Source organism: bacterium SCSIO 12741, from assembly GCA_024398055.1.
GTDB lineage: Bacteria > Bacteroidota > Bacteroidia > Flavobacteriales_G > Salibacteraceae > SCSIO-12741.
In genome coordinates this window covers 3,344,945-3,402,615 of record CP073749.1, presented here as the reverse complement: position 1 = coordinate 3,402,615, position 57,671 = coordinate 3,344,945, and the positions used below count along the sequence as shown (strand labels likewise).

The 57,671-nt window shown below is 43.6% G+C and carries 41 protein-coding genes (2 of these 41 running past the window's edge); 26 read left to right on the top strand and 15 right to left on the bottom strand.

The features are described from left to right. The 4 genes in view from yidC to KFE98_14435 are tightly spaced (at most 10 nt apart) and all read left to right on the top strand, a layout consistent with a single transcriptional unit that may run on beyond the window. Positions 1-1,560: the 3' portion of a membrane protein insertase YidC gene (yidC, locus tag KFE98_14450; protein UTW61208.1), read on the top strand. It extends 108 nt beyond the left edge of the window; 1,560 of the gene's 1,668 nt are visible here — the last part of the coding sequence; the start codon falls outside the window, past its left edge; the stop codon is at positions 1,558-1,560. A gap of 5 nt (positions 1,561-1,565) precedes the next feature. Beyond that, positions 1,566-1,826, top strand: coding sequence for a hypothetical protein (locus KFE98_14445; protein ID UTW61207.1), 261 nt, complete (start codon positions 1,566-1,568; stop codon positions 1,824-1,826). Between the two features lies 1 nt (position 1,827). Next, positions 1,828-2,301: a hypothetical protein gene (locus tag KFE98_14440; protein UTW61206.1), complete on the top strand. Its 474-nt coding sequence runs from the start codon at positions 1,828-1,830 to the stop codon at positions 2,299-2,301. Between the two features lie 10 nt (positions 2,302-2,311). Next, a complete protein-coding gene (locus KFE98_14435; protein ID UTW61205.1) occupies positions 2,312-2,755 on the top strand; it encodes a hotdog fold thioesterase in 444 nt (147 codons plus the stop codon). 28 nt (positions 2,756-2,783) lie between these two features. Here the strand turns inward: KFE98_14435 and KFE98_14430 are convergent, their stop codons facing one another. From KFE98_14430 to KFE98_14390, 9 genes are all read right to left on the bottom strand, one after another. Continuing rightward, positions 2,784-3,308: an ORF6N domain-containing protein gene (locus KFE98_14430; GenBank protein UTW61204.1), complete on the bottom strand. Its 525-nt coding sequence runs from the start codon at positions 3,306-3,308 to the stop codon at positions 2,784-2,786. A gap of 971 nt (positions 3,309-4,279) precedes the next feature. Beyond that, positions 4,280-11,545, bottom strand: coding sequence for a hypothetical protein (locus KFE98_14425; GenBank protein ID UTW61203.1), 7,266 nt, complete (start codon positions 11,543-11,545; stop codon positions 4,280-4,282). Between the two features lie 42 nt (positions 11,546-11,587). After that, positions 11,588-18,844 carry a hypothetical protein gene (locus KFE98_14420; protein ID UTW61202.1) on the bottom strand — a complete coding sequence of 2,419 codons (7,257 nt, stop codon included), beginning with the start codon at positions 18,842-18,844 and terminating at the stop codon, positions 11,588-11,590. 8 nt (positions 18,845-18,852) lie between these two features. Next, the gene (locus tag KFE98_14415) at positions 18,853-19,581 is read right to left on the bottom strand and encodes a hypothetical protein (GenBank protein ID UTW61201.1); all 729 of its coding nucleotides are present in this window, start codon (positions 19,579-19,581) and stop codon (positions 18,853-18,855) included. Positions 19,582-19,603: 22 nt separating this feature from the next. Further along, entirely contained in the window at positions 19,604-26,656 is a 7,053-nt protein-coding gene (locus tag KFE98_14410; protein ID UTW61200.1) for a hypothetical protein, read from the bottom strand. Then, the gene (locus KFE98_14405; protein UTW61199.1) at positions 26,653-27,315 is read right to left on the bottom strand and encodes a hypothetical protein; all 663 of its coding nucleotides are present in this window, start codon (positions 27,313-27,315) and stop codon (positions 26,653-26,655) included. The genes KFE98_14410 and KFE98_14405 overlap by 4 nt, the downstream gene beginning before the upstream one ends. Beyond that, a complete protein-coding gene (locus KFE98_14400; protein UTW61198.1) occupies positions 27,312-27,830 on the bottom strand; it encodes an OmpH family outer membrane protein in 519 nt (172 codons plus the stop codon). Before KFE98_14400 ends, KFE98_14405 begins: the two co-directional genes overlap by 4 nt. Before the next feature lie 156 nt (positions 27,831-27,986). After that, a complete protein-coding gene (locus tag KFE98_14395; protein ID UTW61197.1) occupies positions 27,987-28,721 on the bottom strand; it encodes a hypothetical protein in 735 nt (244 codons plus the stop codon). Then, positions 28,718-29,278 (bottom strand): sigma-70 family RNA polymerase sigma factor, encoded by a 561-nt coding sequence (locus KFE98_14390; protein ID UTW61196.1) that lies wholly within the window; start codon positions 29,276-29,278, stop codon positions 28,718-28,720. Before KFE98_14390 ends, KFE98_14395 begins: the two co-directional genes overlap by 4 nt. A gap of 120 nt (positions 29,279-29,398) precedes the next feature. Here KFE98_14390 and KFE98_14385 point away from each other — a divergent pair, with 120 nt between their 5' ends. The 3 genes from KFE98_14385 to KFE98_14375 all read left to right on the top strand — a co-directional run bounded on the left by KFE98_14385 (position 29,399) and on the right by KFE98_14375 (position 31,331). Next, entirely contained in the window at positions 29,399-29,638 is a 240-nt protein-coding gene (locus tag KFE98_14385; GenBank protein ID UTW61195.1) for a 4a-hydroxytetrahydrobiopterin dehydratase, read from the top strand. 3 nt (positions 29,639-29,641) lie between these two features. After that, on the top strand, positions 29,642-30,517 hold the full coding sequence (locus KFE98_14380; GenBank protein UTW61194.1) for a hypothetical protein: 876 nt from the start codon (positions 29,642-29,644) through the stop codon (positions 30,515-30,517). Between the two features lie 94 nt (positions 30,518-30,611). After that, complete coding sequence (locus KFE98_14375; GenBank protein UTW61193.1) at positions 30,612-31,331, top strand: glycosyltransferase family 2 protein; 720 nt, start codon at positions 30,612-30,614, stop codon at positions 31,329-31,331. 11 nt (positions 31,332-31,342) lie between these two features. On the opposite strand, the gene KFE98_14370 is transcribed toward KFE98_14375, so the two are convergent. Both KFE98_14370 and KFE98_14365 read right to left on the bottom strand, forming a co-directional pair. Next, complete coding sequence (locus KFE98_14370) at positions 31,343-31,594, bottom strand: hypothetical protein (protein UTW61192.1); 252 nt, start codon at positions 31,592-31,594, stop codon at positions 31,343-31,345. A gap of 114 nt (positions 31,595-31,708) precedes the next feature. After that, on the bottom strand, positions 31,709-32,635 hold the full coding sequence (locus KFE98_14365) for a LysR family transcriptional regulator (protein ID UTW61191.1): 927 nt from the start codon (positions 32,633-32,635) through the stop codon (positions 31,709-31,711). Between the two features lie 102 nt (positions 32,636-32,737). Between KFE98_14365 and KFE98_14360 the strand changes: the two genes are divergently transcribed. Then, positions 32,738-33,865 carry an MBL fold metallo-hydrolase gene (locus KFE98_14360; GenBank protein UTW61190.1) on the top strand — a complete coding sequence of 376 codons (1,128 nt, stop codon included), beginning with the start codon at positions 32,738-32,740 and terminating at the stop codon, positions 33,863-33,865. A gap of 199 nt (positions 33,866-34,064) precedes the next feature. On the opposite strand, the gene KFE98_14355 is transcribed toward KFE98_14360, so the two are convergent. The 4 genes from KFE98_14355 to KFE98_14340 all read right to left on the bottom strand — a co-directional run bounded on the left by KFE98_14355 (position 34,065) and on the right by KFE98_14340 (position 39,696). Beyond that, a complete protein-coding gene (locus tag KFE98_14355) occupies positions 34,065-36,230 on the bottom strand; it encodes a S46 family peptidase (protein ID UTW61189.1) in 2,166 nt (721 codons plus the stop codon). A 95-nt stretch (positions 36,231-36,325) separates the two neighbouring features. After that, complete coding sequence (locus KFE98_14350; protein ID UTW61188.1) at positions 36,326-38,326, bottom strand: hypothetical protein; 2,001 nt, start codon at positions 38,324-38,326, stop codon at positions 36,326-36,328. Between the two features lies 1 nt (position 38,327). Next, positions 38,328-39,239 carry a FixH family protein gene (locus tag KFE98_14345; GenBank protein ID UTW61187.1) on the bottom strand — a complete coding sequence of 304 codons (912 nt, stop codon included), beginning with the start codon at positions 39,237-39,239 and terminating at the stop codon, positions 38,328-38,330. A gap of 76 nt (positions 39,240-39,315) precedes the next feature. Continuing rightward, complete coding sequence (locus KFE98_14340) at positions 39,316-39,696, bottom strand: hypothetical protein (protein UTW61186.1); 381 nt, start codon at positions 39,694-39,696, stop codon at positions 39,316-39,318. A 239-nt stretch (positions 39,697-39,935) separates the two neighbouring features. Here KFE98_14340 and KFE98_14335 point away from each other — a divergent pair, with 239 nt between their 5' ends. The 18 genes from KFE98_14335 to KFE98_14250 form a co-directional block, all read left to right on the top strand. Beyond that, positions 39,936-41,216 (top strand): HAMP domain-containing histidine kinase, encoded by a 1,281-nt coding sequence (locus tag KFE98_14335; GenBank protein UTW61185.1) that lies wholly within the window; start codon positions 39,936-39,938, stop codon positions 41,214-41,216. Beyond that, positions 41,209-41,922, top strand: a complete 714-nt coding sequence (locus tag KFE98_14330) for a response regulator transcription factor (protein ID UTW61184.1) — start codon at positions 41,209-41,211, stop codon at positions 41,920-41,922. Before KFE98_14335 ends, KFE98_14330 begins: the two co-directional genes overlap by 8 nt. Before the next feature lie 42 nt (positions 41,923-41,964). Further along, the gene (locus KFE98_14325; GenBank protein UTW61183.1) at positions 41,965-42,933 is read left to right on the top strand and encodes a transporter; all 969 of its coding nucleotides are present in this window, start codon (positions 41,965-41,967) and stop codon (positions 42,931-42,933) included. Positions 42,934-42,971: 38 nt separating this feature from the next. Beyond that, a complete protein-coding gene (locus KFE98_14320) occupies positions 42,972-45,755 on the top strand; it encodes a T9SS type A sorting domain-containing protein (protein UTW61182.1) in 2,784 nt (927 codons plus the stop codon). An 11-nt stretch (positions 45,756-45,766) separates the two neighbouring features. Then, a complete protein-coding gene (locus KFE98_14315; GenBank protein UTW61181.1) occupies positions 45,767-46,192 on the top strand; it encodes a hypothetical protein in 426 nt (141 codons plus the stop codon). 7 nt (positions 46,193-46,199) lie between these two features. After that, complete coding sequence (locus KFE98_14310) at positions 46,200-49,004, top strand: T9SS type A sorting domain-containing protein (GenBank protein UTW61180.1); 2,805 nt, start codon at positions 46,200-46,202, stop codon at positions 49,002-49,004. 21 nt (positions 49,005-49,025) lie between these two features. Then, entirely contained in the window at positions 49,026-49,787 is a 762-nt protein-coding gene (locus tag KFE98_14305; protein ID UTW61179.1) for a YdcF family protein, read from the top strand. Next, positions 49,784-50,539, top strand: coding sequence for a hypothetical protein (locus tag KFE98_14300; GenBank protein ID UTW61178.1), 756 nt, complete (start codon positions 49,784-49,786; stop codon positions 50,537-50,539). The genes KFE98_14305 and KFE98_14300 overlap by 4 nt, the downstream gene beginning before the upstream one ends. 94 nt (positions 50,540-50,633) lie before the next feature. Next, entirely contained in the window at positions 50,634-51,521 is an 888-nt protein-coding gene (locus KFE98_14295; GenBank protein UTW61177.1) for a MerR family transcriptional regulator, read from the top strand. 150 nt (positions 51,522-51,671) lie between these two features. Further along, positions 51,672-52,178, top strand: coding sequence for an RNA polymerase sigma factor (locus tag KFE98_14290; GenBank protein ID UTW61176.1), 507 nt, complete (start codon positions 51,672-51,674; stop codon positions 52,176-52,178). Next, positions 52,178-53,650 (top strand): phytoene desaturase, encoded by a 1,473-nt coding sequence (gene crtI, locus KFE98_14285; GenBank protein ID UTW61175.1) that lies wholly within the window; start codon positions 52,178-52,180, stop codon positions 53,648-53,650. Before KFE98_14290 ends, crtI begins: the two co-directional genes overlap by 1 nt. Positions 53,651-53,654: 4 nt before the next feature. Further along, the gene (locus KFE98_14280) at positions 53,655-54,497 is read left to right on the top strand and encodes a phytoene/squalene synthase family protein (protein ID UTW61174.1); all 843 of its coding nucleotides are present in this window, start codon (positions 53,655-53,657) and stop codon (positions 54,495-54,497) included. A gap of 22 nt (positions 54,498-54,519) precedes the next feature. Then, entirely contained in the window at positions 54,520-55,086 is a 567-nt protein-coding gene (gene idi / locus KFE98_14275) for an isopentenyl-diphosphate Delta-isomerase (protein ID UTW61173.1), read from the top strand. Next, the gene (locus KFE98_14270) at positions 55,052-55,468 is read left to right on the top strand and encodes a 6-carboxytetrahydropterin synthase (GenBank protein ID UTW61172.1); all 417 of its coding nucleotides are present in this window, start codon (positions 55,052-55,054) and stop codon (positions 55,466-55,468) included. The genes idi and KFE98_14270 overlap by 35 nt, the downstream gene beginning before the upstream one ends. 72 nt (positions 55,469-55,540) lie before the next feature. Beyond that, positions 55,541-56,344 carry a cytochrome-c peroxidase gene (locus tag KFE98_14265; protein UTW61171.1) on the top strand — a complete coding sequence of 268 codons (804 nt, stop codon included), beginning with the start codon at positions 55,541-55,543 and terminating at the stop codon, positions 56,342-56,344. Beyond that, on the top strand, positions 56,293-56,643 hold the full coding sequence (locus tag KFE98_14260) for a hypothetical protein (GenBank protein UTW61170.1): 351 nt from the start codon (positions 56,293-56,295) through the stop codon (positions 56,641-56,643). Before KFE98_14265 ends, KFE98_14260 begins: the two co-directional genes overlap by 52 nt. Before the next feature lie 10 nt (positions 56,644-56,653). After that, positions 56,654-57,382: a hypothetical protein gene (locus KFE98_14255; GenBank protein UTW61169.1), complete on the top strand. Its 729-nt coding sequence runs from the start codon at positions 56,654-56,656 to the stop codon at positions 57,380-57,382. Positions 57,383-57,443: 61 nt separating this feature from the next. Then, positions 57,444-57,671, top strand: partial view of an SRPBCC family protein gene (locus tag KFE98_14250; GenBank protein ID UTW61168.1) — the 5' end (the start) only. 243 nt of this gene lie beyond the right edge of the window; the window shows 228 of its 471 coding nt (coding positions 1-228); its start codon is at positions 57,444-57,446; the stop codon falls past the right edge of the window.

Genomic DNA, 57,671 nt, shown 5'->3' with positions numbered 1-57,671 from the left:
GCACAACGCGCCCACGACAGCATTGCTCAAATCGAAAAAGAGCAAGCCGAAGCTCAAGCACGTATGGATTCAATTGCCATGGCTGAGCGTAACGATGCTCCAGTAATGGCAATGAGCGATTCCGCTCAAGGCGTGGCTGACTCGTTGAAAAATGCAGAACAGCTTCAGAAATTTGGTCGCTTTTCCAATGCTTCTACCGGAGCGGTAGATTATTATACCCTGGAAAACGAAAAGGTAGAGATGAAAATCTCCAACTTGGGTGGTCGCCCAGTTTCGATTCGTTTGAAAGAGTACATGAAGTACGACTCATCTTCCTCCATTTACTTATTGGATCAAGATTCGTCTCGCTTCTACCTCCAGTTCAAAAGCCAGAATCGGGTATTGAAAACCGAAGACTTCTTCTTTAAAGGAGAGGTGGCCGATGTAAAAGTGGATGGTGATCAAACCGGAAAGCTTTCACTTAAACTCTATTCCAACAATCCTTCTCAGTACATTGAGTATGTCTATACGCTGGAAGGTAACAGCTACGATGCTGGATTTCAGGTAAACTTTGTTGGATTGGATGACTTGGTGATGGACAACCAAGATCGTGTGGCTCTTTATTGGCAGATTAAAACACCGGCTCACGAAAAAGGATTTTCCAACGAAAACAACCGTACTTCTTTGTTCTACAAGCCAGTTGATGACGGAAAAGATTACATCAATGAGCGTTCCCCTGGAAGAGAAGATTTAGAAGACAACCTGGATTGGATTGCCTACAAACAGCAGTTCTTCTCCTTGGCCTTGATCGGAAATCAGCCTTTCTTGGGTAACGGAAATTACTTGGAGACCAAAGAAGCGACTGCGGAGAGTGGTTATATCAAAGACATGATCGTAAGCGTAGACATGCCGATCGATCGCAGCAACAACTCTGCGGGATATAAAATGTACCTGGGACCTAACCAATACTACGAATTGCGTCAGCGTGACTTGGATGGTATTCTGGATTTGGGATGGGGGCTTTTCCGTTGGGTGAGCCAGTGGTTTATCATTCCGATATTCACCATGCTTACCAAGCTCGATATCTCCTATGGTATCATCATCCTGTTGCTCACCTTGATGATCAAATTGATTCTCTCTCCGCTTACCTATAAGAGTTACCTCTCTGGAGCTAAAATGCGGGTATTGAAGCCGGAGATCGAAGAGATCAATCAGAAGTTCAAGGATGCAGATCCTATGAAAAAACAGCAAGAGGTGATGGGACTCTACCGTAAGGCTGGAGTAAATCCTATGGCGGGTTGCTTCCCGATGTTGCTTCAAATGCCGATTCTATATGCCCTATTTATGCTCTTCCCCTCCTCTATCGAGTTGCGCGGTGAGCCATTCCTTTGGGCAACAGATTTATCTACCTACGACGCTATTTTTACCTGGGACGCTGAAATTCCATTGGTAAGCCGTTTCTATGGTAACCACGTGAGTTTGTTTACCGTGTTGATGGCCTTCTCGCTATTCTTCTACACTCGAAGCAACATGAGCTCGGGGCTATGGGTGCAGGTGGTGAAATGCAGGCTCAGCAGATGAAAATCATGATGTATTTCATGCCAGTGATGCTTCTCGTTTGGTTTAACGAATACGCCGCTGGATTGAGCTACTACTACTTGTGCGCTAACTTGACTTCCATTGGTCAAAACTTTGTGTTCCGTAAGTTTCTGGTCAACGAGGATGCTATCCACGCTCAGGTTCAGGAAAACAAAAAGAAACCGAAGAAGAAATCACGTTTCCAAGCTCAGTTGGAAAAAGCTGCTGAAATTCAAAAAGAACGCGGCGCTGGAAAAAAGAAGAAGTAAAATGGGTATAACTGGAATCCGATGGGGATTGGGCATTTTTCTGCTCGTGGCTTTGCTCACTGGCTGCTCTTCCCTTTCCAAATCCGGTGATCCCCAGCCTGCTTTTTCCTTAGAAAAAACGCCATGTTTTGGTCGTTGTCCGGTTTATAAATTGACCGTTTACAACAACGGAACTGCCACCTTTAAAGGGGTGGCCAATATTGAGCGCAGAGGAACCTACACCTGCCTGGATTGCAACTCAGATCAAGCCGAATTCATCCTGGATGAGGCCAAAAAAATGGGATTTCACAAAATGGAAGATCGCTATGATCCAGGTGTGAAGGACCTACCTGAAACCATTATTACGGTTTACAAAGGCAAAAAGGGCAAATCCGTGGTTAATGTAATGGATGCTCCAGAAGAGCTGAAAAGGTTGGAATTCTTAATGGATTCGATTTACAACAAAGTTACCTGGGGATTAGAACCACATATTTAATTTTCGAGTTATGAGCATTTGGACCGGAAATCCCACTTTGGAAAGTATCAAGACCATGAGCCAAGGCACTATGCTGGACCATATTGGCATTGAGATTACCGAATTGGGTGATGACTACCTGATTGGCAAAATGCCTGTGGATCACCGTACCGTGCAGCCCGCTCGAATTCTTCACGGTGGAGCATCAGTAACCCTGGCCGAATCCCTTGGAAGCATTGGTGCATACTTGAGCGTAGATCGCGATAAATTCTATACAGTAGGCTTGGAAATTAATGCCAATCATGTACGTCCTGGAACGTCAGGCTTTGTTTATGGAAAAGCCACTCCTATTCACCAAGGTCGTACCACACAGATTTGGGAAATACGCATCACCAATGAAGAGGGGAAACTGGTTTGTATTTCAAGAATTACAATGGCCGTGGTAAAGAAAGAACACGTGGAAAAAAGGTCCTAAGAACCTTTAATTAGCTTTTTCCCCTACCCTATTCTTTCTGATCCTTGCGTTTAAAACCAATAGACTTTCGAGGTTTTGTTTCTTCCTGAATAAAGCGCTGTAAGTAGGCCAAAACCATTTCCATACTTTCTCCTTGATTTCCGACCTGCTCCTCCAAGTTGCCAATCCGATTCCAGAGCTCTTGGTGCTCAAACAGCATTTTTCGCATTTGGGTATACACCCTCATGATATGGATATTGACTTCTACCGCTCGATCACTTTTTAAAACACTTGAAAGCATCAAAACTCCATGTTCGGTAAAAGCGTAAGGTAAGGTGCGCCTGCCTCCCCAACTTGGGGTCGCATTTTGCGACTTCAAGTTTTCCCACTCATTTTCGTTTAACTGAAACATAAAATCTTCGGGAAACCGATTGGGATTCCGTTTGACCTGTTCGTTGATTCTCTTGGTAGGAACCGCATAAAGTCCAGCCAAATCAAAATCTAACATCACTTTCTGACTGCGGAATTCGTGGATTTTATTCAAAATTTCTTCCGAAGGAATAGGTTGATTCATTGTCTAAAAGGTTGGTTTAGAATGTAAATATACGTCAAAGGGGAAAAAGATAGAACTCAGGACGAAGAACGGTTGTTATCACATGACTTTCGTTCTTCGTTCCCAGTTCTCTCTCATAAGTCTAAGGCCTCGTTGGTTGTGCCGAGGGCTTTTGGTTAGTGGAGACCTCTTCCTAAAGACCGTTGATCGACAGGAACTTGGTTAGTACAACGATACTTTTTCAGTTTAAAAAACCCGTCCGCAGGCCATGATTTTCGCGGTTTTGGATCAGGACCATCATGACCTGCCCTGGCGGGTTTCACCTAATTAACTAATAAACCTCTAATCACTCAAACCTGCCCGCACTCTCATAGGCCTGTCGGCCGTTTGCGAACCGGATGGTGTTGCGTTTACAGGTACTAATCTCCGCATTTTCTATCCCTTGCACAATAAGGGCTTTGAATTCGGTAGATGTGGGTTTGAAAGTGGTTGGGTAGCTGCGTCAATAGGTAATTGAAAACTTGGTTTTCAATTGCCCATTGCCAGCGGTTTCATCTTAATTAGAAGGAAAGAAAACATTTTGGACATTTACTAAAATCAATGATCAATTAAATAAATCCTTTCTAAGGAATCATTTCTGTAGACGCAAAGTTGGGTATCATTTTTCTCTTTGTATACCGAATCTCCAACATTTAAAAATAGAATCAGATCTGGATTAAACAATCCTCTTTTTTCCTCAGCATTCGTATTTTGATTCAACTTAAAAATGTGTATTGAGTCAGAGAATAACTTAATAAAATGCCCTCTCATCTTATTATCATGAAATACCGAAGAAAAACTTACCACACCAGATAATTGATGGGCAAACGTATCGTTCACAATAACTCTTTGAGGCCGACATCCATTAATTATCTCTCTTGATACAATTCCAACAAGAATAAATGCAACAAACATTATGACTGCCGAATACAGGAACTTCCTACCCATCTTGCCTAGTTTCCTTCTTTAACATAAAACCAGTCCCAACCTTCGTACCATCCTTCCCCTCCATTTCCGTAGATCATGTAGTAACGTTGCATATTCAATGCAGTTCCTGAAACATTCTTAAAAAGACTTCCGAAAGAAAGATTTTTCAAGGAAAGTCCGGCTACATCCATTCCCTTTAACGGAGAGGTTGAAGGAAGAAGTGACTTACCTACTCCAATACTATAACCACTCCAATAATATCCAGAAGGTTTTTCGTTTAAGGGAACTCCAGAAAATCTACCAATTGAGCCGGTGAAAGAAGCCAAATTAACTGAAACGCTTTGGTTGTAGAAATTTCCAGTCCAATTTCCTCCATCCATAATCCATTCTTTCCCACCTTCTTTATGGCGTATAAGATCTCCATTTTCATCTTTCGCATACCCCCAGAGAAACGAGAACGTGGCATTAGCATTTATACCTTTTACAAGGTCCGTGAATCCTAATGTTACGGCACCGCCATAGTAAACATGAATTTCTGGATCGTAACCCTCCTCTTCGAAATAGGCTGGGTGCCAGAGAAAATTGACTCCAGCCTCTCCGCTGGCTATTGCCACTTCAGCACTAACCTTAATATCCAACCCAATGACGTCAGGTGCCAAGTCTCCTACATTATAGGTTTGATTATCCAACTCCTTTTCTATACCAAAATCTGAAAGGTTGTAGGAATAACCTTTAGTACCAGTTCCCCATGAATAAGTAGTAGATGTATTATTAGCTCCATGAACAACAAGAGAATCATCTCCATTTGGGTCAATTACCCAAATGGGACTACTCGCAAAAACCGCAAATGGAGACTCATACGGTTTCACAATGGGGTCGGTGTTCCATCTTCTAGCGATTCGAGGGTCATATTGCCAGAACTCGGCGGAATAAGAATTTCCGTTCCCAGAAATTTCATCATCGCGTTCTTGGCCCTGAAAGCCATAACGATAATTGGTTGAATTACCCAATTTACCAGGCATGCTCATTCCATAGGCATAATAATCAATTTTAGTTTGAACTTGGGCTGTAAAGCTTGAAGGTATGCCCGAAGTAAGCGTTGAATTCTTCACGTCTGAAAAGGTCACTCGAACGTTACCGGCTTGGTCATTACATTCATAAAGCTTTTTATCTAAAATTCGACCAACAGTATCCTGAAGAGAAACAACGTTGGTATTTCTGATCTCATTCCTTTTCAATTGTCCAATTCTTCCGTTGCCATATAGATATTGATCAATTATCTTCAAGTTATTTGAATTATCCTTTTTATAGATTGCCATCACATTCCCACTTGCATCCTTGGAGTAAAAAGTAGTTTCAACTATATTTAAGTTTAGATCTCTTACTGTCTTCGAGACCCGAAATCCCGCTGCATCGTACAAATATTCCACCTTTTGATTTATATTCTGCAAAGGAAGTTGCTTATGTATCTCTTTTACTTTTCCATTGGCATACCAACTAACCGTTAATCCCTCAGACGCATCGCTTGTAAGGTTTGCCTGGGCATCATATTCGTAATTCATTGGATTTTGGGATTCAACATCATTCCAGGCATTACCTGGAGCAGCTGCATCCATTATCCATTCTAAACGATTCGTTCCAGGAATATAATGATAGTTTAACCGATCCATTTCCCTCACAGCTAAGGGATCAACGGACGTTCCATCGTAAGCATCTCTATTCAATGATATTAAATTACTGTTTGCGTCATATTCATACTCTGAACCATAGTCTTGCTCATCTGTCCAATTTCCACCCAACTCTGAATGAAAATCAGCCTCTTTAAGTCTATTTAATACGTCATAGTTATAAGTAAATCCTGCTTGACGTTGGTATTGTAATCCAGCCATAGATGTAGATTGAGATAAAACAGTTGAAATGTTTCCATTGTAATAGCTTTTCCCGATTTTGTGTCCACCTGTCTGGTGATTATTAAAATCTGAATTTACTCCCAAATAACTTCGTTGATAGTCTCCTTCATAGTATCCAAAAATGGCCCCAAAAACGTCCGTTCCCACGTTTTCATTTATTGATCCTAATTGACCATCATGACCAGGATCTTTACTATTATTAAGACTACTATGATTTATACCTTTTAACCAACCATGAAGCGTATAGGTAAAATCAAGTCCTTGAATCTGATCATCTCCAATTACATTTCTTTTAAGAGGTCCATGATCAAAATATTCATATTCGCCATCACGTTCCCAAATCAGCCCACCTTCACTTGTTTCCATTTGACTAAGCCTATTGTCATTATCATAGGAGTATTGATGTATTAATTGTTCATCGGTATTTTCATTATAATAGACTTGTAGCACGTTACCTGTCAGCAGTTCAAATTCATAGCGCAAATAGTTTTCCCCTAATCCTGGAACGTTCTGAACTAACCACTCTACCTGACCGTGTTGATCATAGCTATAAACTGTTTTGACTTGGTCTGAAGTAGTACCAAGATCCCCATCTGTATCAGATAATCTATAACTGATGCGATTTTGTAGGTTTCTCTGAACGCTCCCATCAATATAGCTGACCGCCGATGGACTCGAATACACCGTGGCAACTTTTTCCCAACCAGTTCCTGGAAAATTCTGGTTGTTTAATTGATCAAAAAAGTTATTTATGCTTTCGTCACTTACACCCATTTCAGTTATTCGTCCTAATTTGTCATACTTATAATAGGAATAGCGGTTATCAGATACTTGTTGGGCATTTTGCGAAATACGAATTTGCCCATTTTCATCGTACCAAAAAATCATTTCTCCTTCATCTGGTGTACTTCTTTTTATTATCTGTTTAAGAGAATTATACCAATACCGAGTCTCCATAGTGTGATTCGGATGTTGACTGCGATCTGTAGAGCTTTCATCCACCCCAGCTGGAGGTACTGTTTTGATGGTATTACCAGCCCGATCATAATAATACAAGGTGTAATGATGATAGCCCAAATCATAGACTGTATTGGTAGTATCCAATATCTTACTGCAGTTTTCATCATAAGCCAAGCCCATGGAGTCTACCTTGGAAGATACTTGTTCAGCAATCTGCTGCATGATCATCTTCTTGAGATAATCAGCACTCTGCTCGGCGCAGGTTACTGGATAGGTGGTATCTCCGGTGATGATGGGTTCGAAGTATCTAATACAAATTGGTTCGCATCCGGTCATCGTACAAACTGAGTCACATAATGGGACTGAGTCTTGTATAATGCTATCACATACCCTGTAGTAGGTAATCGCTCCATTGGGCTCGATGTTGAAGTAGTTCTCGCACCCTTTCTTGAAAGTCAAATTGGTGGTGATGCTACAAGGTAAACTGTATCCACTAAGTCCGTAGGTGGCAAAGTCGGCTGGTATACTCACTGTTCTTTGTGTATCACCGGCTGTGTTCATGGATGACAAAACCGATTTGGTGAAGGCTTCCAACTGGCGTTTGTGGTTCTCTTGGTCACAAGCATCGCAGTTCAAATCACAGATCGAATCAGTCAGATTTTGTCCATAACCATCCACAAAGGCATACCTTAAGTTTCCATCCGGACCGATCTCAAAGTAGCCTCCTAAGGCGGTATAGACTTCAATGGTATCATTAACCGGACAGGGTAAACTAACCCCTGGGGGTAAATCCCCTGGAAGGTAGAAGTTGAAGGTAGTGCTCGCATTGGCCATTCGCTTGGCCCCTAAGGCTGCGTTCAGTGAATCCAACAAAGCCTGGTTCGCTGGGTTCATGCAGTTGTTAAAGGTATAATTGCAAGCATCGCTACAGAGTACCTTGCTCTGTTCTGTTCCACCTGGTACCTGGTAATGGAGTACCAAATCACATCCTGTACTTTCTATCCACCAGTTGAAGGTAGAATTAGTCGCAATCAAAGTATCTGCACTCAACTCCCACAAACAAGGGTAACCATTAAGCACTCCATTGGTGTTGTAGTCGGTAAAAAAATCATTCGGAATAATAACCGTGTCATTAATTGGCAGATCGCTATTGTGGCTGGTAAAGAAAAAGTTAAGGGTCTGAAGTAACGTTTCGTCAGTGGTGGCATAGAAGTTCGCATTAATCCGGTTGACAGTCTCAAACTGGGCTCCACAACTACCTCCATTTAAACTCGGTACACTGACCTCATAAGCATGGGTCATAGCCACCTTCATTTCATTGGCCTGTTTTTCTGTCCCTACCCCTCTTATGATTTGAGGATTGGTGTAGTCATACACCAAGGATAGGTCGCAGTGGTTCATACAATGGGCCACCAACTTATCGGCCATACATTCAATCTCACTGTAGCTTACATAGTCGTTTACATCACTCGGGTTCTCTACCCTTTTTAAGCTGTTGTTTCTACGGTAACCTGCCTCTACATATTCATCAGTAATCGATACGATGTAGCCATACCGCTTGGCATAACAAGCACTGCGGCACTCTTCTTCGGCTTTGTCTCGAAAGGCCTTGAGGCATTCTTCATCTAAGGTTCCGCCCTGACTGCAGGCCTTGGGTAACTGAACTCGGTTACCTTGTAGTTGAGTCTTGCTACCATAAACACACTCATAAAAGCTACTCCAGGTGGCTGTACTCCAGCTTCCCCGGTTAGCAAAATCATAAAGTGTCTCGCAATTGGTATTGCTGCCCGATACGTAATAAAAGTACTTGTGGGCCTGATCCAGGTAGCCGTTGTTACCGCCACCGGTATACGCTGATCCAGTGTAGCCAACCATCTGCAAGCCATTGCTTCCGGCTGCACATTTGATAAAGCTCTGTAACAGGTTAAAGTCATTATTGGGTCGTTGTAAGCCTGTATCCAAATAAGCCAACTCGTTGTAGTTTAACACCAAGGGATACCAACATTGCCATAACTTCTCACAGCTATACCCGTCATTGATCATGTTGCTGATCAAGGCATTAAAGGCTCCATTGCCTTCAGGATAGGTCGTACTGGCTGGGTAAGTCGCAAATCCATCCCAACGGAAAAAGCCGTTTAGGTTGGGCGTTGCCTCCCACTTATCAGGCCATACCTGACTCAACAAAGCTTCAAAGTCAGGTGTTCCCGAGCCACAGGCCTGGGTATCACATTCTTCTTTGGGAATATCCACTTTAAAACAACTTCCGATCGTCACTTCGGTATCGCTGGTATCGTAGCTGTGGTGGGTAGTCAGGTAGCTGTAAAATCCATCCAGGTCAGCCTTGTCCAAATAGCTCATTAAGGTATCGATATCCGACTGATAGTCTAACACCAATTGTTTACGCAAACTGTCTTGATGATACTGGCGATAGGTAATTCCTTGAGGGGTGGTTGTGGTCACACTTCCCGGGACAATACTCGCCGTTCTTATCCGACGTTCTATCAGGTAAGTTTTATCCGCTTCCAGGGTCACCTGGATGGTGGTATCTCTGCTGGTCTGTTGCCCACAATTAGTCGGTGGGATCCATAGGGTATATTGTTTGGTAGCACTGGTATCTTCCAGATCGTACACATACAAATCCACCAAATAATCACAGCTGCTACAATACAAACCACAACTTGATTGAATAACCTGAGGGGTGATCGTGTAATCGATAGTGATATTGGTAGCTTCGGTAAAAAAGTAACGCTTGACCGCCTTTAGTTCGTGGTCACTGATCCGTACGTTGCTGTCGATCTTTCCATTCACCGTAAAACCAGCATCTACCTCCGAAGGCAAAGATTGCATATGATCATCCGCACTGGTTACTGATAAACAGGTGGCAATGGTATTGCCTTGTTTGTTCTGATAAGTTATTGTCGGAGTTTTATTCGGATCAACCGAAATTGACTTGATCACCGAAGAAGCCGCTGGGGCTTCATCTCCAAATATTCTTACCAGCTCAATGTCTTCTACTGAAGCAAAGGCCATTTTACTCGTACGAGAAACTACTCCGGGTTGGTCCACCAAACGATGGGTAGAACCTGGGTTACCTGTTTCTTTAACCCGACTTCCTGCATCGGTATAAAAAACACTACGTGAGTAGGGGTACCCTTCTGCATTAGGGATCTGTAGATCTGGATTCTCATTGGAATAATAATCCTGGATCGCTCCATGATCTACCGTCAGAGGATTCTTATAGTTACCATCGGCATCAAAATGATCTACGGTATACAACTCATTACTTCCTTGTTGGATCAAAGTATCCCGGTAAGAAAAGTAGTTCTGATCTACAGGAACGCCTAAGGTATTAAAGGCATTACGACCTGTATAATCCTGCAAGGACTGGTTTACCATCACCTTGTTTTTGCTCTTTACCTGGGCCTGTTGTTGCCGAACGTTCCTTAGGCCATTGGCATAGGTCATCTGTTCAGCTGCCTTTAGGTTCTCTGAAAAATTTCGGCTATGAATCCAATTTTTATCCTCATCAAATTGGGTGTAGTAAAACACATCGTTGGTCATACTACCCGTATTAAAGTTCATCGTGCCACTGGTATGGTGGGTACTCCAACTGCCCCAGTTGCGTTCGTCATTTATTCCGCGATCATAGCTATCTCCTATTGGACGTACCCGCCACAGGTAAAAGCCGGTACCCTCACTTAAAGTTAAAGTGATACTGGTTTCACTACTTTCTGTCCATAAACTCAAAGCTGTACTCCAGTCTACATAGGCCATAATATCGGTCTCACTGGTGTAGTTCTCATCCTTATTGTACAGGCGTTGCAGCTGGAACTCATAACCTGGAATGTCTCCACAACTTGGGTTCCAACTAAAGGTAACCGGGTTGCTGTTCCCATTAACAGCAACCAAGCTAACTGTCTCTGAACTCACATCTACCGTGTACTCTTCGTAGGTAGTCAACTCCAACTGTATGTCGTTTTGCCCGATTCCCGGAGCCACATAACTGTTCACCTGCAACTGCAGGTTGGTGACAACTGGATAACTCGAAGAATAATCATGCACAAATACCATTTCTGGCTTGCCCTGATTGATCGACAAACTTTGTGTCTTGGTAAACACAGGCATGTTGCCCGCATCCAACCCTGTTAAGGTAAAGGTCACATTACTCGTAAAAGCATTCGTACCATAGTTGTATTCCTCTGCTCCCATGCTAAAACGCACTCGAGCATGGTTGGCCGTCATCGTTCGTTGAGAGCACATCGTGCTGCTCGATATCGCTTGTTGGGTACTGTACAGCGGAATACTCAGCTGAGTGTGCATTATTGCTTGGGTCGCTACTTCATGTTGAGCAAATATGTCCAAACCATAGGTCAGGGCTAAGCACATCAATAGTAGGTATCTGGTTAATTGGTTATTAAGCATAATAGAGTTGATTTTAAATTCCGATTCCTTTCGTATTCATTTTTATGGGGCGTCGTAAATCAGCTTTGATTGATTAATAAGAGGCCCGGGAGGAGTATCAGTCATATCCAATTTAACTAGATGAACCTTTCTTCTATGTTTAGATAGATTATTCATAAATCGATAGAAATGATGAGGACTGAGTGTTGCTATTTTTCTGCGGATATAATTAGTTCGAATTCCACGTATTCTAGCTTTACGCATCATGTAATAGGCAAAAGAAGTACATCGTTTACTCAATAGGCCATATTTGGGTACGTCATTCGGATCTGCCTCTAAATCATTCACAATATCCCGCAATCTCAAAAATTCTTTATGCGAAACCTTCACTCTAAATATGGCGGTAGAACCGTTGGTAATCAAAAAATCAGGTAAAGGAGTTTTTGATTGCCTAAACAAACCATCAACATACTCAAATGGCCCATAATTATAATCTGGATCTTTAAAGTAATAATGGTTCATTTCTCCTTCAGACCAAACTGTAACGTGTCCACCATACATAGAAGCCAACTTATCCGCTCCTGTCTGTCCAGCCACGGGACTTTCTAAGTCAATTGATATATAAATACTATGATTAGGTTTCCGTTTAGGTGGTGGGTTTTTGAAACCTTTACGTCTTCCCACCTTCCTTCTCCAAAGTGGATTTCCGAATTTCTGGTTCTTAGGCTTATCTCGACCGCATCCAAAATTACTTCCTCCACCTCTGCGCTTCCTACCTTTTTTTCCTCCTCCAAAGCATGGGCTAAGTCCTTCGGGGTCAATAAAGACAACTGGATTGTCGTTAAACACAGCGTAAGAGCTTATGTTAGCATCCAGAATAGGATCCACATTCCATCTACGACCAATACGAGAATCGTACTGCCAGAAATCAGCATTGTAGAGGTTACCTGATCCTAAGGCCTCATCTTCCTTCAGTTGGCCCTGGAAACCATAATCGTACGTTTGAGAAGAATAGGATCTGCCAGGCATTTTCATACCAAAAGGATAATAGTCTTGATAGCTCAATAGATCGGCTGTCATTATCGATGGTTGACCTCCTGAAAGAGTCACCAATTTTTGATCACCCACTACGGCTCTGATATTCCCTATATGATCAGTCAATTCGTAACGGCGTTTCCCCAATCTTCGGGCAAAAGTATCTACTAAAGAAAGAGAGTTAAGATTTCGAACCGCTGACAAGTCGAGTATTCCGATTCTACCTCCACCGATGAGTACATGATCTGATTGCATAATGGTTCCTCCGTCATCCTCATAGGTCCGTAAGATGTCGCCATACGGATCTCTAACATAGTAAGTGGTTATTGATTGCGAAGTCAATTGGTCGATTACCTTTTTTGATACTCTATGACCGTTGGCGTCATATCCATATTCAGTCGTTTGATGAATACCCGCTCGTTGTTTAGTCACTTTTCGTACTTTTCCTCGAGGAGTCCAATTGATTTCTAAACCTTCGGACGCATCGCTTATTAGGTTACCCCTTTGGTCATAGTCATAATTCTGAAGGTTTTGCGATTCCAAGTCATCCCAACTGTTCCCAGCCGGATAATGATCAGTCAGGTGATCAAGTTGATTCGTTCCTGACTTGTAGGAATAATCGAGATTATCCATAAACTCATAGGCCATGGGATCTAACATTGTTCCATCATAAGCATGTCGTAACAGATGAGTTATATTTCCATTTGCATCATAGGAATAATTCGAATGGAACGAACTCTGTGCATTCCAATTTTCGTCCACCGTATCGTATTCATGAAATTGTGTAGCCACCAACCGATTCAAGACATCGTAATTGTACTGAAATCCGATTTCTGTTTCGTAAGGTAAACCACTTCCACTTGCCTGTGTTTGCCAGGAACAGGTAGATGCATTCCCATTATAAATATCAGTTCCAACAAGAGACCCTGAAGGTGAATTAAAGGGAGAAGAACTACCTTGATATTGACGATTAAAATCCCCGGAATAATAATTTAAAACAAAACCAAATGCATCTTGAGCTACGGAGGCATGATCACCTCCTGATTGGTTATCATTTCCCGGATCGTCACCAATTTTAAGCGACGAATGGTTCATACTCTTAATTAACCCAATTAAGTTATAAGTGTAATCCAGTCCCTGCACGTTATCATCACCAATAACCAAGCGCTTCAGTGGACCATGATTGAAGTACTCCAATTGCTCCTCTCTTTCCCAAAGCTCGCCATCAACGGAAGTTTCAGTGGAAACTAACCGATTATCCGCATCATAGGTGTAACGGTGCATAATTTGCTCCTTCGTACCTTCATTGAATAAGCGTTTGGTGGTTAATCCAGTGATTAAGTCATTTTCATAGCGGATGTAACTCTTTCCTAAATTGGGTATTTCAGAAACCACCCAGTCCAGATTGCCATGAAGGTCGTAGCTATAGATCGTTGTATGTTGATCTGATGTTGTTAACAAGTCTCCATCATCATCTACAACTGAATAGCTAATTTCATTTTGAACATTTTTTTGCAGCACACTATTTAGGTAGGTTATAGTTGGATGTGCAGTAGAGTAATAAAAGAATTGTTTATCGGTACCTGTTAAAGGATAACCGGCGTTGTTTTCTTGGCCTATAAAATCCTGATACAAGCCTGTTGGATCTTTACTTTGACCTGATTCAATTTCTCTACCTAGTTTGTCGTATTTCGTGTAAGAGTATGTACTGTCATTTCGCTGTTGAGCATTTTGAGAGAATCGTAATTGTCCGTAGTCATTATACCAAATGTTTGTTCCACCTTCATCTGGAGTTTCTTTACTTTTCAATTGACCAATAGAATTATACCAATACCGAGTCTCCATAGTGTGATTCGGATGTTGACTGCGATCTGTAGAGCTTTCATCCACCCCAGCTGGAGGTACTGTTTTGATGGTATTACCAGCCCGATCATAATAATACAAGGTGTAATGATGATACCCCAAGTCATAGACTGTATTGGTAGTATCCAATATCTTACTGCAGTTTTCATCATAAGCCAAGCCCATGGAGTCTACCTTGGAAGATACTTGCTCAGCAATCTGCTGCATGATCATCTTTTTCAGGTAATCGGCACTTTGCTCTGCACAGGTTACTGGATAGGTGGTATCTCCGGTGATAATCGGTTCGAAGTAGCGGATACAAATCGGTTCACATCCAGTCATGGTGCATATCGAGTCGCATAGTTGGACTGAGTCTTGTACGATGCTATCACATACCCGGTAGTAGGTGATCGCTCCATTGGGCTCGATGTTGAAGTAGTTATCGCAGCCTTTCTTGAAGGTCAGATTGGTGGTGATGCTACAAGGTAAACTATATCCACTAAGTCCGTAGGTGGCAAAGTCGGCTGGTATACTCACTGTTCTTTGTGTATCACCGGCTGTGTTCATGGATGACAAAACCGATTTGGTGAAGGCTTCCAACTGGCGTTTGTGGTTCTCTTGGTCACAAGCATCGCAGTTCAAATCACAGATCGAATCAGTCAGATTTTGTCCATAACCATCCACAAAGGCATACCTTAAGTTTCCATCCGGACCGATCTCAAAGTAGCCTCCTAAGGCGGTATAGACTTCAATGGTATCATTAACCGGACAGGGTAAACTAACCCCTGGGGGCAGGTCCCCTGGAAGGTAGAAGTTGAAGGTAGTGCTCGCATTGGCCATTCGCTTGGCTCCCAAGGCGGCGTTTAGTGAATCCAACAACGCCTGGTTACTCGGATTCATGCAGTTGTTAAAGGTATAATTGCAAGCATCGCTACAGAGTACCTTGCTCTGTTCTGTTCCACCTGGTACCTGGTAATGTAGTACCAAATCACATCCTGTACTTTCTATCCACCAGTTGAAGGTAGAATTAGTCGCAATCAAAGTATCGGGACTCAAATCCCACAAACAAGGATAGCCATTAAGCACTCCATTGGTGTTGTAGTCGGTAAAAAAATCATTCGGAATAATAACCGTGTCATTAATTGACAGATCGCTATTGTGGCTGGTAAAGAAAAAGTTAAGGGTCTGTAGTAACGTTTTGTCGGTGGTGGCATAGAAGTTCGCATTAATCCGGTTGACAGTCTCAAACTGGGCTCCACAACTACCTCCATTTAAACTCGGTACGCTGACCTCATAAGCATGGGTCATAGCCACCTTCATTTCATTGGCCTGTTTTTCTGTCCCTACCCCTCTTATGATTTGAGGATTGGTGTAGTCATACACCAAGGATAGGTCGCAGTGGTTCATACAATGGGCCACCAACTTATCGGCCATACATTCAATCTCACTGTAGCTTACATAGTCGTTTACATCACTCGGGTTCTCTACTCTTTTTAAGCTGTTGTTTCTACGGTAACCTGCCTCTACATATTCATCAGTAATCGATACGATGTAGCCATACCGCTTGGCATAACAAGCACTGCGGCACTCTTCTTCGGCTTTGTCTCGAAAGGCCTTGAGGCATTCTTCATCTAAGGTTCCGCCCTGACTGCAGGCCTTGGGTAACTGAACTCGGTTACCTTGTAGTTGAGTTTTACTGCCATAAACACACTCATAAAAACTACTCCAGGTGGCTGTACTCCAGCTTCCCCGGTTAGCAAAATCATAAAGTGTCTCGCAATTGGTATTGCTGCCCGATACGTAATAAAAGTACTTGTGGGCCTGATCCAGGTAGCCGTTGTTACCGCCACCGGTATACGCTGATCCAGTGTAGCCAACCATCTGCAAGCCATTGCTTCCGGCTGCACATTTGATAAAGCTCTGTAACAGGTTAAAGTCATTATTGGGTCGTTGTAAGCCTGTATCCAAATAAGCCAACTCGTTGTAGTTTAACACCAAGGGATACCAACATTGCCATAACTTCTCACAGCTATACCCGTCATTGATCATGTTGCTGATCAAGGCATTAAAGGCTCCATTGCCTTCAGGATAGGTCGTACTGGCTGGGTAAGTCGCAAATCCATCCCAACGGAAAAAGCCGTTTAGGTTGGGCGTTGCCTCCCACTTATCAGGCCATACCTGACTCAACAAAGCTTCAAAATCAGGTGTTCCCGAGCCACAGGCCTGGGTATCACATTCTTCTTTGGGAATATCCACCTTAAAACAACTTCCGATCGTCACTTCGGTATCGCTGGTATCGTAGCTGTGGTGGGTAGTCAGGTAGCTGTAAAATCCATCCAGGTCAGCCTTGTCCAAATAGCTCATTAAGGTATCGATATCCGACTGATAGTCTAACACCAATTGTTTACGCAAACTGTCTTGATGATACTGGCGATAGGTAATTCCTTGAGGGGTGGTTGTGGTCACACTTCCCGGGACAATATTCGCCGTTCTTATCCGACGTTCTATCAGATAAGTTTTATCTGCGTCCAGGGTCACTTGGATCGTAGTATCTCTACTGGTTTGTTGCCCACAATCCGTCGGTGGGATCCACAGGGTATATTGTTTGGTAGCACTGGTATCTTCCAGATCGTACACATACAAATCCACCAAATAATCACAGCTGCTACAATACAAACCACAACTTGATTGAATAACCTGAGGGGTGATCGTGTAATCGATAGTGATATTGGTAGCTTCGGTAAAAAAGTAACGCTTGACTGCCTTTAGCTCGTGTTCACTGACCCGTACATTGCTGTCGATCTTTCCATTCACCGTAAAGCCTGCATCTACCTCCGAAGGCAAAGACTGCATGTGGTCATCCGCACTGGTTACTGATAAACAGGTGGCAATGGTATTTCCTTGTTTGTTCTGATAAGTTATTGTCGGAGTTTTATTCGGATCAACCGAAATTGACTTGATCACCGAAGAAGCCGCTGGGGCTTCATCTCCAAATATTCTTACCAGCTCAATGTCTTCTACTGAAGCAAAGGCCATTTTACTCGTACGAGAGACAACTCCGGGTTGGTCGACCAAGCGATGGGTGGAACCTGGGTTACCCGTTTCTTTAACCCGACTGGCCACATCGGTATAAAAAACACTACGTGAGTAGGGATATCCTTCAGCATTGGGAATCTGTAGATCTGGGTTCTCGTTGGAATAATAATCCTGGATCGCTCCATGATCTACCGTCAGAGGATTCTTATAGTTACCATCGGCATCAAAATGATCTACGGTATACAACTCATTACTTCCTTGTTGGATCAAAGTATCCCGGTAAGAAAAGTAGTTCTGATCTACAGGAACGCCTAAGGTATTAAAGGCATTACGACCTGTATAATCCTGCAAGGACTGGTTTACCATCACCTTGTTTTTGCTCTTTACCTGGGCCTGTTGTTGCCGAACGTTCCTTAGGCCATTGGCATAGGTCATCTGTTCAGCTGCCTTTAGGTTCTCTGAAAAATTTCGGCTATGAATCCAATTTTTATCCTCATCAAATTGGGTGTAGTAAAACACATCGTTGGTCATACTACCCGTATTAAAGTTCATCGTGCCACTGGTATGGTGGGTACTCCAACTGCCCCAGTTGCGTTCGTCATTTATTCCGCGATCATAGCTATCTCCTATTGGACGTACCCGCCACAGGTAAAAGCCGGTACCCTCACTTAAAGTTAAAGTGATACTGGTTTCACTACTTTCTGTCCATAAACTCAAAGCTGTACTCCAGTCTACATAGGCCATAATATCGGTCTCACTGGTGTAGTTCTCATCCTTATTGTACAGGCGTTGCAGCTGGAACTCATAACCTGGAATGTCTCCACAACTTGGGTTCCAACTAAAGGTAACCGGGTTGCTGTTCCCATTAACAGCAACCAAGCTAACTGTCTCTGAACTCACATCTACCGTGTACTCTTCGTAGGTAGTCAACTCCAACTGTATGTCGTTTTGCCCGATTCCCGGAGCCACATAACTGTTCACCTGCAACTGCAGGTTGGTGACAACTGGATAACTCGAAGAATAATCATGCACAAATACCATTTCTGGCTTGCCCTGATTGATCGACAAACTTTGTGTCTTGGTAAACACAGGCATGTTGCCCGCATCCAACCCTGTTAAGGTAAAGGTCACATTACTCGTAAAAGCATTCGTACCATAGTTGTATTCCTCTGCTCCCATGCTAAAACGCACTCGAGCATGGTTGGCCGTCATCGTTCGTTGAGAGCACATCGTGCTGCTCGATATGGCTTGTTGGGTTGAATACATTGGAATGCTCAATTGCCCGTGAGTGACTACTTGAGTAGCTACTTCTTTCTGACCGAATAGAGGTTGAACTATAGAAATCAGAAAAAAGCATAGTAAAGCCAAAAACTGACTTATTGTTTTGGAAGGAATTCGGATGGTCATGGTTGTCCTTATTTCAGTTTGTTATTGATGAGTCTGTATCCCTCGAAACGAGGATTTACTTGATTCTTACTCGCCCAAATAAATTCAGACGCTGACGTTGGAATAGGACTGTCTTTTTGATAGTCTTTTTCAATCTCATGAAAGGTTAACGATGCAGAAAGTAGAGGGTGAACAGTATCATAGGTTAGCAAAACGGACTCCAGCCAATTTTTACCTGGATGGTAAACCACTTCTAGTCCACTAATGTGATCAATTTTAAATCGCTTATCCGCAATTTCAAATATGGCTTTTCGGTATCCGTTCTCCAGCTCTTCGATCCGGGTCAATTCAGCATGATCGAGTAATGAATCACGTAACGCACCGGTATTGATAACCGAAACATTGTTCTTTTTTAAAGACCCATCCGAACAAAAAATGGTTCTACGTTGAGGCATGATCATGTAGCTATCTTCCTTATCCTGAACCAATTCGAAGGTTTCGCATTTAAGGTAAAGGCCACTTTTATTCATCCACACCTTTAGATTCATATCTGCCGGAGCTGTCACCAAACTATCCCGTGCAACAGTTTGCACGGAATAGTTCAGGTAGTAAACATGGTCGGTATTGTTCTTATTCTGATCGGGATTAATCTGTGTAAACAATTGTTTTACCTGATTAATCACTTCCAGGGAAACATTCTGTGCACTCAAATTCAGGGCACAACTAAGGCTGGTCAATACTACTATTAGACGTAACATAAGTGTATATTTTAAGGTTAGATTAAGGTCTATTAACCGTTTTTGGTGTGTGATAATAAGACTCACTAACGGTTCTTATTCCTCGCTCGGTTTCCAGTTTTTTCCTGAGTAGTTTTCCTTCCCCGTCATACTGATAGTAAGTTCCAAAAAGCTGGTCATCAAAGCTAGCAATGGCCCTTCCAGTTACTGGGTCATAAACCCAGCATTTGGCCTGTGCCTCAAGCGGCATAAATCGAATGTCATCCAAATATGCGTAGGTTGGTGAACCACATGCAATCATGGGTGGATCATAGGCAATGCGATAATACTCAAAGGAAAACCCTACCTGTACACTAAAGTTGAAAGGAGTACTTAGGTCATCCACAGCTTCTACCAACTTCCACTTGCCGCTCCAAGCCAAAGTCTTAAAGGAATCGATCTCAGCCCAGGAACCGCCCTCCGATCTCTGCAGTGTTAAACTGGCACAACCTGATGTGGCCGGGTCTTCATAAACCCACATACGAACGGCAAATTGTGTATTGGTATCTTCCACATGAAGAGTCAATCCTGGTAAATTTAGAGGATCACCGCCCGCAGACATTTCAAAAGAATGCTCGCCTGAGTGCTTCTCGGTGTCAACTATTCCGGTTGCAGTTAACTCATTTTCTGTTACATAAGTCCCAGGGTTATCCAGGTCCTCATATTGCATTTCGAAGCTTTCAAAAAATGTAAAGTCATATTTAGCATTCTGCGTAACCATATACGGGTAACTTTGGTAATAACCAAATCTAGCCGAGGATGGAATGCCAAGAGCGTCTACCTCTTCGGAAGGTTCTCCATTGGGTAAGCATCGGGTTACGGTTGATGCCAGCAACCAAGACTTTGGATCATTTGCTGATAATTCTTCCCAATCAAACAACGTAAATTCATCAAATACACCGGCATTCTTGTAGTTCCTCTCTCCAGCTGAAGGAGAATCATCTGCTCCCCCAACAATGGAGGTACGGTAAACATAGGAGGACTTGGTTCTCCATTTTCCTTCTTGAGCAAAGGCATACGGATTGCGTGCCGTGGCCGTTGTAGGCTCTGCAATGTCAGACTGCTGCAAGACACTTCTCGGATATACCCAGTAATCATCTGGATAACTGGCATTTGCAGCCAACACATTACCCATTTTTAAACGATCTCCGGCATCAGGACAAAGATCCAAACAAGTGCCAAAAGTGTACGGGTAACACGTATTATCTTCTGTATAATATTCAATCTGACCAGTCTTCCGATTGAGTTTAAATTCTCCCATTCCGCCGGAAAGGTCAAAGTTGTCGGTACACAACACGTTGTTGGACGAATCCTTCTCATAGATGCGAACATTGGCTATTGAGATTTGAGCATCAGGTGGACAGGTTTTACCTTTCATGATTCCAAGGTCTTCCATGGATTCAATGATTCCTTTAAAACGACAAACGGAATCACATCCCATTACCTGGGCTCCGAAGAATACCAATTGATTGCGGTTTGGCAGATCATGAACAAAGTTGATTCGAACATTGGTCCATACGGGCTCTGTGGCATTTCTTCTAATGTAGAGTCGTCTACCTTTAAGGCCTAAGGGAAGTTGCTGCAAATCATGTGGCGGATAGTGAATTGGACCCATTACCGGTACGTTACTACTATCCTTGTCGCACATATAAAATCCATACTCACAGAGGGTATCCCCAGGAAACATTTTGAAGTAGAAATCGAGTACATAACTCTGCCCTGGAGTAAGGTTAACATCATTTTGATATATTCCTTCTCCCCAGAACTGAGTACTATCTTCACAATGGAACAAAAACTGGCCTTCATTAGACTCGGGAATGGGATCCCATGGAGCCCAACCAGGTGTACCAAAGGCAGCCTTCCAATGGTTGATACAATGGTCATTGAATGGAGTAAGGCCTGGGCACGGCAAAGTCTCGTCTAAAGTTGAATTCTGTACATACTCGGTATAGGTATAGGAAATACGAGCAGAATCTTTCGGGTAATATTCGATAGTTCCTGTATTATTGTCCCCATCAAAATTCAAGTACATGTTATAGGGCATGTTCACGCAGCCACTTGCATTCGCTTGAAGGCTACTGTGATTTGCCCCCAAGATGGTACCGTTACCTCCGTTGGCAAGAATCAGATTCAAAGAATCTACCAACTTCTCTCGAGCACTTAGAGCCGTAGCGTTGATAGAGTAAGCTTGAGGAGCTTCTTGATCACCATAGGTTGTAATACTTCCGACACTTGTGTTAAGTCGATTATTTCGTCCACTTTCCACAATTTTTACCGTTACATTTCCAGAGGATGCATTCTGCAAATTATAGTATTCAGGGTGTGGGTGTAATCTAAGATCATTCCCGGTAGCCTTGCCTACATGAAATAACCCATATTGCAGCTTTGTAACTCCAATATTTTCTGTTACCTCAACCAAATCGCCAGCACCTAACTGGCCCATTAAGTCACATGAGCTTTCACCATTGCTTGGAGTAAATTCCAAGTGATAACTGTGTGGGGATGCATAATTCAGTTTCATGGAAGTATTGGCCGTTGCGGTTACCGTTTTGCCATTTTTCATGGCTTTTTGGCCATATCGCTCGTAGTAACGAGAGGCTGGGAAATTATACGTGGTATAAGACCCGTCATGGCTGGCAGATTGCTCCAAGTCAAGTCCGTGGAATCCATCTCTATCTCGGCGAACCAATACTCCACCTGTTAAAGGGTCGTGGGCCAGATTTTCTGAATGATGATAAATTCCATCCGAAAACGTTCTCACACTTTTCTCAATAACTGGGTAACTGACCGTTTTCACAGTAACATGGGTATGTAGCTCCTTTTCGGCATAAGTAATGGAAGGAAATACAGATCCGAAAGGCAATGGAATAAATAGCGCTAATCCAACGCTCACATCCCCTTCCAAATTAGCATCCTTCATAACATCAGACACCTTGCGCTGCTCAAACAATAGCTCCATGTCTTTCCCTGGTTCCTCCAACCGAATATCATCGAGATCATACATCATCGGAATTTTTTCACCGGGCTGGTAATATTGGTGTTCGGTAGAAGAAATCAATTTCCAGGTTTTCCGTGAGTCATAAAATCCACTGTATGACGCAACAGATTTGGGTCTTCCCACAAAATTGGTTTTAATGAATTGGTACCCCTGAGTCACCCAAAGATTATTGACCGAATAATTGGCATATATGGCCGGAATTAGCATCCAATCTTTCTTCTGCTTTTTGGTCGTCACATCTGCCCCTTTGATGCCCAACTCCTTAAGCATTCCATCATAGGGATGATCTTTGGTCGTGTAATATTTGGCGACCGTAAATCCAGAGTTTGTTGCACCGCGGTGAATTCCAACGGTATGAACTTCACTATAAGTAATCGAAGCAGAAGGAAGGAAGTACTCTCCCAAAGGTCCTTCAAATTCTTCCTTGTCCTTTCCGGAAATAATTCGATGGTAAAGCTTCTTTTCTTCTCTTTTTGGCAAGAAACCAATCAGCGGATTTTCTTCTCTTAATCCTCCTGGTTCATTTGAGGCTACTCCACTGGAGATCGTTTTGTTCAGATCCGCATCATAGGTCTTGTAGAAGTATTCATTCCCATACATAACGGCATCTCCAGCTTCAAGACCTTCATCATACATTAGAAGTCTTTTTACACGGACACCACCACCTTTTTTGGCAAATGGAAGCGGAATTCTCAAATAAGATTTCTCCCAATTCACAGCAAGGCAATTCACTGCATCGTCCTTAAATGTATTTCCAATTTTCCCCAAAAGAGCCATGGCGAGTTCTTTTCCAGAGGTTTTATAAGCACCTTCAAGTCCAGATACAGAAGCATCGCAATTGTTGGTCATGTCCATTTTGCCCGCTCGCTCGTTTTCTACGAAATCAAGGCAAACACTTCTCGGCACTGAAAAATCAGTATCGTCTCCCAATTTGATCCATACACCATTGCCGTCTCGGCCAACACCTTTCACTGTGGCATATCCGTTAATGTACTCTGAGCTGCATTTATCCAGATCCGCAGAAAGGCCAATCATGGCATAGAGAAACTTAAAATAGATCTTCTCTTCCTTATCAATTAGCAATTTCTTGATCAGACCCATGAGCTCATTCTCTTGGAGCATATTAGTTATGCCAAGCTCCTGGGTATTCAAGTAGAATTTATTTTCCTGAATAAGTCCAAAATCATCTTTCGAATCATTCGTTAATGCTACCATCGCCATAGCATTTCGGTTTTGGACATATTGATAATCATTCTGTTCGTAATGAATGTGTATTTCGCCACCAGTAGGTAGGGTTATCCTTTTAAGTTGCCAGGCCGCTGGATCAAATCTATTTTCATTCGGATTCTGATCCAACCAGGTTTTCATTTCCAGGTAACGCTGCCCTCCTTTGTCTTGGTAATTTCCCCAAGCGTCTAATTGGAACCTCGAATACCTTGGATTTTGTTCATCGGCATTCCAGTTTTTTGAATAACTGCAGATATCCAAATAGCGATCTTTTACCTCTTGAGCATAAAATCCTTTGCCTCTGTATTTATACCCAAATTGGTAGGGGCTGATTTTCGCTGGATAAATTCCATTGGCAGTAAACCACACTTTTTTTAAGGTAAGTTTTCCTGAACCTGTAGGGCTATTCGGAAGTCCTTTAACCACAGAATAGTCGTAATCAAAATGAGCAGTTCGTATGAGTTCAGTGGGATTTCCATTTTCGTCCACCTTATACAATTCAATTTTCTCCAAATACTCCAGTTCATTCACTCCCTGGGCACTGGACTGACCTGAGGCTACGGCTTCGTCATGCTCTGCATCATATCCATCTTTACGAAGCTTTTGAGATCCGCTAAAGGTTTTATTCCCGACCTGAAAATTGGACTTATTCGTGATGAATACGGCCACATGCGTTTTAGTTTCGATGGTTTTCAAATAGTAAATTTCTTTCTCACCCATCATGATGGCCCCCATGTCGTCGGCCTGATCGGAAATAGTACCCCGCTGATACATCAATCCTGAGTACGGAATTCTCCATTTGTAAAAATTTTCATCACTCGTATTTCGCTTATCGGTTCCACCGTAAACTTGTCTATACCCAAATCGAGTATATCCTCCAAGATCATCCCTACTTGGACCGTCTTGAGTTATATCCACATAATCGGGAGTGGTAATCTCGGTCAATAAATACATCGTGGAATAAGGAGCATCACGTTCTTCTCCTATCACTACCTCAGCATCCTTAGGCTTATCAAAAGTGGCATGTACAGTATGATTAGAATCAATGGATGCAGCGCTTACTCCGCCCAATCCATAGTTCAGATTTTTCTCATTTCGCGAGTAAACTGGTAGTCCATACAAATACCGATTACCATCTTCGTTCCAAATGGCAAACTCACCAACCGCATCTTGCAAATTGCTACCATCTATAAAAGATTTAACTTCTGAATTCTTGTTGTACGATTTGTACCCGGCGTCTTGCCCGGATATATCATCATCCATTTGATTATAAGTATGATATCCGATATAGGAAGATCTACCTACCCGATTTTCACCGGCTACTTTTGAGGTTATATTTTTCTTAGCACTTGAAGGTATTTGTGGGCTAAATTTTCGGATACCTGGAACTGCATTTTCACGCTTCAAATCAGCCTGAACAATTCCGGTTTCCCCCATCTCAACGCTACCTCCTAAGTCATTGTGAAATCGAAATAATCTGGATTCTTCAGAGTCCGTATTAAATTGATACTCCCCAACATTTCCATTTGCTTTCCATTTTCCCTCAACTTCAAGAACTTGCTGACCAAGACCAACGTCTCCGCCCAATCCAATATTGGTAATAGCTTGAATTTCAGCACCTGTTTGGGTTATAATTGTTCTACTTTTTACATGATTAGGACGGTAATGTCCTGCTTTGTCGTGCCACAATCTAAATCCACCGGCTAAACCTTCACCTGTCAAGCTGTATTGATCAGCTCCCGAATGAGGTATGGAGGTATATCTATCTCTTACATTATAAGTTGATTCCTTTTCTAGGGTATAATCCATAATGGCCTCATCGTCGTCCAAGGCATCGGCATTGTAGAAATAGCCATACGCATCATGATCGGTATTGGGGACTGGTGTTTGTTCTGAATAATTGGCATTCAATCCAAATTCAGGTCCTACTGGAATAACACCTGGAATGGGCTCCACAGAATAGGTAAGATTTACCGATGTTCCTGTGTATCCCGATACCTGACTTGGTCTTTCAGTAATCGCAAAAGACTGTAACCCATAGTTACTTCCCTTGGTGCGAATCGTTTGACCAACGGTTTGTGTGCGTTCACGAGCTTTCTTCTTTTGATCCGCGACAAAAGATTTTTGTTCAGCTTCAGTCAAATTCTTAAAATCCTCTTTGGAGGAAACAACTTGAGATTTCTCTTCAGTTTCTTTAGCTTGTTTCTTTTTTCGTCCAAACAGAGCAGCCGGATTTACACTGGCATCAAAGCTCAAGTCTCCGTCACTTTTGGTTACTCCAAGAGAAATGAGCCCTTTAGAAATGTTCAGTCCTGCACCAACCGAATAACCAAACCCTTTATAGTTGTTATAACGAATGGAACCGTTGATGCCAATTGGAATATCAGCACTAAAAGCTTCTACGGTCGTACTTCCACCAACACTCATGGTCCAGTTTTTCCGGTTTTTATTCCAATAGGTAACATTCTCCCCCTTGTAATCATCTGGATGTCCTTTCTTTCCACGCATAATGGATCCGGGATTTAAGGTCCACCCGTATCCTACCCAAGAAGCTTCTTCTTCTGAAGAGGTTCCACTGTGATAAGATAAGGACATGGCATATCCCCCACCATTTGCGCCAGGGACATTTACCACCGGTAAATTGTAGGTAAACTGCCCTGTTTGAGGGTTAACCATGTTGGTTGTACTTACCGGTTCAAAACTGCTGAACTCGGGAGATGTTGGCCCGGACGTTAACGCCCAAACGGCGGTTGGCCAAATCATTTCAAATAGAAAATTGAAGGCCACTAAGCAGGCCAACACCTTGAGAATTTTACTTTTTCTGCGTATCATGATTGGAATAGTTTTTTGAGAAACCCCGCTTCTAAGGGTCGGTCAATTTGTGATTTATGGAAGGTAAAATGATGAATCCCGGTATGGAAAATGTCATCCTGATAACTAACCCTTAACTCATCGGCATGAAGCAAGGGGCCATCTAAATTATCAGGGCTAAAAACCAGGTAAATTTGTTTTTCGTTACCCAGTCCATAGGTATTCACGAAGGAAGCCAATACCGGATATTTAGATTCTTCTGAATCTGAAGTATGCAAGGAAATAAACTCCTTAAAATCAAAATTCATGGAAAGGTTTCGTTCCTTGTATTCGCTATAGCTGCTTATTCCGTCATACATAATATCCTTGCCCGAATTTTCCGCATCAGATATGGATAAAAGAAAAACTCGTGTTTGACGGTTTACAGCTAATAGACTATCCAAATCTTCAGATGATCGGCTTTCAGAATTCTTGAGTTCGTTAAAGGCAATATACTCGGGAGTGAGGTAAGTCATTTTCAACTTCTTACCCTTTACGGTATACTCTTTAGTGTAGCCATTACTCTCTTGGGCCACATAGTTTTGATACTCCTTGAGTGACTCGATACTCGCACCTCCACGGCACGAGGTTAGCATCACCATCCATCCGGATAGCAATGCCAGCAATAAAAAGGTTCTCATTTTTGGTCGTAATGTTGATTTAGTTGATTGATTAAATCTTTGGTTATATCAAGTTGTTCTTCTCCATAAAGTAGATTTCCGGCCTGAGTGGTTCCCAAAACCATTTGGTAACTATGATCCTCAGCATATTCTTCAATGAATCCATTTACCTGGTCAAGAACACGCTGAGTCAATTGATCATCCAGTTTTTGAGATTTTTCCTTGTACTCCTGCTCCCTCGTTCGAAGCTGCTCGTACTCATTCTTCAATTGTGCTTCTTCCAGACTTCCTGGTGCTGCATCGACCTGTTGAGCTTTTGTTCGGAAAGTTCGATATGCCTGTTCCATCTCTACCTTCCAGGCCTCATCTTGATTCTTATAAATTTCACGTGCCTCAATCATTCCATGATATTGATTCATCAATTCTTGAGTTCGCACATAAGCAATCTTAGGCCCAGGCTTAGTGGTAAATGAAAAAATCGCAAAAGAAAGGGCCAGAATGGCCAATACCGAAAGTGTCAGGTTTTTGGGTTTCATTGGTTTACATTTTGATTAGTGAGAACCAATTTCCCTATTTACTAGTGGTGGTCCAACCCTGATCTTGAATCCGGTAGGCCGAAATTTGAATCCGGTAACTTTGAATGGGAATCTGGTAATTGACCTTTTGTAGGCTAAAAAATGGCCTTGGAGTGCCTAAAAGTGATCCTCTAAAATAACCTGGGCATCTCTTCCCCAACGGTGGTTATCTTCCTTTACCATCAAACGAAACAAACGCTTCGACTCCTCCAGATTACCCTCCTGATAATGCACGTAGGCCAAGTACCAATCGGCTTGGTGATTCCAATTGTTTACGGTGGTATCAACAGCAAGCAGGCAGGTGCGGGCTTGATCAAAATTTGATGGTTCTTGGAACAGGTAACACATCCCTCGGTAAAAATCGAGTTGGGGTTGCGGAACGGGTTCGGTCATTCCGGCCAGATCAAATAATTCTAAGGCTTGCTCAAAATTTTTCCGCTCATAGAGTTGCATCGCTTGCTCCCAATTACTCGCTGTGGAATCATGGACTCCGTTTCGCAACATTCCGATGGATCGATAGGGTTCAAAATAACTGGCCACAGGTTCTGGATCTTTTTGGAAAATGGTGAACCAAAGCAAACAAAGTATCAATACAACTGCAGAGAAGGCACCTATCCGTTTGTTTTGCCCTCCGTAACGGTTCTTTTTCCCCTTATAAAGTTCCTTGCGAATGCCAACGAGCTCTTTCTTTAAGGCCATTCTCCCCTGCTGACGAATCACCTCCTCTGCCAAGGCTTGTAACAAATCTGGATCAGACTCCAATCGCTCACGCATGTCCGGATCTAAATCCTTCCCTTTCCCTCCTTCGAGATAATGACGAGCCAAACTGGCGTTGTGTGAAGCACTTCTCATCGTTCCCTAAGTTCAGCTCGTTTGATCATTTCTTTGAGGTAGTTGAAACAACGATCGAGGCGCTGTTCAATCGTCTCTTGATTTCCCAAATCGGTACGCCTACCTATTTCTGAAGGGGAGAAATGATCGAAGTAATACCCCATCAATACCTGGTGACAATCTTCTTTGAGCTGTCCCCAAATAAGTTTTAAGACGGATCGGTTGTTTTTATCCAATAATCGATTGATGGGTGAGACGGAGATTTCCTTGCTCACCATGGTGTTGATCTGAACCTTCCGATTGTTCTTTGCTTCCCATATATCTCGAGAAAGGGTATACAGATAGGCCCGCATATCCGGGTTACCTTCAAATTTTTCAGGTGTGGTTCTTACCTGCTCATAAAGGGCAATAATGGCTTCTTCAAATACCTGATGGGCATTCTCCTCAGTGTCACCATTACTGGTTACCATTTTCCGCACCGGACTAAAATGGCTTTTATACAAACTTCTAAGCACCACATAGCGCTCGGTTCTACTACCGGCAAAGGCTTCCTTCAATTGAAAAATGGTGTGTTTCACCCCGTTCCTGTTCAAAGACCGGTTCAATTTAACAAGTATTTCTCACCAAGGCACCATTTGAGGATCAATTCACTTCCTTCAAAAGCAAAGGATTGATTTAATTTTGTCCAAAACGGGAGCATGTGGAAAGAAGAAAACAACGCCTTGTGTCGGGAGTTTGAATTCTCCAATTTTTCAGAAGCCTGGGCATTTATGACTCAAGTGGCTTTGTTGGCCGAAAAAATGGATCATCACCCCAATTGGAGTAATGTGTACAACCGCGTCAATATTCAGCTTCAAACCCACAGCGCCGGAAACAAAGTCACTCAAAAAGACCGGGAGTTAGCCAAGGCTATTGATGCCTTACTTGCACTTGAATAACTTATGATGCAATTTTCAGAACGTCTTTCCGGCCATTCAGGTTCTATTTACAGCCTCGCCTCGGGACCTGATGATCTAATTTATACCGGCGGAGCGGATAAAGTTTTAGCTTCCTGGTCGCTCAACGATTTAAAGGCTGCCCCTTTTTCGGTGAAACTTCAAGCCTCTCTTTTGGCTGTTTATTATCGGCCAGAGAATCACCATCTCTACCTGGGCACATCTTCTGGAAATATTCACCTGATCGATCTTGCGAATAAAACCGAAGTTCGAAACCTGGTTTTGCATACCAATGGTTGTTTTGATCTGCTTCCTCTTTCAGACAGATTGATAACCCTGGGTGGCGATGGATATTTGACCTGCATCGATTACAACGGAGAATGGATTGATCGAAAAAAATTGAGTGACAAAAAACTACGAAGAGCCTTGTACCTCTCACAGGACGCGTTAGTCATTGTAGGAACGGGTGACGGTGACATTGCGGTTTTATCTTCGGAAGACTTATCACTTCAAGCCCAGTTTAGGGCTCATGAGGGTTCGGTATTTTCACTGGCCTGGCATCCTGAGAAAAAGGTTTTAATCAGCGGAGGAGCTGATGCCCACCTTCGCTTTTGGGACCTTTCCGATGGCAACCAACTGGTTCACGAAATTCCCGCTCACAATTATGCCATCTACGACATCGTAGATACAGGTGAATGGTTTGCTACCGCCAGCAGGGATAAAACCGTAAAAATCTGGAACCGCAATTTTGATTTGATTCAACGCTTCGATCGCAAGCAATCGGAAGGACACCTCAATTCGGTAAATCGACTGCTTTGGGATGAGAAAAGAAGGCAGCTCATTTCTGCCAGCGACGACCGCACCCTAATAATTTGGAGTTAGGGGCAGATCGCTCCAAAAAAGAGCGACTCCTCCCCTCCTATTTCCTTTTGACGCCGCCCCTTTAAATGTGTATCTTGCGGCCCGTTTCTCAAGCATGAGTCAGGAATCCAAGAGCATAGAATTAGCCGTTGTTATACCCGTTTACAATGAAGCCGGAGCCATTGGCGAGGTGGTCAAAGATTGGGCGGATACACTTCGAAATTTAGGTATCGGATTTGAAATCCACACCTACAACGATGGATCCAAAGACAATACGCTGGAACTTCTCACTCAATTGAGTCATGAATTTTCGGAACTCAAGGTGCACGATAAGCCCAACTCGGGTCATGGTCCAACTATATTGCAGGGATACCGGGAAAACGCTCATCACCCGTGGATTTTTCAGGTAGATTCAGACAACGAATTGGTAGCTGGTGATTTTCACCTCCTTTGGAAGGAAAGAGAGAATCACGATTTTCTTATTGGAAAAAGATCGCAATGGTCTCAACCTCTTCCACGAAAAGTGATTAGCTGGATATCCAGGCGTATTATACATCTGTTTTACCAAACCCCGGTTTGGGACGTCAATGCTCCTTACCGATTGATGAGATCCGAAATTTACGCCCCCTACTTTCAGCAAATTCCGGATGATACTTTTGCGCCAAACCTCATCCTATCCGGGATTCCAGGTAAGAAAAAGCTTCGCGTATTCCAAACCAATGTCGTTCATCATCAACGCACCACTGGGCAAGTATCGATCAAAAAATGGAAACTACTGAAAGCGGCATTCCGCTCCTTCCAACAATCGGTTACCTTCAGTTTTAACCTGAAGTAGAATCACTCGGACTAACATGAAATAGAAGCCGAGCTTCCTGTACAATCGCAAACAGCCGTTTTGCTCTCTTCTTGGGTACAACTTGCAGAATCGCTTGTGGATTCACCCGTATTAGGATCGGTGCAAGTACAAGTGCAGGTTACGTTTCCAAGTACTTCTCCTCGCTCGTTTTCGATGTAGTTTAGGATCACTTCGCCATTGGTCGTTTCAGTCTTCACTTCCGTAACTGAACGCAGGCCATTTTTAAGATCAAGTTTAATCATGGTCTAAAAGGTTTAAGGTACATTTTGTATCTATTGCAAGGTACAATGACAGGACACCTTAGCCTACCCACAGAAGTCATGGTTTGAACTATTTTATGACAGGAAAACGCCGGATTAAACTTGTCTTAATACCTGAACTGGTTTATCGGCTTGATTGGAGTACCATTCCTCCAAAAATTGAATGAAATTTTTGACCAGAGGCTGATTCATTTCCTGCAAGGCCGTGGCGTACCATACCCGATTTATCGGCTTTTTAGAAATGGGCCGTGTAACCAATCGTTTGGATTCCAAATAGTCTGATACAGCCCAGTTGGCCATAATTCCTATTCCCAAGCCCGCAGCAATCATTTCAACAATGGCCTCCGTCAATTCGAGTTTCATCACTTGCTTCAATTCAATACCATTGGGTTTGATAAATTCCTGGAGAAAAAACAGGTTATCGTCTTCCACGTCATAAAGGACCATAGTTTGTCCATTAAAATCTTCCGGATTCAGAATGGTCTTGTTAGCCAAGGGATGATCTTCGGATAAAACAGCCAGCATTTCATCCGAAAACAAGGGCGTAGATTCATACTCATGAGAATCGTAGGAATCGCTAACAATGGCCACATCCAATTGGGCTTTTTTCAAGTAATCCATCGGTTGCCTGGTTGCCCGGTGTACCACCTGAATTTCAGCATCGGGATACTTTTCACGAAAGGCTTTGATAATTGGCGGAAGCCAATGATAGCAAGTGTAACACTCCGTGCTAATTCTGATCGTGCCCGCCATTCCTTGATTGATGGCTTGCAAATCGAGGTACATTTTATTGATCTCCGCTAATATCACTTCGGAAGATTCCAAAATTCGCTTTCCGGATGGTGTGATTACCAGGTTTTTATTCAACCGGCGAAACACCGAAGTGCCTAATTCACTTTCGATTTTTTTCAATTGATGACTCAAAGCTGACTGAGATACAAACAATCGTTCGGCTGCCCGGGTCAAATTGCCTTCTTCTTCGATGGTCTTAACCATCTGAATATCACGTAATGTTAAGTTCATACGATTAACTATGAGTTGTATTCATGATTTGCGTGAATATAATGATTTTTAGTTATAGATAATACCCACTTCTTTTGTAGAAGCCATTGGAACATGATTGATATGAAAAAAGATTCACGCCGGCAGTTTTTAAAGTCTATGGGAATGACCGCTGCCTTGGCTCCTTTAGCACCAGGAACCATTGCATCAGCGTTGGGAAATGAACCTCAGCAATCCGGAAAGACGACTCAAGGATTACAAACCTGCGATTACCGATTATTGCGGCACGCAGCTGCCATCTTCAATTACAACAATCAAAAGTTTCTGATTGATCCGATGTTGAATCAGGCCCTTACCAATGTGCCTTTGCCGGTAAGCACAAGCGAATTAACGGACTTGCTGAATTCGCTGGATGCCGTATTGCTTACCCATGCTCATACGGACCACATCAACCTGGATCCCTGGCAGGCAAACTTACTTCGAGACAAGCCCTTTTTCTGTCAATCCCAAGCAGATGGGAGCTACTTGTCTTCTATTGGAATAAACGATGTACGCGTCATAGATACTCAAGCTACCTTTAAAGACATTACGGTCCGCAGGACTGGGGGACAGCACGGTATTGGGACGGGTTGGCACGTATCAGGATTTGTATTTACCGCACCGGGTAACAAATCCGTTTATATCGCCGGAGATACGACTTACGCTCAGCCTGTTACCGATGCCTTGCGGACTTACAAGCCCGACATTACCATTGTTAACTCGGGTGCTGTGGGGCCTTCCAACAACCCCTGGACCATGACGGCCGAAGATGTGGGCTCAGTGGCCAAGGAGCTACCAAGTACTCAAATCATTGCCGTGCATTTGGAAGTGCATCCCAATGCCAAGGTAAACCGGAGTCAATTGAGGCAATACACGGTGGACAACAACATCAGTAATCAAGTCCTCATTCCAGCCGATGGTGAATCGGTCAACCTGTGCAAGGTTGATACTACCTCCATCAATCAATGGGAAGGCAACAACTCGGCGATCAAAGTCCACCCTAATCCATTTACAGATCAAGTAACCTTAGACATACCGGGTCAGCTACTCCACATTCGGGTAATCGACCTCAATGGAAAACGAGTAAACACCTTGTACACCAATAAGTGGGATGGAAAGGATGAAAAGGGACTGGATGTTCCGAATGGAATATACATGTTAGTAATTAGCACAGAGGATACCATATACTGGCAACGAGTGCTCAAAGAATAAGGGAAGTTTCTTCCATGAATGAAGCCATGATCTGGAGTCGATTAGTAGATCACCAAAAAAGGAATCGGCTCCTGGTCTCGTTTTTAGAGTTATACGAATAGAAGCCTTCTTGAAGTAAACTTTAAAACACAAAAAAGGCCCTAAGTCCTGTTTGTTTCTCCGGGACGAAGGGCCTTTAATATTTTCCTAAGCTAGTGTTCTATTGATTCACCAGCTTCATTTCGTCAACCAAATGTCCGGCACCGGCATACTTGTCCACAATGAACAACACATAGCGGATATCCACCATAATATTGCGGCAAATATTGGGATCAAACATAATGTCACTCATGGTGCTTTCCCAGGTGCGGTCGAAGTTCAAACCAATCAATTCTCCACTACTATTCAAGGCTGGGCTCCCTGAGTTTCCACCCGTAGTGTGGTTAGAGGCAATAAAGCAAACGTGCATCTTTCCATCGGCATCAGCATACTTGCCGTAGTCCTTGTTATCGATCAACTCGGCCAGCTTATCTGGAACGGTAAACTCGATGGTGGTGTCTCTTTTAGCCATAATACCTTCAGTGGTGGTAAAGTGGCTGTATACAACTGCATCAGGACCGTTGTATCCCTGAACTTTTCCGTAAGCAACACGCAGCGTTGAATTCGCATCTGGATAGTACTTTTTCTCATTGGGTAAAAGTGTCATCAGTCCTTCCATATAGGTGCGGTTGAGTAGCTCCAACTCGTTGTTCAATCGTGCATAGTCTGGCTTTACCTTTTGCAGGTAACCATTGTACAGATTCATGGCTAACACGTAAGCCGGATCTTTTTGAATTTTCTTGAAGCTTTTTTCGCCTTTGTATTTTTCCAGAAAGGCAATAGCACTTTCTTCGGAAGCAAAAATGGACTTCGAAAAAATACGATCTGCATAAGCTTCAAAGTCTCCATCAAATTCTTTCATGATGGTCTCTTCGTAAACCGATTGCCTCAACTTAGGGTCAATCACATCGAAGTATTGCTTCAGCATGGTAGCAAACAACTTCTTATCCGTTGGCTGATGGTAGTTTTTAAAGAATCGCTTACTCCCTTTTATCAGCTTATCCACTTTGGCCTGGTAGTCACCTTCTTCTCCCAGTTTCTCAGGATTCAATTGATTAAAACCTGCTGAATAGCGAAGAATTTCTGGTCCATAGTACCAAACCTCAATAAACATGTCGCGGGCAAAGGTGTAAGGCTCAATTTCCTCATAAATACCCTTGAATTGGGGTAATAAGGATGTGTACTTCGTTCCGTATTGGGTAATACTCATGTTGGCATTGGCCGTAAATTTCGCCTCGATTTCCAACTTCTTTTGGATGGCGTTGTTTCTTTCCAACCCAAGGCTTTGACCTTTCCACTTTTTCCAGGCGTTGCTAATGCGAGATTGCTTTGCCGCGTACTGAATACGAATCTTTGGACTGGATGCCATGGATTTTCCAATGATCTCCAATGACATGTCACGCATTTTAATGCGATTGGGATTCTGCTTCTTCATCACGTATTCCACTGCATAAGAAGTCAAGTACTCCGATGTGCGCCCTGGGAATCCATAAATCATGGTAAAATCACCTTGCTTCACCCCAGACATGGAAATTGGGAAAGAATGCTTTGGACGGTAAGGCACATTTTCATCTGATACTTCGGCTGGCTTGTTGTCTTTTCCAGCGTAGATTCTGAACATGGAAAAATCTCCCGTGTGTCTTGGCCAAACCCAGTTGTCGGTATCAAAACCAAATTTTCCGATGGATGATGGCGGAGCACCAACCAAACGAACATCCTTGAAGGTTTCGGTTACAAACAGGTAGTATTGATTTCCGTAGTAAAACGGACGAATGATGTAATCGTAGTGGGTTCCTTCCGTTGCCTGGGCACCAATCTTCTTGATGTTTTCGGCAATCATTTTTTGTCTTTCAGCCTCTGGCATGGCGTCTCTCACCCCTTCCAATGCCGATTCGGTTACTTCTTCGATACGAACGATAAAAGTGGCCGTTAACCCTGGATTTTTCAATTCCTGATCACGACTCATGGCCCAAAAACCATTGGTCAGGTAATCCTTTTCAACGGAACTATGAGATTGAATTTGCGAGTAGCCACAGTGGTGGTTAGTCAATAACAATCCTTCATCAGATATCATTTCAGCGGTACATCCTCCCCCAAAATGAACAACGGCATCCTTAAGACTGGATTTGTTGAAGGCGTAAATGTCTTCAGCGGTGAGTTTCATGCCCATGCTCTGCATGTCTGATTCCACCAAATTCTTAATCAATGTAGGGATCCACATCCCTTCCTTGGCCACCGATACCTGACCGGCCAGCACTACTACGAGCAACAAGGCAATTCTTCTCATACGATATTAGAAACAAATTAGCTCTGCGAAACTATAAAAACTGAGCCTAGCAATAAAGACCGTCCATGTATGTTCCGTAGAGCTAATCGAATTCCCTAAAAACGCCAAACGGCGGATAAGGAAAAATTTCTTCCCGGACGGGGTACATTGCCCCAATCCAGGTGTTCAAAATAATAGGAATCAAATAGATTACTTACCTGAGCTTCAAGATTTAAACGAGAGTTTCCTTTACGGAACAGCTCATATCCTCCCCCAAGATTTACAATGGCCCAGGAAGGAGTTTCATCTTCACCAAAACCAGGATCAATATGGCCCTGACGAGTGGCTCCCTGAAGTTCTACATTGGCAAATCCTTTTTTCTTCCTCCATTTCACACCCAAGCGGTAATGAAAAGGTGGAATTTGAGGTAGGTAGCTGCCATCGTTTTTTAGACCTAATACATACCCTAAACGAGTAGTCCATTGAAAGTTTTGGTACAACTTGCCTTCTCCATTCAAAGAAGCGCCCATGGTTTGAGCGTAAGGCAAATTAGTAAATACTTTTACCCCGTTTGATCCTACCGTCATACCGGACAGTAAGGTATCCGTTTCACCAAAAATGTAATCCACCAGGTAGTCATAAGACAGGTTGAGTTCCCATTTCATGTTTGCCGTTACCCGTTTCAAGCCAGCATAAGCTTTCCAAGCAGACTCCATGCGCAAATTAGGATTACCCAGGTAGTCATATCCATCTTCCCGACTAAACAAATAATACCCAAACAGCTCGGTTGTACCTGGGGCCCTTTGAGCAAATCCTCCACCGATCCAGGTAGACCATTTCTTGCCCCAATTTCGATTCCAGGTTAGACTAGCCTGAAAAGGTTGATGTCGATAAACGGAATCTGTGTTATAACCAAATATCTCCCATTCCTGATGGCCAAATTCATCCTGAACTTCGCTTTGAATAAACTCATAACGAGCGGAAATCTCCAGGTAATCCTGATCTGTCCATCTCCAGCGATCGGCTAAGGCGCCGCCCCATACCTTTCTAAATACATCAGGCCAGGTGAGCATAAACATAGGCTTCTCTCCTGGTGCGTACATGGTCATTTCGGCACGACGAAAGTTTTGGTAGTACTCCAATCGAGCTTCGAGCTGATGCCGGTTCCAGTTTTTCCCTTTCAGGTGAGCAAAGGATCCATAAGTCCGGCTCCATCCGGGCATATCCATCCGAATGGGAACCTCTTCATCCGGGCGATTGGAATCATCCATATCATGAACGACTTCATTTCCATAGATTTTCCACTCTACAGACTCCAGAATTTTACCCACGTTGTAGTGCTTAATGGCCAGACTGTAGAGATCCGCTTTGGCCAAAGAAACATCCATGGGAAGGCCTGCATAACCAATGTTACGACCTACATCCTGTAGGTAATCTGCCTCTAAAAATGTTTTCTTGGAAAGCTGATACCGGGCGTTAACTGCCCAGTTATACTTGTTGTATTGAGTGTAAGGAACCTCCTGACCGTTTCCATCCTTGTACTTTTCCCGATTTCGATAAGCTCCAGATACTTTTACAGCCCATTTTTCCTTACTCAATTGAAACTGTCCCTCAACATCTCCCCCGCGAGAAACAGAATGAAAACCAGAGCTCAACCTTCCAGAAAAAAACCGATTGGATTTTAGGCTGGAACGTGCACTCTGCAAATTCATAGAGCCACCCACGTTCGAACCAGTTGACAATCCAGTTGGATGACAACTTACCGAAACCTCATCCAAACTGGAAGGGTCCGTATAGGATGAGACGGGATCCATCTTATCGGTGCAGGCACCAAATACCCGCATTCCATTTAAGGTCACCGCAATTTGGTCTCCCCGATACGATTGAATAACTGGCTCCCAGGCATAAGATCCTCGGCGAACCACTTGCACAGATGGGATAGATTCCAATACTTCATCGGTAGAAGAAGTAGGAACAACCTCCTCGCTCAGGCTATCCGACCTTACGATAAACTCACGCAAATTAGTGGTATCGTAGGTATTTACCTGAGACCAGGCAGAGGTAGCAGTGGAAATCAAAAGAATTCCTACTGCTGCCGTGCCGGTTTGTAATTTCATGCTACAAGGTGTATTCGAACCAAATATTCTCGCCAATTACCTGGCCATTACGCTTAACCACCAAAGTGATTCGCCACAAGCCAGTCATGGTGTAGTTTACCTTACCCACATAGTGCCCTTGAGACGTATGTGTTGGGTGCACGTTGTTCGGAGAACCATGCCCCATAGATGGCATATCAGGAGTGATTTCAATTTCCAAATCGGTAAGTGCTTCGTGCTCCATCATGTTTTTGCGGTAATGGGCTGTGACTTCCATATCATTTACGCCCACCATGGGTGCAGAAGGAAGTACATAGCTGACGAAAATGCGGCTGGAGTCGTCTGCTGCTACAAATGATTGTACCAAACGATTACTTGCACTGGCCACGGTAATAGGAATCATAGCCTCTCCCTCTTTACCATTGTCGTGGTTGTGGTAGTGTACCTTCAACATCCAGGTTCCACCCATGCTCGGCATCACAAACACTACTTGAGCTGCATAGAGTCCAGTCTTACTATCAGGGGTAGAAGAACTTGGATTTTCTACTGGTGTTCCATGAGACATGTGCCCCATGTCCATCACTGGTTCCAAGGTAACGTGTCCGTCATTCATCCATTTTCCAGAGGCAGAATCGAAGGTGGCTATATAGAGGTAGTTATATCCATTAAACAAAGCTTCTTTGGCATATACCTTAATCTCTGTTTCAGCGCCAACGGCATATCCTTTTCCAACTTCCGTTAAATCTGTGGTAACGGGCATGGTGGAAGTTGTTGGAGGTGTATCGTATTGACAACTGCCGTCATCATCTTTGGCTTTTTCGTCGTAATTCGTTGCCTGAGCGTCAGTGCAACCTTCTTTTTTGCAAGAAGTGAAAGAAAATGTTAGGGCCAGCAAACAAGCTGATAATAAGGTATAGGTGCTTAATTTTTTCATGATATCTCATATTCTGAAATCCACACGGGATCTCGTTTTAACAATAAATTGGGGTACTAAAAAGTCGGCTGATGAATTAAGCCAACGAGGGAGGGGGAATGAAGATATCAGTGAAGCCATCAAGCTCTTCCTCAGATACGGGAAGAAAGGCTACATATTCATAGACAGTAGTAGCTACAGCGTCCTCTGAACTCGGCAAGAAATAGAAGAGAAAAGACAGCTGTCCAGGAATGATCACATTTAAATCGCTCTCAACCGTTGGAATACTTTCCACCACTTGATCAGCGAGGTAACACATACCTTGACATTGGGTAATTCCTCGATCCAGATTAACACACTCCTCTTGAGCGATTTTCTCTTGGTTCCAGAAGTAATAGCTAAAAACAGAAACGTTGTAGCTCATCACCCCAAAAAAGGCGAAAAGCCAAAACCAACTTACCATCTGCTTAAACTGCATAATGCAAAGTTACGATCCAGACGAATAAAAACAGTGACATTTATCACCTTCGACATTTTTCATTTTGTAAATCGCTGTTTTGAAAATGCTTACTTGAGGTTTGACTCCATCAATGGATAGAAGTAAGCTTTTTCCTCTGAACCCTTGGTTACCAAATTCAAGTGGTAGCCCATCCCAATTCGTTAAACAACTGTTAACACTGGCGATGGCTTGGCCGAACATTTCGTACTTTGCCGGTCATGAAAAGGAATACTATCCGAATGATCATTTTCGCGGCCATTCTTCTATTGGGAGGATTGGTGGTTTCGCAGGTGATTTGGATTAGAAGAGCCTATCAGCTTCAGGAAACTCAGGTGAACCACGACATCACCATGACCTTGAAAAAGGTTTCCCGGGAAATTCAGCTGCACCAGGGCGATTCTTCTTTTCTGTTGGACCCTGTTCGGCAACCCATGCCCAACACCTTTGTGGTTAGAATCAATGAAAACCTGGATCCCTACTACATCGAAACGATGCTGACCCGGGAATTCAAAAACGAGGAGATTAACCTGGACTTTGAATACAGCCTCTACGATTGTTTTAATGATTCAGTTGTCTATACCAAAGCGGTTTATATTAATGAAGGACAAGCCATTCAACGCGAACAACCTTCGGCCGCGGTAAGTTGGAAAAGTAACGATGGTCATTATTTCTCCATCCACTTTCCGAACAAAAGTGCCATGGTACGCAGCCGGCTCAACTTTTGGATTTTCTCGTCCTTCATTTTGCTGGTTCTCATCACCTTTTTTGGATACACCATTTCGGTTATCCTTAAACAAAAACGGCTGAGCGAAATCAAAAACGATTTCATCAACAACATGACCCACGAGCTAAAAACACCTATTTCAACCATTGCTCTGTCTTCCGACGTGCTGATGAAACCCGGAATCGAAAACAACCCGGAAAGGTTAAAGAATTATGCCGCGATCATTCAGCAAGAAAATAACCGGCTTCAAAAGCAAGTGGAAAAAGTGCTTCAAATTGCCACTCTGGAAAAAGATCAAGTAGATCTCAATTTGCAACAGTTGAATTTGCGGGAATTAATCGAACAAGTCTGTCAATCCTTTAAACCGCTGATTACCAGCAAAAATGGAAGTATCACTTGCCAGCATAATGCAACTAATTTTCAGGTATTGGCCGATGAAATTCACCTGACCAACGTACTGAACAATTTGCTGGACAATGCCGTGAAGTACAACCACAATGAACCCACCATTAAAGTTTCAACTAAGAACACGCAAGACACCATCTCGATCTCGATTCAAGACAACGGAATTGGCATGTCTCCCGAAGAGCAGAAAATGATTTTTGACAAGTTTTACCGGGTTCCAACTGGAAACGTGCATGACGTAAAAGGATTTGGACTGGGACTGTATTACGTCAAATCCATGGTTCAAAAACACCATGGACAGATTCGGGTAAATAGTGCAAAAGGAGAAGGAACAGAATTTATCGTAGAAATACCTCTAAACCATGACTGAAACTACGCCAAATATATTGTTGGTTGAAGATGATAACAGCCTTGGGTTTGTCATTAAAGACAACCTGGAAGAACAGGGCTATAAAGTAAAGCTCGTACGAGATGGCCAGGCCGGGTTTGAAGCCTTCTATCAACAAGCTTACGACCTTTGCCTGCTGGACGTTATGCTGCCGAAGAAAGATGGTTTTCGCCTGGCTACTGAAATTAGAAACTTAAACCAGAATGTGCCCATCATTTTTCTCACGGCCAAATCGATGATGGAAGATAAAATTCAAGGATTTTCATCTGGAGGAGATGATTACCTGACCAAACCATTCGCCATTGAAGAACTTTTGGCCCGAATGGAAGCCGTGCTAAAAAGAACCCAAAAACGCCCGGATCAGCGAACCCAAACAATCAGCAAAGAATCTTATCCCCTTGGGGAAATTACCTTCAACTACAAAAACCTGTCATTGGCCACACCTTCTGGTGAGCGCAGCCTTACACGCAAGGAAGCTGATTTACTTCGATTGCTATGCATTCACCAAAATCAAGTTCTGGAACGAGAGGTAGCCTTAAAACTCATTTGGGGCGAAAACGATTACTTCCTGGGGCGCAGTATGGACGTATTCATTACCCGTTTGAGAAAATACCTGGCGGACGACAAAAGAATTGAAATTCAAAATGTTCACGGTGTAGGATTTCGCCTCACATTGCCTGAAGCCTAAGGCTGATTTGATAAATCGTAGCCGAAACCCTATTTTTGGGTCATGTCGGACACCCCTATTCAGGATCCTGGCCTTGGTGAAAAGTATGAAAGGCTAACTCAAAGAATCATTAATCCAGACGGTAGTTTTAACATCTACCGTGAAGGAATGGGCTCAGCCCTGAAGTACTTGTATGAGTATTTCATTTCGGTCAGCTGGTTTCAGTTTATCCTGATTCTTTTATTGGGTTATGTCATTATGAACTCCCTCTTTGCCATGACCTATGTGCTTCTTGGTATCAACGGTATTTCTGGCACCGAATCTTTGGATACGCAAAATGAATTTTTGATTGCTCTGTTCTTTAGCTTTCAAACCTTTACCACAGTAGGTTATGGTGGATTGTCTCCCATGAGCACCTCGGTTAATCTGGTGGCATCCTTTCAAGCCATGATGGGATTTATGAGTTTCTCCATTGCCACGGGTCTGCTCTACGGTCGTTTTTCCAAGCCCAAGGCAGATATTGTGTATTCCAACCGCATTCTTCTCTCCCCTTTCAAGGATGGATATGCGCTCATGTTTCGCATCATCAATATGCGCCACCACGTATTGCTGGACATGGAGGCCAAAGTGCTTTTAGCCACCACCCGTGAGATTAATGGAATCTACCGACGTACCTACAGCAGACTGGATCTGGCCATCGACAAAATTGACTTCTTTCCTCTCAATTGGACGGTCGTTCACCCCATTGATGAAGAGAGTCCCTTTCATGGAAAATCACCGCAGGAAATCGTTAAATCGAATCCGGAGGTACTGATCTTGATCAAGGGATTTGACGAAACCTTTAGTCAAGTGGTTCATTCCCGGTATTCATACACCCACCGGGAAATGGTGATCAACGCCAAGTTTCATCCGGCTTATACCACTTATCCGGATGGATCGACCCACATTAATGTGAAAGACATTCACAAGTACAAAAAGCTCGACGGCAAGGTCGGGGACATATCTTTCGAACAGGTTACGAAAGAGGGCTGATTTGCTATAAATTTGTCCGTTCAATTCTTTGAATTTTAATGCGCACAGGCAAACTCGAAATTTTTACCATTATGCTGCTCTATCTGGTGCAGCTGGTATTAGGAATCCAACAATTTGAGGATCAACAAAACGATTATTTGACGACCCACATCAGTGGAGGAATGAGTCAATCCGAATTAAGGGAGCAATGGGAGCACCAAATGCTTGCCGATCCGGCAACAGGAGAACTGCCTGCCGGTATTCGACAAAAGGAGCTCAACCACCTGGCCAATATGCCTAAAGAGGCTACGGGTCTGAGAGGAGGAAATCCCTGGGTTGCAGCTGGTCCTCGCAATATTGGTGGACGAGGAAGAGCCCTGGCCTATGACCTAAGCAATCCGAAAGTACTGATAGCCGGTACTTCTTCCGGTGGTGTATTTCGCAGCACAGATGAAGGAAAAAGCTGGAAAAAGGTGACCACTCAGGATCAAAACCTGAGTATTTCATCCCTGGCTCAAAACCCGGAACCAGGTAAACAACATATCTGGTACATGGGTACTGGTGAAGCTCGTGGAGGTTCTCAAGGAGGGATTAGTGGTTCAGCTGCCTATGGAGGAAACGGCGTTTATCGTTCCGATGACAGCGCCAAAACCTGGACAGCCTTACCTGCTTTGATCAATTCTTCTCCTCAATTGGTGGATTCTACCGATTTGATTTGGAGATTGGTTGTTTCAGGTGACCCAGCTACAAGAGGCGTGTATTTTGCTTCACAATCGGCGATTTACCGAAGTACAAATGAAGGCCAATCCTGGACAAAAGTTCTGGGCGGCCCGATTGCTACCGGACGTTCAGTCGATCTGGCAGTAGCCGCCAATGGAGTGCTTTACGCTACTTTCGACAACAACGACCTTACGGTTCGTGGAATTTTTAGATCGGCAGATGGAGTTACCTGGACCAACATCACTCCAAGTGGTTTTCCGGGTACCTATCAGCGCCTGATTATTGCACCAGACCCAAGTAGACCTGACGTGGTTTATTTCTTGGGAAATACTCCGGGAAGTGGTCAAAGGGGGTACAATTTTCAAGGTGGAAGCGAAGACCACTCTCTTTACAAATACACCTACTTATCTGGAACGGGAGCAGGAGCTGGTGGAAAATGGGACAACCGGAGCCAAAACCTTCCTGTGGGCCCCAATCGTTTTGACGATTACATATCTCAAGGCTCTTACTGTATCGACATTGCCGTTTCGCCTCACGATACCGATGTGGTGATTATTGGAGGTACCAACCTTTATATCTCCACCGATGCTTTTAAATCCGATCAAAACACCTCTTACGCTGGTGGTTATGGAGAAACTACCGATTTGCCCGATTTTCAAACTTACCCGAATCACCACCCTGATCTCCAGAAAATCATTTACTCTCCCAGCGACTCCAAAACCTGTCTAACTTTCTCAGATGGCGGAATTCACTTGACCCGTGATTTGTATCAATCCTCAGTAGTGTGGGAATCCTTGAACAATTACTTACTCGCCACCCAATTCTACACCTTGGCCATTTCGCCCGACTCGGGATCCAAATGGATGATGGGGGGAACCCAGGATAACGGAACCCTACTTTCAACGAATGGGGATATTCATGTGGACTGGACCATGCCCTGGTCTTATGATGGTGCCGGGTGCGCCTTTAGTAATGTGGAGCCCTTTCTCTATGCTTCCAAACAATTGGACGGAATCGTAAAAGTTTATGTCAATTCCAAAGGAGAGCGTATATCCTGGAATCGCATTGATCCTGTTGGCGGATCTGGTTACTTGTTTATCAATCCACTTCTGTTGGATCCAACAGACAACAAAATCATGTACCTACCTGCAGGAAATCGACTGTGGGTGAATGATGACGTTACCGTATTTGACACCCTAAAAGATCCTGATCCGAAAACAACGAACTGGCGCGTAGGAGTTGGTTCTGGAATTTCAGGAACACTCACCGCAATCGACGCTTCGGTTTCTCCGGCCCATGTAGTTTACCTGGGTACTTCAGGAAAGAACATTTACCGCGTTGAGGATGCAAACGGCATGTCTCCCACTCTAACCAATGTAACCAACAATATCAATGCAGCCGGATATGTAGCGGACGTAAGTGTGGACCCAAGAGATGCAGACAAGGTAATCGTGGTCTACTCCAATTACAACACTTATAGCGTTTTCTATACTGAAAATGGTGGACAACTTTGGCAAAACATTAGTGGAAATCTGGAAGGTCAAACGCCTCCGGGAGTTCCACCCAATTTGGGACACATTAATGATGGTCCCTCCTGCCGTTCTGCTCAGATTGTTCCGGTAGAAGACGGCACCCTCTATTTAGTGGGTACAAGCATTGGACTTTTCGCTTCCTTGGAGTTGGACAGCATGCAAACCGAGTGGGTTCAGGTTTCACCTGATGTGATCGGTAATCAGGTAGTAGTGGATATCAAACACCGCATGTCCGATGGCTTTACCGCAATTGCCACCCATGGTGCCGGTGCATTCTACACCACTTTGAAAACCATTGGAGATTTAACTGGATTGGAAGAAAGAAATGTAGCCGAAGAGGCTCAATTGAAAGTTTTCCCAAATCCAGCACAGAGCCATTTCGAAGTTTCCATCACTGGTGTTGAAACCACAGATGGTCAGTTTGTATTGAGTGATTTGAATGGAAGAATAATCGAACAAATACCTACCTCGGAAGGGCCTGAAACAAGACAGAAGGCTCGATTTAATTGTTCCACACTGCCGAGTGGCTTATATTTGGTGACTTTTTTCACGCCGGAAACGAAAATTTCGAAACGGATTAAAGTACAGTAAGCAAGCCATACATGAGAATACTGGGGGTCTTTTTAAGTCTAATCATCATTATTTCGTGCCAATCGTCTGAAAAAACGGGCCAAACACTCAACGCTTCACCAAATGACACCGTTATAGAGGGTGTGTTAATCAGTGAGGAAGACGAAAAAGTAACCTGGGAACATCCTTGTCAGGAGCAAAATTGCTTTGCCAAGGTTCGGGTTTCTAAAATCGTTCAGCGCGGAAACAACCTCGCCTCCGCTTTCAAGGAAGGGGATGAGATTCGCGTGTTTTTTGCTTTTGGAATGAAGGCCAGTGGTCCAGAAAATTTTAAAGAATTGAAGGATCCCCTACCCGGCCTCAGTCTGAACGACTCATTTAAGGCTACCCTTGAAATTGCCACCGCTTCATCGGAAGAGAAACGGTACACCATTTACAGGTATAAAAAATTGAATTAAGCACAGGATGAAAGGAAAATGGATTGCCCTGGCAGGGTTTATTGGATTAGGAATTGCGGCTGGAAGCTGGTGGTATGACGCTCAACCTGTACATTCAAATGTAAGCGAAGACAGTGCGCCCGATGATCGGGCTATTTGGATGAAAAAACGCCTAATGGATCCCGAAACGGGAGAAATTCCAGAGGGAATTTTTCAAAGCGAACGACTTTTTGCAAAAGCTCTACCCAAACAATATTCGGCCAGTCGCTCGGGCAACACGTTCTTGAGAAGAGGCCCCTTTAATGTGGGTGGACGAACTCGAGCTTTAGCCGTTGATGCGACTAATTCAAGCGTTTTGCTTGCTGGTGGTGTTTCAGGTGGATTGTACCGAAGCAGCGACAACGGTTTCTCCTGGACCAAAACCAATACCCAGGATCAAATGCACAATGTGACTTGCTTGACCCAGGACTTACGGAATGGCAAACAAGGAATCTGGTATTATGGTACCGGAGAAGGTATTGGTACCAGTGCCTCGGCAGGAGGTAGTGCCTACCTTTTGGGAAATGGAGTATACAAATCTACTGACGGTGGAAATTCCTGGTCCTTGTTGACCGAAACCGCTCCAAATGAACCCAGAACTCAAACCGATTGGAGTACTATCTGGGAACTGGCAACAGACCCATCCAATACAACAGAAGATGAAGTTTATGCTGCCGTAAATGGCGCCATTATGCGAAGTGTTGATGGAGGAGCTACCTGGACCCGTGTATTAGGGGGCGGCGGATTTGGCTCACGCTATGCTCAGGTAAAAGTGACTTCCTCAGGAGTGGTATATGCGGCTATTGGAAATGCCAACGGTGCCACAGCCCCTGGAATCTATCGATCTGCAGATGGAATCAATTATACCAAAATTCAAGGAGCTTCCGTTCCAACAAACTTTCAACGCATCGTTTTCGACTTTTCCTCTTCTAACGAAGACATGGTTTATTTCTTAATGCGTACCCCTGGAGTAGGTTCTCCAGCAGAACCAGGAAGCACCGGCAATGAGTTTTCAAGCTTATTCAAATACACGTATCTCAGTGGTGATGGAAGCGGCAGCGGTGGTAAATGGGAAAATCGCAGTGCGAGCATTCCATCCAATAACAACCTTTACAAAACCTTCGACACACAGGGTAACTACAACATGATGGTTAAGGTTCACCCTTCTAACCCGAATGTAGTTTTCATCGGTAGTACAAACCTTTTCCGCTCAGGCAATGGATTTGCGTCTACCTCGGCCACCACCCAGATTGGTGGTTACAATCCTGACTTCTTTACCAATCCGGATGAGTACCGCTATCCAGAACATCACCCGGATCAACACAATTTGGTTTTCCCAAGTACGAATACTGAAGAAGTATATTCCGCTAATGACGGTGGGGTGATGTACACCTCCAATAGTGCTGCCAGCAAAGTGGTTTGGGAATCGAGAAACTTTGGTTTTTACACCACGCAGTTCTACACCATTGCCGTGGATCACCAAGGCGTGAACGAAGTGTTGGTTGGCGGATTGCAAGACAACGGTACCCAATTCGGTTATTCGAATGACTTGCGCACCAACTGGACAGATCCCTTAAAAAGTGATGGTTCCTACTGTGCAGTTTCTCCCGGAGTGGGCGTAAAAGGTGCCGGTATCTACTATTTCTCTTCTCAATATGGAAGAACTTTTAAAGTGACCATGGGCAACAATGGAGTGAGAAACAGCTACCAGCAGTTTAACTACCCTGGAGACGAGTCAAACTACTCCTTTGTAAACGTATTTGAGTTGGATTACAACAATTCCAACATGATGTACATGGCCTTTTACCAAAACGGTAGCCAGATCATTAAAAAGCACGATCGCTTGAATCAAGTGCCTCAAAACAATCAGCGAAGCCCATCCACTTTCGGTTGGTCTAACATGCCTTTTACCATTAATGGAACAATCTCTCACATGGTTTCTACCCGTTACGCTCCTGACGATCGTTTGTACGTAGGGTGTGAAAATGGAAAAGTATACCGCGTTGATGGAGCCAGTGGAAATTCTCCAAGCCTGGTGGACATTTCGAGCAACTTCCCTTACCGCAAAGGAAGCTACGTGAGTCAAATTGCAGTGGATCCTACCAATGGTGACAAGTTGATTGTGGTATTCTCCAATTACAACACCTACAGTGTGTACTACTCCATCGATGCCGGTGCAAGCTGGATGGGGATTGCCGGTAACCTGGAAGAGGAATTGCCCGATGGATTACCTGATTTGGCCTTGGGTCAAGGAAAAGGTCCTTCTGTTCGTTCCGCGGCTATTGCCTACACCAATGATGGTCCTATGTATTTTGTAGGAACCAGTACAGGTTTATATGCCACCAACTTGTTGGATAGTCATCGTACCGTATGGGTGGAACAAGCTCACGACTTGATTGGTAATGTAATCGTAGAGCAAATGGACATTCGCGATGGAGACAACTACCTCGGTATTGCTACTCACGGAGCTGGAGCCTTCTGTGCTTACATTGAAACGACTGATTTAATATCAGGAACCGAAGCTCTTGAGCGTCATGAAACCGAAGTGAAGCTATTTCCTAACCCAGCTCAAAATACAACCACACTTCAGTGGGAAGCTGTTGAAGGAGAAAACTACACGGTAGAATTGTACGATCAAAGTGGCAAGCACGTTCGCCGCTTGTTTGAAGGGCAAACTTTCAGCGCTCAGGGCGAATTGACGATCGACGTATCTCAATTGGAAAAAGGGTTATACTATTGTACCCTTAACGGCAAGGAAATGGACCGGGCTATTAAGCTGGTAGTCACTCACTAAGCCGCTGTAGATTAGGAGACCATGTTTCACGCCATATCGAAGATTCTGCATTTTATGTCCATGCCGATTACATGGATCTTCATTTGCATGCTTCTTAGCCTTTTTCTAAAGGGTCCTAAACGAAAAAAGCGGTGGTTTCTACTGTCTGTATTCCTGTTCTATTTCTTTTCCAACGGGTTTATTCAGGATGAAGTTAACCGTTTGTGGGAACCCCCAATGTCTTCCGTTGATCTGGAGAAAAAATACGATGTAGCCATTGTTTTAGGCGGGTATTCCATAGATGCCCCGGGGTCTGGTCAAATCAATCTGATGGAAAGCGGAGACCGATTGATGATGGGACTACACCTCTATCACCAAAAAAAGGTCAAGAAGATTTTGCTCTGCGGAGGACGTGGAAGCTTAACTGAAGATACACGCCCTGAGGGGATGTACGTGGATGATTTTATCCGCGATGTGGAAATCCCTTCCCGTGATCTATGGCTCGAAGGACGGTCAAAAAATACCCATCAAAATGCAGTAGAAGCCAAGAAGGTATTGGATAGCCTGGGCTTTTCCGGATCCATTCTCCTCATTACTTCCGCATCTCACATGCCCAGATCTCAGGCCTGTTTCAAGAAAGTAGGATTGGAAACCGACGCCTTTTGTGTAGATGGAATCTCTGGGGAAAGAAAGTTTCAGGTAGATCACTTATTATTGCCAAGTCCTTGGGTTCTTAAAAATTGGAACAACATCATACACGAATGGATAGGATTGTTCGTTTACCTGCTAATGGGATACATATGATTAACTCAATCAGAACCTTTATACTAGTCGCATTAGGGATATTTCTCCTGCTAGCACCAGGCACCGTTTTTGGGCAGGATAGTCCTGTGATCCAAAAAGATGGGGAGAACACACCGCCCGTTCGCACGGTTCCGCAAGAATCGGAGGAAATGATTATTACACCTCCTCCAGGCCACCCTCAGGAACAACAGGAGCAGCAGCGAAATCAGCCCCAGGAGCTGCAAAAGCCCACTCCGGGCAAAACGCAAGCCATCAAGCAGAGAAAACAAAAACAAGCCAAAAAGAAATCCACCGAAAAAGTACTCGTAGCCGAAAACAAAAAAGAGAAGCTACGCCGAGAATTCAAAAAAGGAGAAAAAATCAAATACCTCACTCCTACCGATAAGCATGTTCAAAAAGGAGTTATCGACTCCATCACGAATCAATTTATCATAGTTGACGGCCGAAAAATCAAAGTAGCCGACCTTGAATTGGTAGGCAAAAAGTTCTTCAAAACCATGGGCTGGAGAACGGTAGGCCTTGGAAAGTTTGCCATCGGAACCGGAGTAACACTTGTAGGTGTGGCTGTAGCCGTATGGAGTGGACGCCAAATTGATCTGGAAAGCTCCAAAGTAGTTTGGGGAAGCCTGGGAGTGGTAGTTGGAACCGGTGTTGGACTCGTGGGCTTGCACCTCATGGTTAAAGGTGGAAAAAGCGTTTTCCAATCCACCAAAATGAAAAAGACCAAAGGCTGGACCTTTAAGGTGAGCTAACCCCTAAACCATTTCCCCTGCCTTTTGTTGGTAAATTGAACCAAGTCTTCAGGTTGTAAACCTTTTTGTCGGGATATTTGTTTGGGGAAGTTATATGCGTAAATACGTTATAAAAGATCTTGAGAGGCTTTCTGGAATAAAGGCCCATACCATTCGTATATGGGAACAGCGATATGGATTGCTGGAACCGGAACGAACGGATACCAATATTCGCTATTACAAAGACAACGATTTGCGCAAATTGCTCAACGTGTCTCTTCTGCTCGAAAAGGGCCTAAAGATCTCCAAAATCAGTGCGATGACCGAGACCATGCTTCACACCGAAGTAAGCGGTTATCTAGCTGGATCCACCAAGGTGGCTGATGATCTGGAAACCTATCTCCGCGGATTGATAGTGGCTATGATCGAGCTGGATGAGGATCGGTTTCACCACATTTTTTCCAAATCGGTTCATGAAATTGGATTTCAACGCACCATCGTAGAATTGATCTACCCGTTTCTGGTAAAGATTGGAATCATGTGGGGCGTAGAGGAGATTAATCCAGCTCAAGAGCACTTTATCTCTTGTTTGATCCGCCAAAAGATGATCACCGCAATTGATCAGATTGACTTAAAACCTTACCGAAAATCCACCTTCATGCTTTATCTGTCGCAAGGAGAAATGCATGAAATCGGATTAATTTTGACCCATTATCTCCTCAAAGCTCATGGTTTTAAAGTCATATACTTAGGCCAGGACGTACCTTATCGCGATCTCTGCTCCATTTATGACTTAACTGCACCCAGTCACTCCATGACCATTTTTACCGTTCCGAAAAAGACGGAAGATGTACAGGATTTCATGGATAGAAATCAGGTTGATATGCCAAATACCTGTCATCTTTATGCAGGATCGATTAGCCATGACCTGACCTTTCCCAAAAATTCGGAGCCTCTTTACTCTGCTCCAGACTTCATTTCGTTTATCACCCCATTGGCTTAAAAGCCGCTTGTTTACTGGTGTTTAGCTAAAACCTCCTTGGCTAAAAGTTTATTTTGTTTAATCTTTTTAATAAATTATTAAACAAAACTTTGGCTATCTGTGTCTTTTTGATAAACTTTGTTTAGACTTTTAATTCAAACATTAAACAAAATGTCCACAGTAGAATTCAATGAAATGTTGGTTAAGTATCATAACCCACTTCAATTTTTCGCATTGAAACTTACCGCCGACGAAGAACAAGCACAAGATCTTTTGCAAGACACTATGCTTAAAGCACTCACTTACAGAGAAAAACTAATCTCTGGCACCTCCTTTAAGGGATGGTTATATACCATAATGAAGAACACCTTCATTAACAATTATCGCCGCGGGGTGAAATACAATGAAATCATGGAGAAGGTGGGAAATTCAACCTACCTAACGACAGGAACCTCCGAAATCTCCCTTTCCCCCGATCGACTCATCAACATTCGCAATATGGAAGATGCCATCGATGAGTTGTCAGAGGATTACAGCAAGCCCTTTAAAATGAAACTACAAGGTTTCAAATACAAAGAGATTGGCGATGAAATGGGAATTCCCATTGGAACGGTAAAGAGTCGAATTTTTCTGGCTCGCAAGCAATTAATGAAACGATTGGAAGAATTCAGTAACTAATGTCTACCGTAACCATCATAGGATCAGGGTTTAGTAGCCTGGCAGCCGCATCGGTACTTGCCCAAAAGGGACACCGTGTGAAGGTGTTGGAAAAGAATGCGACACCTGGAGGACGGGCACGCCAATTTCAAGAAGCCGGGTTCACCTTCGATATGGGACCAAGCTGGTACTGGATGCCTGACGTGATGGAGCGCTTTTTCGAGCGATTCGACCAACACACTTCCAACTATTTTGATCTCAAACGCCTGGATCCTTCCTACCGCATCTTTTTTGAAGATGGTGATCGCGTGGATGTTCCCGCCGGTGAAGCTGAATTGTACGAGCTATTTGAATCCATGGAAGAAGGGAGCGGTAAAAAACTCAAACGCTTCTTAGAACAGGCCGCCATAAAGTATCAGGTAGGCGTAAATCATTTGGTTTATCAGCCTGCACTGTCTCCTTTGGAATTTGTGAATAAGCAGGTGCTGTCCGGTATGATTCACATGGATTTGTTCCAATCGGTGGGGTCCAGTATCCGAAAACAATTCAAGAATGATAAGCTCATAAAACTGCTTGAATTTCCATCCTTGTTTTTAGGAGCAACTCCTGGAAACACACCAGCTCTATACAGTTTAATGAATTATGCCGACCTCAAATTGGGCACCTGGTACCCCATGGGTGGCATGTATCGCTTAGTGGATGCTATGTACCAACTGGCTTTAGAACAAGGAGTAGAATTTCACTTCAACACACCGGTTACCGAAATTTCAGTCCATCGAAATCGGGCTACCGGGCTACAATCGGGCGAACAGTTTTTTCCTGGAGATCAAATAATTGCGGGTGCTGATTATGAATTTGTGGAAAACCAATTACTAAGTCCGGATTTACGGTCCTATTCAAATCCCTACTGGAAGAAAAGAACCATGGCTCCATCGGCCTTGATCTTCTACCTGGGAGTAAAAGGATCCATCTCCAACCTCAAGCACCACAACCTCTTTTTCGACCGATCATTCGACCAACATGCCGATGAAATTTATACCCACCCGAAATGGCCGGAGCAGCCCCTGTTTTATGCTTGCGTTCCCTCCAAAACGGATGATGGAATAGCTCCTTCAAATCACGAAAATGTATTCATCCTCATGCCGCTTGCACCAGGATTGAATGACCACGAGTCTATACGGGAAAAATACTTTGACCTGCTCATGACTCGTCTGGAGGGCCACACGGGTGAAAAACTAACGGATAGAATCGTGTATAAGCGATCCTACTGCATCAACGATTTCAAAAAAGATTACAACTCCTTCCGTGGCAACGCATACGGCCTGGCCAATACGCTGCGCCAAACTGCTTTTCTCAAGCCCAAACTCAAAAGTAAAAAGGTTCAAAACCTCTACTATACCGGTCAGCTTACCTCACCCGGTCCAGGCGTTCCGCCCGCCATCATATCCGGACAGGTAGCTGCTGATTTATTGTCCAAACACTCAAACCCATAATTCGATGAACAGCAAGGCATTATTTGACCAGGTTTCCCTGCAATGCAGTCGAGTGACAACGCACTCCTACTCCACTTCATTTTCATTGGGGATTCGTTTTCTGAGCAGCGACATCCGCAATTCGATTTACTCCATCTATGGCTTCGTTCGATTTGCCGATGAAATTGTAGATACCTTTCACAACTATCCCAAACGGGATCTGCTTATCGAATTCAAACGTGATACTCACAAGGCCATTGATGATGGGATTAGCCTAAACCCCATTCTGAATAGTTTTCAGCACACCGTCAATGAATACAACATTGATCGAAAGTTGATCGATACGTTTTTGAAATCGATGGAAATGGACTTGGATGATCAAGAATACAATCAGGAGAAGTATGAAGAATACATTCTGGGGTCAGCCGAAGTGGTGGGATTAATGTGTCTTAAGGTTTTTACCCTTGGTGATGAAAGCCTGTATCGGAAGCTCACACCTTTCGCCATGAAATTGGGTTCAGCCTTTCAAAAAGTCAATTTTTTACGCGACGTTCAAGACGATTTTGAGAATTTGGGCAGAAATTATTTTCCCAATGTAGATCTTCAGATTTTGGATGATCACAGTAAAAAGATGATTGAACAAGACATCGAAGACGATTTCCAAATTGGCTTGGAGGGCATTAAGCAACTTCCCAAAAGAGCCCGACTCGGTGTATACCTGGCTTATGTCTACTACCGAGGATTGCTCCGAAAAATCAGAAGAACTCCCGGCTCTACTATTCGTCAAAAAAGAATCCGAATACCCAACACTGGAAAATTCACCCTTTTTGTTGCGTCTTACATCCGCCACAACGTAGGATTGCTCTAACAATGTATTAGCTTTGAAGCGTATGAACGATGTAGCACAAGAATTGGTCATTTTAGTAGATCCGCAGGACCGTGAACTCGGTCTGATGGAAAAAATGGTGGCCCATGAAAACGGTCTCCTCCATCGGGCATTTTCTGTTTTTCTTTTCAACACCCGGGGTGAAATGTTGATTCACAAGCGGGCTGAAGATAAGTATCATTCAGGAGGTCTTTGGACCAATGCCTGTTGTTCGCATCCACGTCCGGGGGAAACCGTAGAACAAGCTGCTCACCGTCGCCTTCAGGAGGAAATGGGCTTTGACTGTGACTTGCAAGAAGCCTTCTCCTTTACCTACAGAGCCGAGTTGGACCACGAAATGACCGAATACGAATTCGACCACGTGGTTCTTGGAACATTTGACGGGCCTGTAACGCCAAATCCTGAAGAAGTGGCGGACTATCGTTTTGTATCCTTAGATGAACTGCAGGGGCAAATAGACAAAAAACCAGAAGACTTTACCGTTTGGTTTCGAATCGCACTCCCCAAGGTTATGCAACACCTCAATGCTACCGGGAATGAAGGCAACAGTAAAACGAAAAGCGCATTTTAATGCCGCTCACCGACTCCACTATCCAGGATGGAGTGAAGAAAAAAACGAAGAAATATTTGGCTTGTGCAACAACCCCTATTTTCACGGGCACAACTATGAATTGGAGGTAGAGGTAACGGGTGAAATTGACCCAGTTACCGGTTTTGTTGTAGACCTTAAAGTCCTTTCACACCTTATTGATAATGAGGTGGTCAACCGTTTTGATCACAAAAACCTCAACCAACAATGCGAGGAGTTTGCCAACCTGAATCCTACAGCGGAAAACATCGCTGTGGTTATTTGGCAATTGCTTGATGCTAAGCTGGATAAACAGCTTGACTTGCGGGTTATTTTGTACGAAACTCCCCGAAACAGCGTTTCGTTCTCCCACCCAAGATCTTAAATAAGGGCTGGAAAAAGAGTTTTTTCTCTTTCGGATAAAAAACTAACTTTAAAGGATAAATTGCTGTCCGCCATGAAATTAACTAACACCTTCCCCACAACCACTGCTCTTATTGCCGTGGCGTTCATTACCCTATTTTCTTGTCAAAAGGAAGAAGCTACACCAACTGCAGAAGTAACAGAATCATCCGTTCCATTGGTCGAAAACACATTTCGAGTAAGCCCCGTGGAATATCTGGGACGAGTATTGTTCTACGACAAAGCCCTCTCTCGAAATGGTGCTATTTCCTGTGGATCGTGCCACTCCCAATCCTTGGCATTTTCTGACTTTCGGACGGTAAGTACTGGATTTGAACGCGTAAAAGGCGAACGTAATACACCACCTATTCAAAACCTAAGAAATAGCGAAATCCTATTTTGGGATGGTCGCAGAACAAGCCTGGAAGATTTGGCCCTCGATCCTATTTTTAATCACGTGGAGATGGGTCTCATTTCGGAAAAGGAATTAATTCAAATCATTCGAAGCAAACCGTATTATCAGGACCTGTTTCGCAGGGCCTTTGAAAGTGACTTGATTTCTTCCGAAAGAATTGCCCAAGCCATTGCGGCATTTCTAGCCCAATTAGAATCTACCGGAAGCAAGTTTGACCAAATGGGATTTATTGGATTATCACCGGATGAACAAGAGGGCATGCGTTTGTTTTTTGGAAAGTACAATTGCGGAAACTGCCACAATTTGTTTAACCCTGCTGGCTACTCCGTGGATTTCTTCCTTCCCGCCCCCTGGAAAACAATCAACCAGGACCTACTGCTACAGGACCAAATATGGCCAATATTGGACTGGCTGACCATGGAGATGCTGGACGCCAAGCCGTAACCGGACAGGAAGAAGACCGTGGTGTTTTCAAAATTCCGAACCTTCGCAATGTAATGCTTACCGCACCTTACATGCACGATGGAAGATTTCAATCCCTGGAAGAAGTATTGGACCATTATGCCCATGGCGTGAATGACAACCCCAACCTTGACCCCAGATTACGCGGACCGAATGGAGCCGTAAACCGGTTTGATATTTCTCCCTATGATCGAGATCGTTTGATCGATTTTCTGGGCACCCTAACCGATCCAGTATTTCCAACAGACCCTCGGTTTTCCGATCCTTTTGTAACACCTTAATCCCTATACCATGATTAGAAAATTAGCCCTGTGCTCACTGGCCCTATTCGGCCTGAGTATCGCCTATGCCCAAAAAGCCGAACCTAAGCCAGCTTACAACATCAATCCGGATAAACAAATCAGCCACTTCGCCAGTATTCAGGCCAATCAGCTAATTCAACAAATCTTTAGTTTCGGCCCTACCCCAGCGTTCAACAATCCCTACCTTTTGAAATACTCCGTCAGGTTCAATGGAAGCAACAATGAGTTTGGCTTAGGCTTGGGTGCCAATTTATCCACCAACAAAGGAAGCGATGGAATAGAATCGATCAACAATCGAATTGATTTGAGATTGGGCTATTGCAAAAAGTTTCAAATTGGAAAACGCTTTGAAGCCGGTGTTGGCGTTGATGCTGCTACCCAAATGCGTGCCGCAAACTCAGAACTTAACCGAACTACGATTAATCAGTTTGGAGGACAGGATTCAACCATAACCAAAACCAAAGCTTCGGTGGATGGATTTGGCGGTGGACCACAATTTAACTTTGCCTATTACATCTCCAAAAACATAAAAATTGGAACGGAAGCCACCTATTACTTCTGGTATACCGAAGAGAAAAGCTCGGTAGAAACCCAAATTTTCAGAACCGATTTTTCAGGAAGTCAATCCGAAATAAACTCGGAAAGCAACGACTCGAATTTTGGGACTAACCTCACCTTGAATTTACCGGTAGCCCTATTCCTTACCATTAGATTCTAAGCGAGATCAGATCAAAAGTTTAAATCCTTAAACCTTCCTCCGAATCAGCTGTTGTAGAAGTATGTATTTGCAGCGATTGGAGCGAGTTCAGTTTTTACCACTTTCCATTGAGGAAGCCTGGGATTTTTTTAGTTCACCCAAAAACCTCGATGTAATTACTCCGGAGGATTTATCCTTTGAGATCAAATCGGACTTGCCTGAAAAGATGTATGCCGGTATGATAATCGAATACCGGCTAAAACTCTTTGGATTTATTCCTCAAAACTGGGTGACGGAAATTACCCAAGTA

Bases quoted from the DNA above. Each gene is read 5' to 3' on its own strand.
- KFE98_14445 (UTW61207.1), top strand. From the start codon at position 1,566: ATGATGTATTTCATGCCAGTGATGCTTCTCGTTTGGTTTAACGAATAC.
- KFE98_14440 (UTW61206.1), top strand. From the start codon at position 1,828: ATGGGTATAACTGGAATCCGATGGGGATTGGGCATTTTTCTGCTCGTG.
- KFE98_14435 (UTW61205.1), top strand. From the start codon at position 2,312: ATGAGCATTTGGACCGGAAATCCCACTTTGGAAAGTATCAAGACCATG.
- KFE98_14430 (UTW61204.1), bottom strand. From the start codon at position 3,308: ATGAATCAACCTATTCCTTCGGAAGAAATTTTGAATAAAATCCACGAA.
- KFE98_14425 (UTW61203.1), bottom strand. From the start codon at position 11,545: ATGCTTAATAACCAATTAACCAGATACCTACTATTGATGTGCTTAGCC.
- KFE98_14420 (UTW61202.1), bottom strand. From the start codon at position 18,844: ATGACCATCCGAATTCCTTCCAAAACAATAAGTCAGTTTTTGGCTTTA.
- KFE98_14415 (UTW61201.1), bottom strand. From the start codon at position 19,581: ATGTTACGTCTAATAGTAGTATTGACCAGCCTTAGTTGTGCCCTGAAT.
- KFE98_14410 (UTW61200.1), bottom strand. From the start codon at position 26,656: ATGATACGCAGAAAAAGTAAAATTCTCAAGGTGTTGGCCTGCTTAGTG.
- KFE98_14405 (UTW61199.1), bottom strand. From the start codon at position 27,315: ATGAGAACCTTTTTATTGCTGGCATTGCTATCCGGATGGATGGTGATG.
- KFE98_14400 (UTW61198.1), bottom strand. From the start codon at position 27,830: ATGAAACCCAAAAACCTGACACTTTCGGTATTGGCCATTCTGGCCCTT.
- KFE98_14395 (UTW61197.1), bottom strand. From the start codon at position 28,721: ATGAGAAGTGCTTCACACAACGCCAGTTTGGCTCGTCATTATCTCGAA.
- KFE98_14385 (UTW61195.1), top strand. From the start codon at position 29,399: ATGTGGAAAGAAGAAAACAACGCCTTGTGTCGGGAGTTTGAATTCTCC.
- KFE98_14380 (UTW61194.1), top strand. From the start codon at position 29,642: ATGATGCAATTTTCAGAACGTCTTTCCGGCCATTCAGGTTCTATTTAC.
- KFE98_14375 (UTW61193.1), top strand. From the start codon at position 30,612: ATGAGTCAGGAATCCAAGAGCATAGAATTAGCCGTTGTTATACCCGTT.
- KFE98_14370 (UTW61192.1), bottom strand. From the start codon at position 31,594: ATGATTAAACTTGATCTTAAAAATGGCCTGCGTTCAGTTACGGAAGTG.
- KFE98_14365 (UTW61191.1), bottom strand. From the start codon at position 32,635: ATGAACTTAACATTACGTGATATTCAGATGGTTAAGACCATCGAAGAA.
- KFE98_14360 (UTW61190.1), top strand. From the start codon at position 32,738: ATGAAAAAAGATTCACGCCGGCAGTTTTTAAAGTCTATGGGAATGACC.
- KFE98_14355 (UTW61189.1), bottom strand. From the start codon at position 36,230: ATGAGAAGAATTGCCTTGTTGCTCGTAGTAGTGCTGGCCGGTCAGGTA.
- KFE98_14350 (UTW61188.1), bottom strand. From the start codon at position 38,326: ATGAAATTACAAACCGGCACGGCAGCAGTAGGAATTCTTTTGATTTCC.
- KFE98_14345 (UTW61187.1), bottom strand. From the start codon at position 39,239: ATGAAAAAATTAAGCACCTATACCTTATTATCAGCTTGTTTGCTGGCC.
- KFE98_14340 (UTW61186.1), bottom strand. From the start codon at position 39,696: ATGCAGTTTAAGCAGATGGTAAGTTGGTTTTGGCTTTTCGCCTTTTTT.
- KFE98_14335 (UTW61185.1), top strand. From the start codon at position 39,936: ATGAAAAGGAATACTATCCGAATGATCATTTTCGCGGCCATTCTTCTA.
- KFE98_14330 (UTW61184.1), top strand. From the start codon at position 41,209: ATGACTGAAACTACGCCAAATATATTGTTGGTTGAAGATGATAACAGC.
- KFE98_14325 (UTW61183.1), top strand. From the start codon at position 41,965: ATGTCGGACACCCCTATTCAGGATCCTGGCCTTGGTGAAAAGTATGAA.
- KFE98_14320 (UTW61182.1), top strand. From the start codon at position 42,972: ATGCGCACAGGCAAACTCGAAATTTTTACCATTATGCTGCTCTATCTG.
- KFE98_14315 (UTW61181.1), top strand. From the start codon at position 45,767: ATGAGAATACTGGGGGTCTTTTTAAGTCTAATCATCATTATTTCGTGC.
- KFE98_14310 (UTW61180.1), top strand. From the start codon at position 46,200: ATGAAAGGAAAATGGATTGCCCTGGCAGGGTTTATTGGATTAGGAATT.
- KFE98_14305 (UTW61179.1), top strand. From the start codon at position 49,026: ATGTTTCACGCCATATCGAAGATTCTGCATTTTATGTCCATGCCGATT.
- KFE98_14300 (UTW61178.1), top strand. From the start codon at position 49,784: ATGATTAACTCAATCAGAACCTTTATACTAGTCGCATTAGGGATATTT.
- KFE98_14295 (UTW61177.1), top strand. From the start codon at position 50,634: ATGCGTAAATACGTTATAAAAGATCTTGAGAGGCTTTCTGGAATAAAG.
- KFE98_14290 (UTW61176.1), top strand. From the start codon at position 51,672: ATGTCCACAGTAGAATTCAATGAAATGTTGGTTAAGTATCATAACCCA.
- crtI (UTW61175.1), top strand. From the start codon at position 52,178: ATGTCTACCGTAACCATCATAGGATCAGGGTTTAGTAGCCTGGCAGCC.
- KFE98_14280 (UTW61174.1), top strand. From the start codon at position 53,655: ATGAACAGCAAGGCATTATTTGACCAGGTTTCCCTGCAATGCAGTCGA.
- idi (UTW61173.1), top strand. From the start codon at position 54,520: ATGAACGATGTAGCACAAGAATTGGTCATTTTAGTAGATCCGCAGGAC.
- KFE98_14270 (UTW61172.1), top strand. From the start codon at position 55,052: ATGAAGGCAACAGTAAAACGAAAAGCGCATTTTAATGCCGCTCACCGA.
- KFE98_14265 (UTW61171.1), top strand. From the start codon at position 55,541: ATGAAATTAACTAACACCTTCCCCACAACCACTGCTCTTATTGCCGTG.
- KFE98_14260 (UTW61170.1), top strand. From the start codon at position 56,293: ATGGCCAATATTGGACTGGCTGACCATGGAGATGCTGGACGCCAAGCC.
- KFE98_14255 (UTW61169.1), top strand. From the start codon at position 56,654: ATGATTAGAAAATTAGCCCTGTGCTCACTGGCCCTATTCGGCCTGAGT.